Raw genomic sequence first — 53,786 nt, 5'->3', positions numbered from 1 at the left:
CCGGCAGCACGGTGTGCCGGTACGGAACGGGTCCGCGCCCCCACTCCCGGCAGGCGGCCACCAACTCCCGCTGCCGGTCGAGGGACAGCCACCCGGGCACGTGCACCGCGCCCGGGGCGACCTCCGCCCGCTCGCGCGCGAACAGCCCGTCCATCACGCCACCAGGGCGCCTTCGAGACCGAGCAGCCGCTCCTTGCGCTCCAGACCCGCCGCGTACCCCCGCAGACTCCCGTCCGCGCCGATCACCCGGTGGCACGGCCGCACCACCAGCAGCGGGTTGCGCCCGATGGCGGTGCCGACGGCCCGCACCCCGGCCCCGGAGGAACCGACCTGCCGGGCGATGTCCCCGTACGAGACGGTGGCGCCGTACGGGATCTCGTCCAGGGCCCGCCACACGCGCCGCTGGAACGCCGTACCGCTGTCGACGTACGCGACGTCGAAGCGTTCCCGCCGCCCCGCGAAGTACTCACTCAGCTGCCCGGCGATCTCCTCGAACGCCTCGGGCGCGTGCCGCCAGCCGTCCTCGACGGCGGCGGCACCCTTCTGCCCGGGCAGCGACAGCGAGACCAGCGCGGTCCGCCCGCCCTCGCCGGCGCCCCGCCCGACGAGCAGCATCTCGCCCAGGGGCCCTTCGACGTACGCGTACACCGTCATGACGGTTCCTCTCCTCGCGCTCACTCCGCGTCCAGTGTGCGAGGCCCGCCACCCCTGAGGCTGGCGGCTTTCGGACACGCAGCTCGTGACTAGCGGTAGTTCACGAACTGGATCGCGAAGTCGAAGTCCTTGCCCTTGAGCAGCGCCTGCACGGCCTGCAGGTCGTCCCGGCTCTTCGAGCTGACCCGCAGCTCGTCACCCTGGACCTGCGCCTTGACGCCCTTGGGGCCCTCGTCGCGGATGACCTTGGAGACCTTCTTGGCGTTCTCCTGGGAGATGCCCTCCTCGATCGTGGCGAAGATCTTGTACTCCTTGCCGGACAGCTGCGGCTCACCGGCGTCCAGCGACTTCAGCGAGATCCCGCGCTTGATCAGCTTGGTCTCGAAGATGTCGAGGATCGCCTTGACCCGCTCCTCGCCGTTGGCCTGCATCAGGATCTTCTCGCCCGACCAGGAGATCGAGGCGTCCGTGCCCTTGAAGTCGTAGCGCTGCGAGATCTCCTTCGCGGCCTGGTTGAGGGCGTTGTCGACCTCCTGCCGCTCGACCTTGGAGACGATGTCGAAACTGGAGTCGGCCATGACGTGTGGCTCCTTGCGTCGAATGCGTTGCGGTTGCGTTGGCGTACGGGGCAAGCCTAGTCATCCGATCACCCCCGAACCGCTGATCAATCCGGTGGCGAAGCACCCCTGGGGATCAGGTATCGTTTACGTCGTTGCCACGGAGCACCGCCGAAAAGCGGCTCCTAGCAGCGACATCCCATGGCGGTGTGCCCGAGTGGCCAATGGGAGCGGACTGTAAATCCGTCGGCTTAGCCTACCCAGGTTCGAATCCTGGCGCCGCCACGCGATAAGAACGGCCCCTGATCTGTGGAAACGCTGATCAGGGGCCGTTCTGCTGTGCCCGCTCGCAGGGCATGACTGTCTCGCTGTATCCCACCGAATCCCGGGGTCTACCAGCACTTCTGGACGAGCCGTGGACGGGAATCCCGGGGCCTACCTGCGGGCCTCACGGCCCGGCCGGTGCGCCGGCGCGGTGCTGGTTCAGCCGCGCGGAGATCTTCGCGTTGGCGGCCTCGTCGCCGCCCTTCAGGAACTTCGCGTACACCCGGAAGAGCACGGCAACGGAGTGGCCGGCCCGCTGGGCGACGAGCTGCGGCTCCACGCCGGAGCTGAGCCAGGTGGAGACAGCCGCGTGACGAAGGTCATAGGGACGCTTGGCCAGCTTGGATTCCTGTTCGGAGGGGCTGAGAGCGTCCGCGCGGGCGCCCGCCCAGACCTCCCCGTAGCCGCTCTCCTGCACCATCCCACCCCGGGCGGTCCGGAACAGCCGGCCGTCCGCGTGCGTGCCGTACACCGTGACGTGCCATCGGAGCATCGAGACCAGCTCGGGCGGGATCGGCACGTGCCGGACGGCCTTCCGCGTCCGGTGCTTCAGCCCGCGCCGGTCGTGGGCCTCGCCGGTGTCCGTCCAGGAACTTCCGGAGCGGGCACGGCTCTCACGGAGCCGGATGAGTCCCCAGCCGCGCCGGGGCAGCTCGAAGTCCTGGAGTCGGACGCCGACCAGCTCCCCTGGGCGGGCGCCCGCGTAGTAGATGCATCCGAAGAACGCCTCCAGGTGCCGCCCGCGGGCGCCCTGCTTCCGCACGGCAGCCAGGAGCGCGGCGGCCTGCTGGGGATCCGGGACGGCTTGAGGGTCCACCTCCTCCTCTACCTTCTCGGGTGCCTTCCACTTGATCGCCGTCATCGGGTTCTCGGCCAGGAGCTCGGCGTCCACGGCGAGGCCGAGCGCCTGGTGGAAGATGGCCCGCTTTCGAGCGATGACCGCCCCTGACGACGTCTTGCCGTCCAGCCGGCGGGCGCAGGCGTCCAGCGCCCGCCGCACGCGCAGCCGGTCGGCCAGGCTGGACGTCGGGACGGATTTCCGCTCCACCCAGGCGAGCAGGCCGGCGATGTCCTCCGGCGTCTCCTCCTTCCAGCGGTTCACGTTGAAGCCCCAGGTGTAGAGCGCGCGGCGCACGGCCTTGTGGTCAGGCATCCCCTTCGTGTCCTTCACCAGCGCCAGCGTCACGGTGGCCATGGCCTCCGCCAGGTTGCGGCGAGTGGAGGCGGGGGAGTGGTCCCACTTCATCTCCACGTAGTTCCTGGCGTGCTGGTACCAGGAGATGTCCTTGGCCTTCTGGACCATCGACTTGGGCAGGCCGCTTTCGACGTCCCAGGGTTCACCCTCGCGCGTAGCGGTGATGAACTGCGCGCGCCGGCTCTCGGCGAGCCCGAGCGTCAGGAAGGACTCGGAGAACGGCTTCGTACCGACCTGCCAGCGGAGCTGATACGGCTTGCGGTACGGCCGCTTGCGGATGCTCCAGATCCGCACGGTGTAGCTCCAGTCGGTCACGCAGTCTCCAGTTCGTTCAGGAAGGCGTCGAGGGCGCTGCGGCGGATCCGCAGGTGCCCGTTGGGAAGGCGCTTCACCTCGGGGCCGTAGCCGCGGTTGCGCCAGCGGTACCAGGTGGCTCGGGTGATGCCGATCTCGGTGAGGACGTCGGTCAGGGGCAGCAGCTCGTCGGCGGGCTGACGTCGGCGGGCGGTACGGGACATCAGGTCTCCTCGAGGTGGAGAGTTCGGAGTGAGTTACGTGCGTGCGTTGCCGGGGCGGGGCCGGGTTCGGGCTTCCCGCGGTCCGCGTCTGTCCTAGGTGCGGATTTCTGCGTCACTGCGTCATTCGTGTCACTCGGGCGTCTGACCTGCGGGTTTCGGTGACACAGCGGGCCTCGGGGTGCGTCACCGGTGACGCGGGTCTCCGTCATGGGTGACACAGGTGACGCGGGGTGACGCAGAGATTGGCTCCTGCGTCACCGTCATAGCCCCAGGTCAGGGGTCGTTTGCGGGGCTGTGGTGACGCAGGTGACGCAGGGTCTCTTCTCTTAGGAAAAGAGGGGGGGTGGTGTCTGTGGTTGTGCGCGCCTCAGAACGTGATGAAGGAGCCGCGATGCGGCACGTCCTTCAGGCGGCGGCAAGCCGCCGAATAGCAAGAGGAGCACCCCGCGCCCGGGCCGGGTGCTCCTCTTGCTTGTGCGCGAGCGGTCGCGGCGCCGCGGTTAGAACATCGGTTTCTGCTGCTCGGGCGCCGGCGCGGTGAGCGGTCGGGTCATTTCGATGTAGCGGGCGGTGTTGGTGCGGCCCCAGTCGATGAGGACGTCTCGTGCGGCGAGGGTCGGTTGGAGCCGCTTGAGGCGGTCGGAGAGGACCTTGCCGGTGCTGGGCCACCCCTTGGGCAGGGGGCGGAAGTCCTCTCCGGTGTAGAGCTGGGTGAGGCAGTGCAGCCACTCGGCTGACGTCATCCGCACTTCCGCGCCCGGATCGAGGCCGGCCGCGTGCTTAAGAACGGTCTGTGCCAGGAGGTCTCCCTCGATGACGTCGTCGTTGAGGTCGTCGAGGCTCGCCCGGTAGGCGTTCAGTGCTCCGAGGCCAGCTGCCGCGTCGAGCTGGGCGCAGAGGTGAGCGAAGTCCGCCATCCGCAGGTCGGTCGGGATCTCGGCCTGGGCGGCACGGACCTTGACGGTGAGGTCGAGGAGCGAGCCGAGGATGACGGGCAGGGCCTCTTCGTACTCCGCCCACAGCTCCGCCTCGGTCCTGCGCACCCGGGGGCGCTCCAGCCGGAGTGGGAGGAGGCGTTCGGCGAGGTCGGGGCGGATGACGCCCACGTCGATGCCGGTCAGGAGCAGGGGGCGGCGGTAGCGGGAGCGGACGACGTCGCCGTCGGTGAACAGGGCGCGCTTGACGTTCTCGGCGCCGGTGACGATGCAGCACATGGCGTCGGACAGGTCCGGGGTCATGTGGGAGAGGTTGTCCAGGGCGGTGACCCAACCGGCGGCCACGGCCGCGATCAGGTTCTCCTCGTCCTTCGGCGCGCGGCGCAGGTCCCCGCTCATCCCCTCGACGATGCGGACCAGCATCCGGCCGCCAGTGGACTTGCCCGCACCCTGGGGGCCGGTGAGGAACGGGGCAGGGACGGGCACGGACGGTCCGAGGCAGCCGATCAGCCAGGCGATGGCCAGACACTCAGTCTCGGCGCCGGCGAAGTTGCACAGCCGGAGCAGGAGGTCGATGCCCTTGCCGTTGGTGTCTTTGGCCGGCAGGGGCAGTTCCCCGGTGAGCTGGGTGCGGCGCCAGCACACCTCGCGCGGGTCAGGGGTGGTGATGTCCCAGCCGGTGGGGTGGATGCGGACGGACTGTCCGTCGGTGCGGCCCAGGTCGAGCCACGTCGCCCCGTCGAACCCGGGCGCGACCCGGATGTGGACCGGCTGCACCGTCTCGGTCAGCGCGAGTGCTTCGATCAAGTCCAACGCCTCCTTGAGCGCGGTGCCGTTGAATACGCCGCACCCGTCCTTGAACAGGCCGACCATGAGTTCCTGACGGTGGCTGCCCGTGGTGCCCTGCGAGCGGATCGGCCGTGCGACGGGGTGGCCGTTCTTCTGCGCGTACACGGTGCCGTCGGCCGTACGGAAGTAGCGGAAGTTGGCCTGCGCGTAGTCGGTAATGATCTCGCGGGCCGGAGTCTTCTCGTCCTCAGCCATGTCACAGCCCCAATGCGGTGCGGGCGTTCGTCCACGCGTCCGTGCAGTGCCGGGCCGATTCACCCTTGGCCTGCGCGGCGGTGAACAGCCGGTCGATATGCGCCTCGGTGAGGCAGCCGCACCGGCCATGGGCAGACAGCACCGCGAGGAACGTCCGGTACACAGTCGCGTGGACCTGGCTGCGGGCCTCGGTGATGCGCTGCTCCGCCATGGCGATGCCACGCTCGAGGTAGGCAGGCGCGCGGTGTGGGCACTGCCCGCCACCGGCCGGCGCGGGCACGGTGCACCGTACGGGCCGGACGACGGCAGGGTCCTTCACGACCAGGGCGCGAGCGGTGGCGGGGAGGTCGGCCATGGTGCCCACCCCGGGGCCGAGCCAGCGGGCGTAGGACATGGAGGACTTGATGTCCACGCCGGTCCGCACACCGTTGGCGGACTGCATGGTCCCTCGGTAGATCCAGTGCTCGCCCCGCGTCGTGGCCACGGTGCGGGTCGGGGGCAGGGCTTCACGGGCCCAGGTGATCGCCTCGGCGTCGTCCAGGTCGACCACGGTCACCCCGGCCTCGCCCGGGTGGTAGGCGACGGCCCCAGCGCGGCGCCATGCGCCCGCCCACGGGCCGGAGGACACCACGTCGGGGTCGGTGGTGGCGGCGGCCCAACCGTGGCACGGGCGGGGGCACTGGCACGGTCCGGGGGTCTTCATGTTCGGCCGGCCGCCGCACGCGTTGTCGCGGCAGTCGGGGCAGTTGCCGAACGGCCGCTTGTCGGCGCTCAGCGGAAGTACTGGCAGACCATTGGCGGCGAGGGTGAGCGCGCTGTCTCGCCGGATCAGTACGGGATGGGTCATGCTGGGTGTCTCCAGTTCTCTGATCGGTGCTGGACGAGGGCGGCCCCGGGTCTTGGCGGATTCAGGGGGCCGCCGTTGGCGTTGCTAGAACGGCGGTTCGTCGCTGTAGCCGTTGCCCCACGGGTCGACGTGCGGCTGACGGCGACGCGGGAGACGCGGCAGCGGGAGCAGGACCCACGAGCGGTTCTCGTCCCAGCAGGGGCACGGGTCCCACTCGGTCCCGGCGTACTCGCCGGTCTCGTGGTCGCCGTAGTCGCGGTTGTGCCCTCCCTCGCCCTGGCAGTCGGGGCGGGGGGTGTCGGTCAGAAGCAGGGCTTTGCGGGGCCAGTCGGTGGCCCGGATGCGCAGTCGCACGAAGGTCCTCACAGGTTGCTGATCGCGGTGATGAGGTCGGTGGTGAGCTGGTTGATGGGTTCGGCGGCGCCGGTGGAGGCGAGGAAGAACCCGAATCCGGCGGCGGTGAACGCGGCGCTGGGGGTGAGGCTGTGGGAGCGCAGGAGGAAGAACAGGACGAGCCCGAACAGGGCGACGAGCGAGACTGTGATGGCCATGCCGAAACTCCCTTGATCACTGGGTGGGGCGGGTGGGTAGGGTGCGGGAACCTCGGGTGCTGACAAGCTCGGGGACATGGCCGACGGCGCGTCCGCCTAGCTCCTTCTCGGAGCGGGGTCCGTCTCATGACGGGCGCCGTCGGCCGCTTGGTGTCCGGGCTCAGCGGGTGCCGGCGCGGTGGATCGCGCGGCTGTGGTTGGCGAGGCGGCGGCCGAGGCGCAGACGCTTGCCCTGGCCCTCGCAGCGACGGCAGGGCTTGGCCCGCTTCAAGCGGCCCTTGCGGTCGACCTTGAGCTTGTAGCCGAGCCCGCTGCACTTGCGGCAGGGGCCGAACGGAGAGGCCGTACACAACAGTGCGTAACCGGTGAGGGTGGCGAGCAGGAGTAGGGTGCTAGCGGCGAGCATGGGTGGTCACTCCCTCTGCAGGGGCGGTTTCCGGGGGTTTTCGCAGGTGGGCCGCTAGACGCTAGTCAGCAGGTCAGCGCCCCTTTTGTGTGCTAGCGAGGCTGCTAGACCTAGCGGGCGCGGGTGCTAGGTCTAGCAGCGGTGCTGGGGTCAGGCGGCGGCCCTGTCGGCGTTACGGCGAGTGATGGCGGCGGTGATGTCGGCGCGCTCGATGCCGCGCCGGTTGGCGCCCTTGCCGTCGTCGGTGGTGCCCCAGACCTGGCCGGGCTTGATGCCCCAGGGCTTGAGGGCGGCGGTGACGTTCTCGCCCTTCCACCCGGCGTAGGTGTCGGGCCGGAGCTCGGCGAGGCGGGCGGCGATCCGCTCGCACCACACGGCCTTCTCGCCGTCGGCGATGACGTCGATGACGTCGGCGAGGATGTCGCTGCCGGTGGTCTTGTCGGGGCCCTTGCCGATGGCGTGGCCTGTGACGTTGCCGTACTCCTCGCGCGCCTGCCGGGCACGGCCCACGACCTGCTCGGCGGCGACCGCGTCGACGAACGCGGACGCGACGATGCGCGGGTCGTCGCCCTCGCCGGCCATCCAGCAGATGCCCCGGTCGGAGCGGGAGAACATCGTGGCCCGGTACCCGGACTTGTACATCGACGTGCCCAGGACCATGTCGTTGGCGGGCTGGCCCATGACCTTCAGGCAGAACCGCAGCACGGCGTTCGCGGAGATGCCAGTCGGCAAGGACTTGGCGTCCGGGCGCTGGGTGCCGAACATGCCGACGATGCCGAGCGCGGGGCCGCGCTTGACCAGGTCGGTGCAGATGGCCTCGATCTCCTTGCCGTACTCCTCGTGCTCGAAGGGCACCTGGCACTCATCGAACCCGACGACGATCGGGTGCAGCCCCAGGCTCTTGTCGTTCGCCAGGGCCGGGGTGACCTTCGACTCCGGGCAGCGGGAGCGGGGCAGGGACTTGATGACCTTCGCCCGCCGTCGCAGCTCCTCCTTCAGCTCGCGCAGCGCGGCGACGACGTATTCGATGTCCTCGTCCTCCTCGCCGGCGCGGTAGCGGTGGCAGACCGGCTCCAGGGCGCCGAAGTCACCGGTGCCCTTGAAGTCGAACGCGTGGATCTCCGCGCGCGGGTCGAGGGCGGCGATGAGCAGGAGCAGCCGCATGAGGAACGTCTTGCCCATGCGGGGAATGGAGCCGACGACGATCGCGGCGAACATCAGGGTCACCGTCACGTCCCGCATCCGCTGGTCGTTGCCGAACACGACCGGCTTGAACAGGTCGACCGTGCCCGTCTTCAGCAGCGGCCAGGCCGGTTTCGTGGTCTCGTTCATCGGCTTGTCCCCGACCCACAGCACCAGCCGTCCTTCGTGCTGCTCGGGGTCCGGGGAGGGCCACACACAGCCGGTCTTCCGGCGAAGACCGGAGGCGAGAGGCTTGCGGGCCTCCATGATGTCCTCGGGTGTCACGCCGTAGGGAAGGTCCAGGTCAGCCCGGTATCCGGGTCCGTCCCGCACGATCTCCGAGACAAACCGCAGACCGTTCATGTCGCCGCCCTTCTTGATGGCGGCGGAGATCTTCGCATTGCCGATCGAGTCCAGGCCCCGGAGCACGATCGACCCGGTGAGCTTCTGCACCTCGGTCTTCAGCACGGCCGGACCGACCACCGGGGCGTCGGGCTGCTGCCCGGCGAACCCGAGGAGCAGCACACCGCCGGCGGCGAACGCGTACAGGAACGCGGGGGCGATGACGTAGAGCCAGAGGGCGAATCCGACCCCGAACACGGCCGCCACCAGCGTCACCAGGCCACGCAGCCGGATGCGTCCGGCCCGCAGCTTCGCCAGCCGCATGTACTCCTCGACGTCCTCGGTCCGCACCGCGTAGTCCCGCAACGGTGCGGCCTCGCGGTCCCACACCCACCGGTTGGTGGACGTGATGAACCGGCACGCTCCCCGCGGCGACATCAGCGCCAGGCGTCCGGCGTAGACCGGCAGGCGGACCCCGTGGAACAGGGCCGCGTAGCCGAGGTTGGCGCCCGCGTGGCGGGTGGTGGCGAGGAAGTCGCGCCGGTTGGTGAGCCATCCGGCGAGGACCGGCTTGCGCTTCTCGATGGTGACCTTCGGGTCGGGCAGCGACGGGTTGTCCACCAGCGTCGGGGCGATGGGCGTCTCGTCGTCGTGGTCGATGTCGGGCACGGGCCGCAGGTGCGTGGCCGTGGGCGTCTCGGTCATGCTGGTGGTCTCCTGCTGCTCGAAAGGGCGGTGAAGGGGCCCGGGGACGGCGCGGTTTCCTTGGCCGGGACGGCCGTCCCCGGGGCACAGCTACTTGCGCTTGGCGTTCTTCTCGGCGCGCTTGCGGGCGCGGTCGATGATCCGGTCGACCTTGCGTTCCAGGTCGCGCATGTGGACGGTCTCGCTGGCGATGGAGCGCTTCGCCATGCGGGCGACGTAGTAGGCGACCTTGGCGTGCTCGCCGGCCGTCAGCTTCGGATCGGGGTTTTTCGCCATCAGTGGGTCTCCCTCTTCCGGTCGTGGGTCAGCGGCGGGTGGTGCGGGGCAGGGGGAAGAAGCACTTCGGGCACTTGGTGACGTCCGGGTAGCGGCCCAGGCCGGTGCGGCAGGAGGGGCAGTTGGCACAGCCGTGCTTGCTCATGCGGAGGTCCTCTCAGGTGGGCTCGGGTCTGTCCCGGCTCCCAGCCCGCCCCGGGTGCTCCGGGACGGACAGGCAGCCGTCAGCGACGCCGACGAGCCCTGCGGACCGCGCTTGCGGCGGCCCTGCCGTCCTGGCCTCCGACCGTCTTCACGACGGTCACAACGCCCCAGGTCAGGGCGACAGCCAGGAACGCGAGGATCGCCAGGTTCGCGGCGATCGCGGTCAGCGCCCCGACCAGGAGAGGGCCGAAGTAGACCCCGGCGGCGACCGCGCCGGCACCCACCCCGGAGCCGAGCGCGACCCGCTGCACTGTCCGGTCCGGCGGCGCCTGGTGGATGTGCTGGTGCACCACCTGCGGAACGGCGGTGGGCTGGTGGATGGCGGGGAGTTGGTCGGCGTAGACGTAGGTGCCGTCCGGGAGCTGCACCACGGGTGCGGGCTCGGGAAGATTGTTCATCGGTTCTCCCTGGTCAGGAGGGCCGCTACAGTCGCGGCCATGGGGGCAATAGAGATCGAGCTGGACCCGCTGCCGTGCCGCTGGTGCCAGAAGCTGATCAAGCAACCGAAGTGGTGGCGCCCGAAGCGGCACTGCGGCCGCTCGCACCGCGTGAAGACGCGTTTGGTGAATGCGCTGGTCCGCGTGCTGGAGCATCTGTAGCCGCCGGTCAGGCGGCCACGCGCTTCCACGCGGCCCGCAGTCGGACTTCCGAGGCGGAGTGGCCGGCGGCGCGGAAGCGCGCGGCCATTTCCCGGTAGGACAGTGCCGGGGTCTGGCTGTGCCGGATCTGGTCGACGAGCGCGTCGAGCGCTTCATCGGTGAGCGCGGGCGCGTCCAGGGCGAGCGCCACGGGTTCGGTGGGGCCCCAGACCGGCAGGTCCCAGGTGGGTGTGACGCCAGGCGTGACGCGGGTCGTCACGCTGGTCAGCGCCCTGCCGGTGCCCTCGCCGTCCCGGGCCGTCTCCAGCGTCGACCAGGCCCGCGAGAGGGTCTGTGCTGTCTTGGCCTGGACGCGTGCGACGCGGGCACCGGCCTGCGTCACGGCCATCAGCCGGGTCTCCTCGGTGGCGGCATCGGCCCGCAGCCGGGCGCGGGCCACGGCCGCTTCGTCCCGGGCTTCCTGCTGGATGCCGCGGATCGCTCCGAGAGCTCCGGGGGTCAGTGCTGTGCGCTCCCACAGCCCGTGCACCAGCCAGAGGGCCTTCGCGGCGACGGGCAGCCAGGCGACGGCCAGCCACGCGCCGGTGGACTCCTCGGCGGTGAGCGCGTGGGCGACCAGGACGCCCGTGGCGACCAGGCCGAAGCACCAGCCGACGATCGTGACACCAGTCGACCGGTCGCCCTGCGCGGCCAGGCGACGTTCGTAGGCGAGGGTGGCCAGCCACCCGCCGTCGATGCCGAGACCGACGACCAGGGCGACGGGCCACGGCATCGCCGTGCCCAGCCACATCACGACGACGGCCAGAGTCAGCACCATGGACACCGCCGTCATCGCGACGGCGGGCAGCACGGTCTTGGCGTTCATGCCGCACCACCCGGCACGCTCAGCCCGCCGGCGGTGCGGTTCGTCAGGTCCCGCCGCGCGGCCAGCACCCGGTTCCGGGCCCTGCGCACACGGCGGGTGTCCAGCTCGGAGGCTGGCCGGTCGATGGTCATGATCTGCGCGTCGAGCAGGTCGACCTCCGCCAGAATCAGCGGCATCTCCTGCTCGATCGCGTCCAGCTCCGCAGTCGACGGCTCACCGTCGAACGGGACGGCCGTAACAGCGGCCTGAAGTGCAGCGATGGACTTCATTGGGTCGTGCTCCTCTCAGACAGGAACGGCCCGAACCGAGGCCCCGGTGTTCCAGCACCGGGGCCTCTCGCCGTTAGAACCAGGAATCCGGCTCCCCGCCACTCCGCCCGTACGAGACGGGCGGAGGAGGCAACCGGCCGCAGCCGTCGAAGCCGCGGAGAGGTCGAGTGCGCGGACCTACGCCGCGCCGGCCGCCTTGTTGTGCCTAAGGACAGGCGGCAGACCCTCATCACGCTGTTCAGTTCTCAAGCACCGATCGCTTCCTTTGGAGCCGCTTCACCGACTCCTCCGGGCTGAGGTACATGTATTACCTGTACCTCATGGTGGGGCGGAAATATCGCGGCGTCAAGTCCTTCGGTTTTTCGACTTCGCGAGTCCGCCCCGCTCGATCTGCCTTCAGCTTGGCGGCAGTTGCCCAGACGCTGGACCTCGCAGGTGTACGACTCGGGGACAGCTTCGCTACGGTGAAGTCGTCCCAAGTCGTCCCACTGGGGGAGTGCACGGCATGGCCAATGAGAGGCTGCGCGGCGCCATCATCGAGAGCGGTATGACACTCGATCAGGTCGCTGAACGGCTCGGGGTTTCAGCGAAGACGGTCGAACGCTGGATCAATGAACCGAAGCGCCAGCCGTACCGCCGATTCAAGTACGCGGCGGCCTCGCTACTGCGATGCGAGATGTCCTACCTGTGGCCCGAGGAACGAACGTCGGCCGAGGTCACCGAGGCCGGGAACGCTGAGCTCATCCGGCTGTACCCCCACCGCTCCGTCGTACCGAACAGGCTGTGGCCGCAGCTCTACGCGCAGGCGAGGCGACAGTTCGACGTGCTGGTGTACTCCGGGTTCTGGCTTACCGAGGACGCGGCCTTCCACCAGGTCGTGAAGGAGAAGTCAGCGGCCGGCATCCCCGTTCGGTTCATGCTCGGCGACCCGGACAGCGCGGCAGTCGCGGTACGCGGTGCGGACGAGGGGATCGGGTCCGCCATGGCGAGCAAGATTCGGAACGCGCTGGTCAACTACGCGCCGCTCTTCGGGCTCCCGGGGGTGGAGTTCCGGCTCCACGGCACAACGCTCTACAACTCGCTCTACCGCGCCGACGACGAGCTGCTCGCCAACGGCCACCTTTACGGCGTGGGTGCCTACATGGCTCCTGTGCTGCACATCCAGCGGGTTCCAGGCGGAGAGCTGTTCGATGCCTACGCTGAGAGCATCGAGCGAGTCTGGGAGGCATCGCGGCCCATCTCGTCCCCCACCGACCTCGGAGGTCTCGCATGAGCCGGATCGACTACTTCCGCGACCCCAGCGCACCGACGGCGAACTCCGTGGTCCCTTCGGTCACGGCTGTCGTCCTCGACGAAGCCGGGCGGCTTCTGATCATCCACAAGACAGACAACAACCTGTGGGCATTGCCCGGGGGCGGTCACGACATCGGCGAGCGCATCGGTGACACGGTCGTGCGAGAGGTCGAGGAAGAGACTGGGATCAGGGTCGAGGTCGACGGCATCGTCGGGCTCTACACGGACCCGGAGCACGTGCTCGCGTACGACGACGGCGAAGTGCGGCAGCAGTTCTCCATCTGCTTCCGTGCCCACCCTGTCGGCGGGTCCCTGCGGACAAGCAGCGAATCGAAAGAGGTCCGCTGGATCGACCCAGCGGACCTCGATGACCTCGACATCCATCCCTCGATGCGCCTGCGCATCCAGCACGGCCTGGACAAATCGCGGAGCGAGCCCTACATCGGCTGAGCACCGGCGGTGGCCCGGGCCATGCGGCCTTCCACCCGCTCCGCGGCTGCGTAGATCTCGGGCGCCGCTCGCTGGATGAAGCGGCCCACGATCGTGTCCGGGCCGTACCGCTGCACGATCTCGTCCAGTCGTGCGGCTGGCGTGGTGTGCATCCCGTCCGGAGTCGTCGTCATGTCCGACGCGATCAGCGCGTCGACCAGCTCGGGCCGCTCCAGCTCGAACTCCGTCTCCAGCTCACGCCGGAGTCCTCGCTCCTCGGCCTCGAGGAGCGCACAGGAATGGTGCGCCACGAGCCGGACGACCCGCTCGTCGGCGCTCTCCTGGTCACGGAGGAATCGTGCCCCGTCGAGCGGGTGGAAGCCGGTGGTAGCGATCGAGGGGGAGTAGCCCACGTCGTGGAGTACTGCGGCTGCCTCCAGCAGCTCCGCGTCGTTGCCGAGGATCGGACTCAGCGAGCGAGCCCGCTCGGCGACCCCGAGGGAGTGTGCCCAGCGACGCGGCAACGGCTTGGACAGCATCGATTGGGAGAGACAGTACGCCCACTCAGTTAGCCCCATGGACGGCAAGGCTACGACTCTCCGACCTCGGGCGGCAGGGCGCTAACTGTTCGACCTTTCCCGTGCCTGCTTGTGAGCAGCCCTTTTCCTTCGATCTGAGCGAGCGCATGTCGCACGGCTGTGCGCGATGCACCGAAGCGCTCACACAACTGAGACTCGGAAGGGTAGGCGTCCCCAACCGACAGAGCATCCTCAGTGATCACTGCGATCAGGCGATCTGAGAGGGGGGGAACGGGCCCCTTCGACACCCGCCAGCCGGCGCCAGGTACTGACGCAATGAGACGCTCACTCTCAAGCACTTTGAGGGCGCGCCGCACGGTGTTGCGAGAAACGCCGTGCGCCCGTACAAGGGAAGACTCCGAGGGAAGCGCAGCGACCTTGCCAGCTTCGATGTCACCCCGTAGCGCGTTAGCGATGAGCAGGTACGTTCCACGCGGACTGGCCTCCGGCACGGCCTCTCCCTCCTCCAACTTCCTTGCCCCCAGGATCCCATGCTGGCGTACCGACAGGTCGTGCTGTCGCGAGCTGGCCACAGTGCCTTGCAAAGAGCCCACCTTGATCCTGGCGAACCCTCGGCTCTCCCTGCGACGGAGGAGTACGGTCAGGCATATCAGGCTGCGTCGGGCAGGGGAGAGAACACGGTGGCGGACGTAATCTTGCCAGGCTTTGGAGTTTCCGGATACCGAAGCTTCGGACCGGCGATGCAGTTCAGCAGCAGGTTGGGGCCGGTCACTCTGTTGGCCGGGCAGAATAACTCGGGTAAATCCAACTTTCTTCGAATGCTGAAGCTCGTGTCCTCTGGAAGAGCTCAATTGGGCGAGCATGACATCCCGCAAGGGCGAGCCACCCCCTGCCGCTACGCCGTGGCCTTCGATCCTGAGGAGGCATATGAGAAGGTGCATGTGGGGCGGCAGTTGGATTACGACACCAAGGAATTGTCGCTTCGCATTCTCAAGCATCCATCGATCTATCGCGACGGGCAAACCTGGATCGCTAGCGAGTTGTCCGGAAACTTGGTGGCGGATCAATTCGACGCAATCATCGGCGACCTGGGAAATGCGACTCTCGTTCACTTGTTGCAGCGTTTGAAGTTCTCTGGTTACTCAACAGGGGGTGAGATTCCTGCGGGGAGAGACAATATCTCAACCATCGTGGCGGCGTTTATCCCCTCGCCGATCTTCGCGACTGGATCGGTCGTTACGATCGAGGCTTTCCGTCAGATTCAACACGATGTAGAAGGGGGTACCGGAAATAATGAGGGCCTCGGGCTCCTGGAAAGACTGCAACGTCTTCAGAACCCCCCTGCTGCTTCATACGGTGAGGACACGGAGCGGTTCGAGGCGATCAACCGATTCGTTAGAAGAATCTTGGATGACGACACTGCCAGGCTGGATGTTCAACACGACGCTCGCACCTTGAACGTGTTTCACAACGGGCGCATGCTCCCCTTGGAGAACCTGGGGACCGGCGTCCATCAGGTTATCGTGCTGGCTGCTGCAGCTACAGTCAACGAGCGGAAGATTGTGTGCATCGAGGAACCCGAGGTTCACCTCCACCCTGTTTATCAGCGAAAGTTCATCAGGTACCTCGCGCGAGAAACAAGTAATCAATACTTGATCGCTACGCACTCTGCGCACATGCTTGATCATCAGGCAGCGGTTGTTCTTCACGTGCGGCATGACGGAGTCGAAACGCGTCTGGATCCGGCGGTATCACCGTCCGGCCTATCCGGAGTGTGTGCAGACCTTGGCTACCGCCCATCCGATCTGCTTCAGTCGAATGCGGTCATCTGGGTGGAGGGGCCATCTGATCGGATCTACATCACCCACTGGATTAAGTTGCTGGCGCCTGAGCTGATCGAAGGAATCCACTATACGGTCATGTTTTACGGTGGTGGTCTACTCAATCATCTCACTGTCAGCGATGACGAAGTGGGTGACTTCATCAAGCTTCGGAGTCTCAACAGGTACTCGGCGATCGTTATCGACAGCGACAAGAAGTCTGCCCGAGCTCGTATCTCTGCGACGAAGAAGAGGGTTATGGACGGTTTCAATGAGGGTGATGGTGACGGATTTGCTTGGCTGACGGACGGTTACACTATCGAAAACTATGTTCCTGAGAGGGATCTGCGGGATTCCGTCTCGTTGGTTCACCCGTCGGCCGGTATGCCATGGACCGGAGGGAAGTATGAGAACCCCCTTGCTTTGACGGGGCGTAAGGGATCTCCAGATAAGAACAGGATCGCAAGGCTGGTATGCGACCGTTGGATCTCTCCTCCGTCGCAGGGCACACCCCTAGGCAAATGGGTACGGAAGTGTATTGCCTTTATTAATGAGGCAAATCGGACCTCTGTCCAGTTTCATTCGCCGCGCTAGGTGATGCAGATTGGTGATCTCGAAGCTACTAGAGATGCACCCTTCTCTTCCGCGCCCAGAAGCCGCGCCCGGCTCAGTCAAGTTGCTCGACATCTGGTAGTGCCTCGGCCAGCCGCGTGCGGCTGCCGCGTCAGAGGCGTTTCGCGAGCGTGCCCAGGATGTCGCCGGCCCCTGCAGGGCGGTTCGCGAACGGGCCTTCTAGTCGGGCCGCGTTGATGTATACGCCGATAGGCGAGTCAGGGCTGTACAGCATGACCTCGGCTGCCTCACGAGAGGGCAGAGGGCTGGGTACATGCCGGATGCTGCGCTGCGCGAGCCACGTGCTGATCTCTGCCGCTCGCGCCGCACTTAGTCGCCCCCACTCCGCGTTGTAGTGCTCGCGAAGCCACCCCATCGACACCGCCGTAACGCCTCGACCACCATCGATTCGCTTGATGATCGCATCCCGTGTCGTGCCCATCAGTCCCCCTCGCGAGACTCGGCTGTCGAGCCTTGGGGAAGCATTCTGTACAAGATCAGGACGCTGTGTGGACGGTAAGCGCCAAAACGCTCCCAGATGCAGCTTGTTCCGCAGGTCAGCTGCTGTTGGCGGGCCAGGAGGCCAGGAGACTGTAAATCCGTCGGCTTAGCCTACCCAGGTTCGAATCCTGGCGCCGCCACGCGATAGAGAGGTCCCCGGTGCTCGCACCGGGGACCTTCTTCTTTGTCGGCGGCCTGGCCCTTTCCGCCGGCCGACGCTCAGCGGGTCAGTTGCCCGCCACGTCCTTCACCGCCACCGAGACCGGGATCGAGCCGCTGATCAGTTCCAGGGTCAGGCCGGCCGTCGCCGGGGTCTCCAGGAGTTCCGCCAGGACCGCCGCCACGTCGTCGCGGGGGATCGGGCCGCGGCCCGTCGAGGCGCCCAGGCGGACCAGGCCCGTGCCGGCGTCGTTCGTCAGCATGCCGGGGCGCAGGATCGTCCAGTCCAGGCCCTCGCGGGCGCGGATGTCGTCGTCCGCCGCGCCCTTGGCGCGCTGGTAGACGTCGAAGACCTCGTCGCCCGGATGGGCGGCGTCGGCGCCCATGGACGAGACGACGAGGTAGCGGCGTACGCCCGCCCGTTCCGCCGCGTCGGCGAAGAGGACCGCCGCCGCGCGGTCCACCGTGTCCTTGCGGGCGGTGCCGCTGCCAGGGCCCGCTCCCGCCGCGAACACCGCCGCGTCGGCGCCCTGCAGGACCGCCGCGACCATCTCCACCGACGCCGACTCCAGGTCGAGCACGACCGGTTCGGCCCCCGCCGCCCGCAGGTCGTCGGCCTGCCCCGGGTCGCGGATGATGCCCGCCGGCTCGTGCCCCGACGCCGAGAGCAGCCGCTCCAGACGCAGGGCGATCTGACCGTGTCCTCCAGCGATGACAATGCGCATACTCACGACCGTACGTCGGGACCGGCCGGAGGGCTTCCCGGTTCCGGACGTTCCGGGCGGGCCTGGCGCGGCAGGTCGAGCGCCGCCGCCGAGTCGCAGTACTCCCGAACCGCGCTGGTCCGTGCCACCACCCGGCCCCGGTGCACCACGATCCGGCTGTACGCGAGGGACAACACGCCCGAGAGGCGTTCCCCGCGCACCGCGAGCAGCTCCGCCGGGAACCCGGCCTCCACCCGTACCTCCGCGAGCCCCATCGCCGTACGGGCCGCCGCGCTCACCGCCCCGTACGCGTCCTCGGCCGGCAGTCCGCCCAGCGAGGCCAGCAGGTACGCGCACTCCAGCGGGTCCCCGCGCCCCACCGGGTTGGAGACGTCCCGCAGCGCCCCGCCGCCGGCCGCGAGCCGTACCCCCGCGGCCCGCAGCAGCCGGACCGGCGCCGCGCCGCGCAGCTCGGTCGCGCCGCAGCCGCCCTGAGGGAGGCAGACCACCGTCACCCCGGCCGACGCGAGTTGGTCGGCGGCCCGGCGCGCCTGATCCGCCGGCAGCCGGGCCAGGCCCGCGCACGGACCGATCGTCACCCCGGGTCGCAGCCCGCCCGCCATCGCCGCCAGCCGGGCGAGCCGCGTCGGGTCGTCACCGTCCGTGTGCAGATCCACCGGGCAGCCCTGCTCCGCGGCAACGTCCAGGACGGCCTCCACGTACCCCGCCGGGTCCGGGTCGAGGTCCGGGCAGCCGCCCACCACGCCCGCGCCCATCTTCACGGCGTCCCGCAGCATCGCGAGCCCGTCCGCGCCCGCCACACCCGTCAGCAGTCGGGGCACCGCGACCGTCGTCAGGTCCGTCAGGCCGCGCAGCGAGCGCCGCGCCTGGAGCACGGCTTCGAGGGGCCCGAGCCCCTGCACGTCACCGATCCGGACGTGCGCGCGCAGCGCGGTGGCGCCGTGGCCGAGCTGCAGCAGCGCGGCCTCGGTGGCCCGCCGCTGCACCTCCTCGGGGGCGTACGAGACGGGGCCCGGGGAGTCGGCGCTGAGCGCGGTGTCGGCGTGGGCGTGCGGCTCCGCGGGGGCGGGGAGCAGCAGATAGCCGGCGAGGTCGACGCGGGCGCCGACCGCGGTGAGGCTGCCGGCCGTGCCGACGGCCTCGATCCGGCCGCCGCCGAGGCGGACGTCGACCGTCCGTCCGTCGGTGAGCCGGGCGTTGGAGAGCAGGAGCGAGGTGGAGTCGGCGGTGGCGGCTGCCCAGTCGTCGGGCGGCTGGGGCTGCTTGCTGTCGGCTGACATCGGGCTCCTCACGGCTCCTCAAGTTCCAGCTCAAAGGTCCAGCTCAAGATCAAGATCACGCAGCGTGGGGCCGAGCCTAGGGGGGCTCCGGCCGCCCTTCGAGGAGGAGGGCAATAGTCGTACTGATGAGGCCACGTGTGGCGTACGGGGCGCGCGAGCAGGAGAGCCGGGGGAGGGCCGGGAAACGGATTTGGGCGATCGGCGGAGGACCGTGTAATGTCTTCATCGCTCGCCCCAATAGCTCAGTCGGTAGAGCGTCTCCATGGTAAGGAGAAGGTCTACGGTTCGATTCCGTATTGGGGCTCTGGTGAGAAGGAGCCCGCCCTCGGGCGGGATCCAGATCATCAAAGCGGTGTAGCTCAGTCGGTAGAGCAAGCGGCTCATAATCGCTGTGTCACCGGTTCAAGTCCGGTCACCGCTACACACGGTAGCCGATTGTGGGGTCGGTCCTTCGATCGGCTACTCTTCTATGCGTTCATCCGTCCATCCGTCCGTCCAAGGAGCACTCACGTGGCTGCCACCGACGTCCGCCCGAAGATCACGCTGGCCTGCGTGGAGTGCAAGGAGCGGAACTACATCACCAAGAAGAACCGGCGTAACAACCCGGACCGTCTTGAGATGAAGAAGCACTGCCCCCGCTGCAACTCGCACACTGCGCACCGCGAGACGCGTTAATCAGGCTCGTACACGAGGCCGTCCCCACCAGGGGGCGGCCTCGTGTCGTTTGTCGGCAACAAATCCAGGAGGTATCGAGTCCATGGCGCTCGACCAGTCCTTCGTGGGCCGGACCTATCCGCCCACCCCGCCGTACGAGGTCGGCCGCGAGAAGATCCGCGAGTTCGCCGAGGCGGTCGGCGACGCGAATCCCGCCTATGTCGACCAGGAAGCGGCGAAGGCGCTCGGTCACCCCGATGTGATCGCTCCGCCCACTTTTGTGTTCGCGATCACTTTCAAGGCCGCGGGGCAGGTCATCGAGGACCCGCAGCTCGGTCTGGACTACAGCCGTGTCGTGCACGGCGACCAGAAGTTCGCGTACACCCGGCCCGTGCGGGCGGGAGACCGGCTGTCGGTCACCTCGACCATCGAGGCGATCAAGTCGATGGCGGGCAACGACATCCTGGACATCCGCGGTGAGGTCCACGACGAGACCGGCGAGCACGTCGTGACCGCCTGGACCAAGCTTGTCTCGCGCGCCCCCGAGGAGGTCTGAGGATGACCGCGAAGATCGCTTACGACGAGGTCGAGGTCGGCACGGAGCTGCCGGCGCGGTCCTTCCCGGTGACGCGCGCCACGCTGGTGCGGTACGCCGGTGCCTCCGGGGACTTCAACCCGATCCATTGGAACGAGAAGTTCGCGGTCGGGGTCGGCCTGCCGGACGTCATCGCGCACGGCATGTTCACCATGGCCGAGGCGATCCGCGTCGTGACCGACTGGGCCGGCGACCCGGCTGCCGTCGTCGAGTACGGCGTGCGCTTCACCAAGCCGGTGATCGTGCCGAACGACGACAAGGGTGCCCTCATCGAGGTCAGCGCCAAGGTCGCGGCCAAGCTGGACGACAACCAGGTCCGGGTGGACCTGACGGCGACATCGGCGGGCCAGAAGGTCCTGGGCATGTCCCGGGCCGTGGTGAAGCTCGCCTGACGGGCGGATAGGTGCATGGCCCCGGCGCCTTCGGGTGGCCGGGGCTTCCACTTTTCTACTGTCGCGGGAGAAGCCCGTAGGCTTGCGGCCGTGCAGGTACTCCACGACGCCCCCCTCGCCCCCCTGACCACCTTCCGGCTCGGCGGCCCCGCGAATCGGCTCGTCACGGCCACCACCGACGACGAGGTGATCGCCGCGGTCCGCGAGGCGGACGCGTCCGGGACGCCGCTGCTGATCATCGGCGGCGGATCCAACCTGGTCATCGGCGACAAGGGCTTCGACGGCACCGCCCTGCGCATCGCCACCCAGGGCTTCACCCTCGACGGGACGAAGCTGGAGCTGGCGGCCGGCGAGGTGTGGACCGACGCCGTCGCGCGCACGGTCGACGCGGGCCTCGCGGGCATCGAGTGTCTGGCCGGGATCCCCGGATCCGCGGGCGCGACCCCGATCCAGAACGTCGGCGCGTACGGCCAGGAGGTCTCCGCCACCATCACCGAGGTCGTCGCCTACGACCGCCGGGCCGACGAGACGGTCACCCTCCCCAACGCCGACTGCTCCTTCTCGTACCGCCACAGCCGCTTCAAGGCCGATCCCGACCGCTACGTCGTGCTGCGCGTCCGCTTCGGGCTGGAGGACGCGGCGGGTCTCTCCGCGCCGGTCAAGTACGCCGAGACCGCCCGCGCCCTCGGCGTGGAGGTCGGCGACCGCGTCCCGCTCGCGCAGGCCCGTGAGACCGTCCTGAAGCTGCGCGCGAGCAAGGGCATGGTCCTGGACCCCGCCGACCACGACACCTGGTCCGCCGGGTCGTTCTTCACCAACCCGATCCTCACGCCGGGGGAGTACGAGACCTTCCTCGCGCGCGTGGCCGGGCGGCTCGGCGCGGACGTGACCCCGCCGGCCTTCCCGGCGGGCGAGGACGGCCAGGTCAAGACCTCGGCCGCCTGGCTGATCGACAAGGCCGGCTTCACCAAGGGGTACGGCTCCGGCCCCGCCCGTATCTCCACCAAGCACACCCTCGCCCTCACCAACCGCGGCGAGGCCACCACCGAGGACCTCCTCGCCCTCGCTCGTGAGGTCGTCGCGGGCGTACGGGACGCCTTCGGGGTCACGCTCGTCAACGAGCCGGTGACTGTCGGCGTCAGCCTCTGACCCCGCGGGTTCCGCAGGTCCCCGGCGTCAGTACGCGACGCCCACGCCCTGCTTGACCGTGGCCGGGTCGTCGATCATCGCCAGCATGGCGTGGGCGACATCGGCGCGGGCGAGGGAGCGGCCGCGGGGCGGGCTGCCGCCGACGACCGAGCGGTAGCGGCCGGTGACCGGCTTGTTCGTGAGCTTGGGCGGGCGTACGGACGTCCAGTCCGTGGCGCTGGCCGCCAGGTCGCCCTCCATCACGCGCAGATCGTCGTAGACGTCCTTCAGGACGGAGTTGATGATCGCCAACATGGTCTTGTCGAGGACCGTATGGCCGTCGGGGACGGGGCCGAGCGGGGCTGCGCTCACCACCAGCAGGCGCCGGACGTGCTCCGCCTCCATGGCGGCGAGGACCGAGCGGGTCAGCCGTGCCGCGATCCCCGCGTCGGCGCGCGAGCGGGCGCCGAGGCCGGAGAGTACCGCGTCCCGGCCCGCGACGGCACCGCGCAGGGTCTCGGGGGCCGTGAGGTCCGCCTGCCGGACCTCCAGGCGCTCACCCTCGACCGTGAACCGCGCCGGGTCTCGTACCACCGCCGTCACCTGGTGGCCCGCTGCCAGGCCCTGGCGGACGATCTCCTGACCGATACCACCGGTCGCGCCGAAGACAGTGAGCTTCATGTCGCACCCTCCTGGGGTGGGTAAGTGTTCACTCACCCCTAGAGTGAGTGTGTACTCACCCCCTCGTCAAGGGCGATCGGAGCAGCCATGGAGACGAAACCCACGCGGGAACGGATCCTCGACGCGGCGCACGAGCTGTGGACCACCGTGGGCCTCGCCCGTACGACCACCAAGGAGATCGCGCGGGGCGCCGGCTGCTCGGAGGCGGCGCTCTACAAGTACTTCGCGGGCAAGGAGGAGCTCTTCGTCGCCGTCCTGACCGAACGCCTCCCCAAGCTGGCACCGCTCCTCGAGTCGCTGGCCGCCGAACCGGGGCGGCGCACCGTGGAGGAGAACCTCACCGAGATCGCCCGCCAGGCCGCCCTCTTCTACGCCCAGAGCTTCCCGATCGCCGCCTCCCTCTACGCCGAGACCCGGCTCAAGGCCCGCCACGACGCGTCGATGCGGCGCCTCGACGCCGGTCCCCACCGCCCCCTGGAAAGCCTCGACGCCTATCTGCGCGCGGAACAGGCGGCGGGCCGCGTCGACCCCGGCGCCGACACCTTCGCGGCGGCGTCCTTGCTGCTCGGCGCCTGTTCCCAGCGCGCCTTCGCCTACGACGCGAAGGTCGGCAAGGAGCCGCCCCAGGACCTCGACACCTTCGCCGCCTCGATCGCCCGCACCCTGGTGGCCGGGATCGCCCCGACGAAATGACGTTGCGGCCCGGGGCGGCACCCGGCCACGCTGACGCCATGCGTCTCAAGGTCCGCGAGTTCAGGCCCCGCACCGGTCCGCACGAACACCGGGTCGTCCAGCCCTGGTACCCCCTGCGGCACACCACCCTCAGCAACCCGCTCGTGGACTGGGGCTATCTCGTCGGCGACCATGACGGCCTCTCGCGGCTCGCCGGGTTCTTCTCCTTCGCCGCGTTCTCGCGGCACACGATCGTGCACCTCCCGCTGCGCCAGAGCCTTCCCCGGCCGTACGCACCCGGTGAGCCGGTCGACCTCCTCCTGGTCCACCACTCCCTCGGCCTGCGCCCCTCCGCCTGGCCCGCACTGCGCCGCAGGCTGACGCAAGGCAACCCACAGACCGTCCGGACCGACGAAGCCAGGACGGCCGCGCACGCGTCCCGATGGACGGAGCGCCGCGACCAGCGGGACACCCGCGACCGGCTGCGCCCGGCCGCCCACGCCGGCACGCTCTTCCTCTTCGGCAGCCGCGACGTCTTCGCCGCCGCCTCCATCGAACTCGCGTACGCCGCGGGCAACGGCCCGCGACAGAAGCGGGTGACACAGGGCTACGACACCCTGATCGCCTCGCTCACCCACCATCTGGAGCCGGAGCGCGCCTGGCGCGCGACGGAACTCGACGTCGGCTTCCAGGCGTACCCGCCCTACGCGCACGTCAGACGGCCGGGCTCGCCAGCCAGTCGTCGATCCCGGACAGCAGCTTCCGCCTGACGTCGTCCGGGGCCGCCGAACCCCGCACCGACTGACGGGCCAGCTCCGCGAGCTCCGCGTCCGTGAACGCGTGGTGCCGGCGGGCGATCTCGTACTGGGCGGCGAGGCGCGATCCGAAGAGCAGCGGGTCGTCCGCGCCCAGCGCCATCGGCACCCCCGCCTCGAAGAGCGCCCGCAGCGGAACGTCCTCATGCTTCTCGTACACCCCGAGCGCCACGTTGGACGCCGGGCAGACCTCGCAGGTCACGCCCCTCTCGGCGAGCTTGCGCAGCACCCGCGGGTCCTCCGCCGCCCGTACCCCGTGGCCCACCCGCGCCGCCCGGAGATCGTCCAGACAGTCCCGTACGGACGCCGGGCCCGTCAGCTCCCCGCCGTGCGGGGCCGCCAGCAGACCGCCCTCACGAGCGATCGCGAAGGCACGGTCGAAGTCGCGGGCCATGCCGCGGCGCTCGTCGTTGGAGAGCCCGAAGCCGACCACGCCCCGGTCCGCGTACCGCACCGCGAGCCGGGCCAGGGTGCGGGCCTCCAGCGGGTGCTTCATCCGGTTCGCGGCCACCAGGACCCGCATCCCGAGCCCGGTCTCGCGCGAGGCCACGTCGACCGCGTCGAGGATGACCTCCATGGCCGGGATCAGACCGCCGAGCAGGGGAGCGTACGAGGTCGGGTCGACCTGGATCTCCAGCCACCCCGAGCCGTCCCGCACGTCCTCCTGGGCCGCCTCGCGGACCAGGCGCTGGATGTCCTCGGGCTCCCGCAGGCACGACCGGGCGATGTCGTACAGCCGCTGGAAACGGAACCAGCCGCGCTCGTCGGTCGCCCGCAGCTTCGGCGGCGTACCGCCGCTCAGCGCCTCCGGGAGATGGACGCCGTACTTGTCGGCCAGCTCGATGAGCGTCGTGGGCCGCATCGACCCCGTGAAGTGCAGATGCAGGTGGGCCTTGGGCAGCAGGCGGATGTCGCGGGAAAAAACATGCTCGGAAACGTGCTCGGAAACGTGCTCCATTGAAGGATCTTGCCGCACTCGAATGGACGAATACAGCCCCTTTCCCCGATCGGGACCTTGCTAGAACGCAAGAACGGGCCCCCGGTTCCGAAGAACCGGGGGCCCGGACCACCTACGGAAATCCGTACGCGGTCAGTCGCGCGCCTCCGCGAGCAGCTTCTGCATCCGGGACACGCCCTCGACCAGGTCCTCGTCACCCAGCGCGTACGAAAGCCGCAGGTAGCCCGGCGTGCCGAAGGCCTCGCCCGGGACGACCGCGACCTCGGCCTCGTCCAGGATCAGCGCCGCCAGCTCGACCGAGGTCTGCGGGCGCCTGCCGCGGATCTCCTTGCCGAGCAGCGCCTTCACCGACGGGTACACATAGAACGCGCCCTCCGGGGTCGGGCAGAGGACGCCCTCGATCTCGTTGAGCATCCGCACGATCGTCTGGCGGCGCCGGTCGAAGGCCCGCCCCATCTCCGCGACCGCGTCCAGGTTCCCCGACACGGCGGCCAGCGCGGCCACCTGCGCCACGTTGCTCACGTTCGAGGTGGCGTGCGACTGCAGGTTCGTCGCGGCCTTGACCACGTCCTTCGGGCCGATGATCCAGCCCACGCGCCAGCCGGTCATCGCGTACGTCTTGGCGACACCGTTGACCACGATGCACTTGTCGCGCAGCTCCGGCAGCACCGCCGGCAGCGAGGCCGAGGACGCGCCGCCGTAGACCAGGTGCTCGTAGATCTCGTCCGTCAGCACCCACAGGCCGTGCTCGACGGCCCAGCGGCCGATCGCCTCGGTCTCGGCCTCGCTGTACACGGCGCCGGTCGGGTTCGAGGGGGAGACGAAGAGGACGACCTTGGTCCGCTCCGTGCGGGCCGCCTCCAGCTGCTCCACCGAGACGCGGTAGCCGGTGGTCTCGTCGGCGACGACCTCGACCGGGACACCGCCCGCGAGCCGGATCGACTCGGGGTACGTCGTCCAGTACGGGGCCGGGACGATGACCTCGTCGCCCGGGTCGAGGATCGCCGCGAACGCCTCGTAGATCGCTTGCTTGCCGCCATTGGTCACCAGGACCTGGGAGGCGTCGACCTCGTAGCCGGAGTCGCGCAGCGTCTTGGCGGCGATCGCGGCCTTCAGCTCGGGCAGACCGCCGGCCGGCGTGTAGCGGTGGTACTTCGGGTTCTTGCACGCCTCGACGGCGGCGTCGACGATGTAGTCCGGGGTCGGGAAGTCGGGCTCACCCGCGCCGAAACCGATCACCGGGCGCCCGGCGGCCTTGAGGGCCTTGGCCTTGGCGTCGACGGCGAGGGTCGCGGACTCGGAGATCGCACCGATGCGGGCGGAGACCCGGCGCTCGGTCGGAGGGTTAGCAGCGCTCATGCGGCCCATGCTCCCAGACCCGCTTCGCGCCCGGCACACAGGTTTCAGCGAGCGGACACGAACGGTCATTCCTGGTCGTACGAGGGCCCGCGGGGGCTCCCACGTGCTTTCTGTTCGACGTCGGGCTCATGAACACGTACACTCACTGCTCGTTGGCCCTCACCGACCACGTCTCACGATGCGGTAGGTTGGGGGAGCCACAAAGGGTCGTAGCTCAATTGGTAGAGCACTGGTCTCCAAAACCAGCGGTTGGGGGTTCAAGTCCCTCCGGCCCTGCTACACACACCGCCAGGATGTGTGCGCATGTACGTACTTCAATGCACCGCCGTGCGGATCCACCCGGCACGGCACTGCCATGACCCGGGATCAGGTGAGAAGCGTGACGGACGCCGTGGGCTCCATCGACATGCCTGATGCCGAGGACGAGGCGCCGGACTCGAAGAAGAAGGCCCGCAAGGGCGGCAAGCGCGGAAAGAAGGGCCCTCTGGGCCGCCTCGCGCTCTTCTACCGCCAGATCGTCGCGGAGCTTCGCAAGGTCGTCTGGCCGACTCGCAGCCAGCTGACGACGTACACCACGGTAGTGATTGTCTTCGTCGTCATCATGATCGGCCTCGTGACCGTGATTGACTATGGCTTCCAGGAAGCAGTCAAGTACGTCTTCGGCTGATTTCTTGTTCCACCCCAATCTGTATCCAGGAAGAAGCAGCCACCGTGTCTGACCCGAACCTGAACGAGTCCGTTTCCGAGGACGAGCTCGACATCCTCGAGGCGGCCGACGAGGACCAGGCTGAGGCTGCTGACGCCGCTGCGGGCGAGGCGGCCGAAGAGGCCGCCCTGCAGATCGAGGACTACACCGAGGACTCCGAGTCCGCGGAGTCCGACGAGGACGAAGAGTCCGATGAGGACGTCGCGGGCGACTCCGACGTCGAGGACGAGTCCGACGAAGACACCGAGGCCGAGGACGAGGCCGGCGTCGAGGACGAGGCCGAGGAGGCCGACGAGGAGCCCGCCGCTCCGGTCGACCCGATCCAGGCCCTCCGCGACGAGCTCCGCGGCCTGCCCGGCGAGTGGTACGTGATCCACACCTACGCGGGCTACGAGAAGCGCGTGAAGGCCAACCTCGAGCAGCGTGCCGTCTCGCTGAACGTCGAGGAGTTCATCTACCAGGCCGAGGTGCCCGAGGAAGAGATCGTCCAGATCAAGAACGGCGAGCGCAAGAACGTCCGGCAGAACAAGCTGCCCGGTTACGTTCTCGTCCGCATGGATCTGACGAACGAGTCCTGGGGCGTCGTCCGCAACACCCCGGGCGTCACCGGCTTCGTGGGCAACGCCTACGACCCGTACCCGCTGACCCTGGACGAGATCGTCAAGATGCTCGCCCCCGAGGCCGAGGAGAAGGCCGCCCGCGAGGCCGCCGAGGCCGAGGGCAAGCCGGCTCCGGCCCGCAAGGTCGAGGTCCAGGTCCTCGACTTCGAGGTCGGCGACTCGGTCACCGTCACCGACGGCCCCTTCGCGACGCTCCAGGCGACGATCAACGAGATCAACGCCGACTCGAAGAAGGTCAAGGGCCTCGTCGAGATCTTCGGTCGCGAGACCCCGGTCGAGCTCAGCTTCGACCAGATCCAGAAGAACTGATCTCAGCAAGTTTCCGACCAGGTCAGAGTGGCTCTCGCTGGGGGTACCCCCGCTTGCGGGGGACGCTCTGACCTGCTCGGTTTTTGGCCGCGCGTGTATACCCGTTATCGTTGTGCGGTATGCCTCCATCCGGATGACCGGATGGCGGGCTGAACACTCTCACTAGGACCCGGAGAGAGCAATGCCTCCCAAGAAGAAGAAGGTCACGGGGCTTATCAAGCTCCAGATCAACGCTGGCGCGGCCAACCCGGCTCCGCCGGTCGGTCCCGCGCTGGGCCAGCACGGCGTCAACATCATGGAGTTCTGCAAGGCCTACAACGCCGCGACCGAGTCGCAGCGTGGCATGGTCGTGCCGGTGGAGATCACGGTCTACGAGGACCGTTCCTTCACCTTCATCACCAAGACTCCGCCGGCCGCCAAGCTGATCCTCAAGGCCGCGGGTGTGGACAAGGGCTCCGGCGAGCCGCACAAGACCAAGGTCGCCAAGCTGACGGCTGCCCAGGTCCGCGAGATCGCCACGGTCAAGCTCCCCGACCTGAACGCCAACGACCTCGACGCCGCGTCGAAGATCATCGCCGGCACCGCCCGCTCCATGGGCATCACGGTCGAGGGCTGATCAGCCCCCTTGTGACCTCTGTGGTAGGACCAGCGCTGGTCCGCACCACGACTCCACATCTGCCACGCGGCGACAGCCGCATGGTGTAACTGCACAGGAGAAGCAGTGAAGCGCAGCAAGGCACTCCGCGCCGCGGACGCCAAGATCGACCGGGAGCGGAGCTACGCCCCCCTCGAGGCCGTCCGTATCGCCAAGGACACCGCCGCCACCAAGTTCGACGGAACCGTCGAGGTCGCCTTCCGCCTGGGTGTCGACCCGCGCAAGGCCGACCAGATGGTCCGTGGCACCGTGAACCTTCCGCACGGCACCGGTAAGACCGCCCGGGTCCTGGTCTTCGCGACCGGTGACCGTGCCGAGGCCGCGATCGCCGCGGGCGCCGACATCGTCGGCTCCGACGAGCTCATCGACGAGATCTCCAAGGGCCAGCGCCTGAACGAGTTCGACGCCGTCGTCGCCACCCCGGACCTCATGGGCAAGGTCGGCCGCCTCGGCCGCGTCCTCGGCCCGCGTGGTCTCATGCCGAACCCGAAGACCGGCACCGTCACCCCCGATGTCGCCAAGGCTGTCAACGACATCAAGGGCGGCAAGATCGAGTTCCGCGTCGACAAGCACTCGAACCTGCACTTCATCATCGGCAAGGTCTCCTTCGACGAGACGAAGCTGGTCGAGAACTACGCCGCGGCTCTGGAGGAGATCCTCCGTCTGAAGCCGTCCGCCGCCAAGGGCCGCTACATCAAGAAGGCGACCCTGACGACGACGATGGGCCCCGGCATCCCGCTGGACTCCAACCGCACCCGCAACCTCCTCGTCGAGGAGGACCCGGCCGCGGTCTGAGCCTCACCGGCTCACTGAGTGGTCAACCGGCCCCTCGCGCCTCTTCGGAGGCGCGAGGGGCCGGTTTTTTTCGTACGACGCTGTCGGCGCTCTGGGTTACCGTTCAGTTGACCGACGAACTGAAGATCAAGGGGTGGGGACTCATGGGCATGACCGCATGGAAGCGCGCGGGCGTCTCGCTGGCGGCCGTGGTCGTCGTGACCGGCGTGGCGGGCTGCCAGGACGGCGACGGGGCGAAGAAAGCCGCCGAGGCGCCCGCGAAGCCGCGGCTCCAGACCCATGAGGCCGTCACGAAGGTCATCCAGGCCGCGTACAAGAAGACGTCGGACGCCAAGTCCGCGAAGGTCCGGATGACCGTGACGATGCCGGCCGCCATGGACGGCGGCGGCACCATGGAGATGACCGGCGTCCAGGGGTGGAACCCGGGGGTCATGGACATCACCATGAAGGGCTCCCTGATGGCGGCGGGCGACCCGGACGCCCCCGAGCAGATGCGCATGATCGTTCTCGGTGACGCCATGTACATGGACATGGGCGCAGAGAAGGCCGCCGAGATGGACGGCAAGCGCTGGATGAAGCTCGACCAGTCGAAGGGCGGCGGCCTCGGGCAGATGAACCAGGACCCCGCCCAGCAGCTCGCCCTGCTCCTGGAGTCCCCGAACCTCAAGCACGTGGGCGCCGAGAAGGTCAACGGCGTCGAGACCCAGCACTACAAGGGCACGCTCAGCTTCGAGCAGATGCTGGACGCCAACAAGGCGAAGTCCGCGACGCTCTCGAAGAAGGAGCGCGAGAAGCTCATCGCGAACGTCGAGAAGATCGGCATGAAGGGCTACGACACCGACGTCTGGGTCGACGCGGCCGGCTATCCGGTCCGGATGGTCGTCGACATGACGACGGCGGTGGGGACGGTGCAGATCAAGGGCGACTACACCGACTACGGACCGAAGGCCACCGTCCAGGCCCCGCCGGCGAAGGACACGTACGACCTCGCCGACATGCTCAAGGGCATCGGCATGGGCCCGGACGCGCTCCGGGCCGGTTGAGCCGTACGGGCGGATTTGCTCCCCGCCCGTCCCGTCACGTACTCTTCCCCAGAAGCCAAAGACCGCTGGTCGTTGCCGTGCTCTCGCAAGAGGGTGCGGTGGCCGAAGGATTCGCTGAAATGCGAACGACCCGCGCAGGTGTTCGTGGATGAGTTCCCGGATCTTTCGATGCGGTCGAGCTGAGCCCCGTGCGCTTGCGCCGGGGCGTTTCTCTTTGTTCAGCCCCTTCTGAGCGGTCCTCATCACCCGGAAGGAGGCCGACGCTCTATGGCAAGGCCCGACAAGGCTGCCGCGGTAGCCGAGCTGGAGGACAAGTTCCGCAGCTCGAACGCCGTCGTGCTGACCTCGTACACGGGGCTCACCGTGGCGCAGCTCAAGACGCTGCGTCGTTCGCTCGGTGAGAACGCCCAGTACGCCGTGGTGAAGAACACGCTGACCAAGATTGCGGCCAACCAGGCCGGGATCGCCGCGCTGGACGACCAGCTTGCTGGTTCGACCGCGGCCGCCTTCGTCACCGGTGACCCGGTGGAGTCGGCGAAGGCTCTGCGTGACTTCGCCAAGGAGAACCCGAACCTCGTCATCAAGGGCGGTGTCCTTGATGGCAAGGCGCTGACCGCCGACGAGTTCAAGAAGCTTGCGGACCTCGAGTCCCGCGAGGTTCTGCTCAGCAAGCTGGCCGGCGCGTTCAAGGGCAAGCAGTCCCAGACTGCCTCGCTCCTCCAGGCGCTGCCGTCGAAGTTCGTCCGCACCGCGGAGGCGCTTCGCGTCAAGCTCGCCGAGCAGGGCGGTGCCGAGTAATTCGGCTCGCGCAATGATCGCCGCCCGTTAGGGCGACGGTCGCAGCGGGCCGAACGTACGCCCGCCTACATGTACATCCGGCACCTGCCGAATTAGTGGAAGGACGCCATCATGGCGAAGCTGTCCCAGGACGACCTGCTCGCGCAGTTCGAGGAGATGACCCTCATCGAGCTCTCCGAGTTCGTGAAGGCCTTCGAGGAGAAGTTCGACGTCACCGCCGCCGCGGCCGTCGCCGTTGCCGGCCCCGCCGCTGCGGGCGCCCCGGCCGAGGCCGAGGCCGAGCAGGACGAGTTCGACGTCATCCTCGAGGGTGCGGGCGACAAGAAGATCCAGGTCATCAAGGTCGTGCGTGAGCTGACCTCCCTGGGCCTGAAGGAGGCCAAGGACCTCGTCGACGGCACCCCGAAGCCGGTCCTCGAGAAGGTCGCCAAGGAGGCCGCGGAGAAGGCTGCCGAGTCCCTCAAGGCCGCCGGCGCCTCCGTCACGGTCAAGTAAGACCCCGCGGGTCTTCTGACTCGCTCAGGCGCCTGTCAGGCGCCTTCGAAGGGCGATCACCCATCCGGGTGGTCGCCCTTCGGCGTACCCGGGACAGGGCGTGGCGAGGGTCGAATCGGGCGCCCGGAGCGGAGTATGGTGATCTTCGCCGTGCGCCCCGCTGACCGGGGGGCCTTGACGAACCGCACGCAGCGCGCAATTCTCAGGACGCGTCGTCACAACGATCCGTATCCGAGGCATGGATCGACGGCGGAACGGGCAGTATCGAGGTGCGCCGCACGGCGCGAGGTACCGCGGAGTTGAGAACAACGAGGGTTGCGAATTACTCGCCCTGGACATCAGTGGGCCAAGTGGCTACACTGACCCTTTGCGCTGCCTGTTAGCTGCCCCCTGCCCGTCACCTGGGGCATACCCTCGCGAGAGCATTGTCGGCAGACCTGACCTGACCTGGACTTTTGGCCATATCGGGAATTGTCTGTCCCTCTGCGTCGCTGGGGACCGGTACGCGCGTAGTGAGTCCGAGCCCTCGGAAGGACCCCCTCTTGGCCGCCTCGCGCAACGCCTCGACCAATACGAACAACGGCGCCAGCACCGCCCCGCTGCGCATCTCCTTTGCAAAGATCAAGGAGCCCCTCGAGGTTCCGAACCTCCTCGCGCTGCAGACCGAGAGCTTTGACTGGCTGCTCGGGAACGCCGCCTGGAAGGCTCGCGTCGAGGCAGCTCTCGAGTCGGGACAAGACGTCCCCAGGAAGTCGGGTCTGGAAGAGATCTTCGAGGAGATCTCTCCGATCGAGGACTTCTCCGGGTCGATGTCGCTGACCTTCCGCGACCACCGCTTCGAGCCCCCGAAGAACTCGATCGACGAGTGCAAGGACCGTGACTTCACGTACGGCGCCCCGCTCTTCGTCACCGCCGAGTTCACCAACAACGAGACCGGCGAGATCAAGTCCCAGACGGTCTTCATGGGCGACTTCCCGCTCATGACGAACAAGGGCACCTTCGTCATCAACGGCACCGAGCGTGTCGTGGTCTCGCAGCTCGTCCGTTCGCCGGGCGTCTACTTCGACTCCTCGATCGACAAGACGTCCGACAAGGACATCTTCTCGGCCAAGATCATCCCGTCCCGGGGTGCCTGGCTGGAGATGGAGATCGACAAGCGCGACATGGTCGGTGTCCGCATCGACCGCAAGCGCAAGCAGTCCGTCACCGTCCTTCTGAAGGCTCTCGGCTGGACCACCGAGCAGATCCTGCAGGAGTTCGGCGAGTACGAGTCCATGCGCGCCACCCTGGAGAAGGACCACACCCAGGGCCAGGACGACGCGCTGCTCGACATCTACCGCAAGCTGCGCCCGGGCGAGCCGCCGACCCGCGAGGCCGCTCAGACGCTGCTCGAGAACCTCTACTTCAACCCCAAGCGCTACGACCTCGCCAAGGTCGGCCGCTACAAGGTGAACAAGAAGCTCGGCGCCGATGAGCCGCTGGACGCCGGTGTCCTGACCACCGACGACATCATCGCCACGATCAAGTACCTCGTGAAGCTGCACGCGGGCGAGACCGAGACGATCGGCGAGTCGGGCCGGGAGATCGTCGTCGAGACCGACGACATCGACCACTTCGGCAACCGTCGTCTGCGTAACGTCGGCGAGCTCATCCAGAACCAGGTCCGCACGGGTCTGGCTCGTATGGAGCGCGTCGTGCGTGAGCGCATGACGACCCAGGACGTCGAGGCGATCACGCCGCAGACCCTGATCAACATCCGGCCGGTCGTCGCCTCCATCAAGGAGTTCTTCGGCACCAGCCAGCTGTCGCAGTTCATGGACCAGAACAACCCGCTGTCGGGTCTCACCCACAAGCGCCGTCTGTCGGCTCTTGGTCCGGGTGGTCTGTCCCGTGAGCGGGCCGGCTTCGAGGTCCGCGACGTGCACCCGTCCCACTACGGACGCATGTGCCCGATCGAGACCCCCGAAGGCCCGAACATCGGTCTGATCGGTTCGCTCGCCTCGTACGGCCGCGTCAACGCGTTCGGCTTCATCGAGACGCCGTACCGCAAGGTCGTCGACGGTCAGGTCACCGACGAGGTCGACTACATCACCGCCGACGAGGAGGACCGGTTCGTCATCGCCCAGGCGAACGCGCTCCTGAACGACGAGCTTCGCTTCAGCGAGCCGCGCGTTCTGGTCCGCCGCCGTGGCGGTGAGGTCGACTACGTCCCGCCGACCGAGGTCGACTACATGGACGTCTCGCCGCGCCAGATGGTGTCGGTCGCGACGGCCATGATCCCCTTCCTCGAGCACGACGACGCCAACCGTGCCCTCATGGGCGCGAACATGATGCGTCAGGCGGTGCCGCTGATTAAGTCGGAGGCCCCGCTCGTCGGTACCGGCATGGAGTACCGCTGTGCCACCGACGCCGGTGACGTCATCAAGGCGGAGAAGGACGGTGTCATCCAGGAGGTCTCGGCCGACTACGTCACCGTCGCCAACGACGACGGCACGTACACCACGTACCGCATCGCCAAGTTCTCCCGCTCGAACCAGGGCACCTCGGTCAACCAGAAGGTCGTCGTCTCCGAGGGCGACCGGGTCATCGAGGGCCAGGTCCTCGCCGACGGTCCGGCCACCGAGAACGGTGAGATGGCGCTCGGCAAGAACCTGCTGGTCGCGTTCATGCCGTGGGAGGGTCACAACTACGAGGACGCGATCATCCTGTCGCAGCGCCTCGTGCAGGACGACGTCCTCTCCTCGATCCACATCGAGGAGCACGAGGTCGACGCCCGTGACACCAAGCTCGGCCCGGAGGAGATCACCCGGGACATCCCGAACGTCTCCGAGGAGGTCCTCGCCGACCTCGACGAGCGCGGCATCATCCGTATCGGTGCCGAGGTCGTCGCCGGCGACATCCTCGTCGGCAAGGTCACGCCCAAGGGCGAGACCGAGCTGACCCCGGAGGAGCGCCTGCTCCGCGCGATCTTCGGCGAGAAGGCCCGTGAGGTCCGTGACACCTCGCTGAAGGTGCCGCACGGCGAGACCGGCAAGGTCATCGGCGTCCGCGTCTTCGACCGCGAGGAGGGCGACGAGCTTCCCCCGGGCGTGAACCAGCTGGTCCGCGTCTACGTCGCCCAGAAGCGCAAGATCACCGATGGTGACAAGCTCGCCGGCCGTCACGGCAACAAGGGTGTCATCTCCAAGATCCTTCCCATCGAGGACATGCCGTTCCTCGAGGACGGAACCCCGGTCGACATCATCCTCAACCCGCTGGGTGTGCCGTCCCGAATGAACCCGGGACAGGTCCTGGAGATCCACCTCGGCTGGCTCGCCAGCCGCGGCTGGGACGTCTCCGGCCTCGCGGAGGACTGGGCGCAGCGCCTGCAGGCCATCGGCGCCGACCAGGTCGCGCCCGGCACCAACGTCGCGACCCCGGTCTTCGACGGTGCGCGTGAGGACGAGCTGGCCGGTCTGCTCCAGCACACGATCCCGAACCGCGACGGCGAGCGCATGGTGCAGCCGACCGGTAAGGCGAGGCTGTTCGACGGCCGCTCCGGCGAGCCGTTCCCGGAGCCGATCTCGGTCGGCTACATGTACATCCTCAAGCTCCACCACCTGGTCGACGACAAGCTGCACGCCCGGTCGACCGGTCCGTACTCGATGATCACCCAGCAGCCGCTGGGTGGTAAGGCCCAGTTCGGTGGCCAGCGCTTCGGTGAGATGGAGGTGTGGGCGCTGGAGGCTTACGGCGCCGCGTACGCCCTCCAGGAGCTGCTGACGATCAAGTCCGACGACGTGACCGGCCGCGTGAAGGTCTACGAGGCCATCGTCAAGGGCGAGAACATCCCTGAGCCCGGCATCCCCGAGTCCTTCAAGGTGCTCATCAAGGAGATGCAGTCCCTGTGCCTCAACGTGGAGGTGCTGTCCTCGGACGGCATGTCCATCGAGATGCGCGACACCGACGAGGACGTCTTCCGCGCAGCGGAGGAGCTCGGTATCGACCTGTCCCGGCGCGAGCCGAGCAGCGTCGAAGAGGTCTGACGGGAGTCCGGTCCGGGGGGCTCAGCAACGAGCTCCCCGGCCGGCCCCAGGACCCCCGTATCAGACCCCTAAGACTTACAACCCTGAGAGGGATTGACGCATAGTGCTCGACGTCAACTTCTTCGATGAGCTCCGGATCGGTCTGGCCACCGCTGACGACATCCGTCAGTGGAGCCACGGCGAGGTCAAGAAGCCTGAGACCATCAACTACCGCACGCTCAAGCCCGAGAAGGACGGACTCTTCTGCGAGAAGATCTTCGGTCCGACCCGGGACTGGGAGTGCTACTGCGGCAAGTACAAGCGTGTCCGTTTCAAGGGCATCATCTGTGAGCGGTGTGGCGTCGAGGTCACCCGCGCCAAGGTGCGCCGTGAGCGGATGGGCCACATCGAGCTCGCCGCTCCCGTCACCCACATCTGGTACTTCAAGGGCGTCCCGTCGCGCCTTGGCTACCTGCTCGACCTCGCGCCGAAGGACCTCGAGAAGGTCATCTACTTCGCCGCGTACATGATCACGTTCGTCGACGACGAGCGTCGCACCCGTGACCTGCCGTCGCTGGAGGCTCACGTCTCCGTCGAGCGCCAGCAGATCGAGAACCGTCGCGACTCCGACCTGGAGGCCCGCGCCAAGAAGCTCGAGACCGACCTGGCCGAGCTCGAGGCCGAGGGTGCCAAGGCCGACGTGCGCCGCAAGGTGCGCGAGGGCGCCGAGCGTGAGATGAAGCAGCTGCGCGACCGTGCGCAGCGCGAGATCGACCGTCTGGACGAGGTCTGGTCGCGCTTCAAGAACCTCAAGGTCCAGGACCTGGAGGGCGACGAGCTCCTCTACCGCGAGCTGCGTGACCGCTTCGGCACGTACTTCGACGGCTCGATGGGTGCCGCGGCGCTGCAGAAGCGCCTGGAGTCCTTCGACCTCGAGGAGGAGGCCGAGCGCCTCCGCGAGATCATCCGTACCGGCAAGGGCCAGAAGAAGACCCGTGCGCTCAAGCGCCTCAAGGTCGTCTCCGCGTTCCTGCAGACCGCGAACAGCCCCAAGGGCATGGTTCTCGACTGCGTGCCGGTGATCCCGCCGGACCTGCGTCCGATGGTGCAGCTGGACGGTGGCCGCTTCGCGACCTCCGACCTGAACGACCTGTACCGCCGCGTGATCAACCGCAACAACCGTCTGAAGCGTCTGCTCGACCTCGGTGCCCCCGAGATCATCGTGAACAACGAGAAGCGGATGCTCCAGGAGGCGGTCGACGCCCTCTTCGACAACGGCCGTCGTGGTCGCCCGGTCACGGGCCCCGGCAACCGTCCGCTGAAGTCCCTCAGCGACATGCTGAAGGGCAAGCAGGGTCGATTCCGTCAGAACCTGCTCGGTAAGCGTGTGGACTACTCCGCGCGTTCCGTCATCGTCGTCGGTCCGCAGCTGAAGCTGCACCAGTGCGGTCTGCCCAAGGCCATGGCGCTGGAGCTCTTCAAGCCGTTCGTGATGAAGCGCCTGGTCGACCTGAACCACGCGCAGAACATCAAGAGCGCCAAGCGGATGGTCGAGCGCGGCCGCACGGTCGTGTACGACGTCCTCGAAGAGGTCATCGCCGAGCACCCGGTTCTGCTCAACCGTGCGCCCACGCTGCACCGCCTCGGCATCCAGGCCTTCGAGCCCCAGCTGGTCGAGGGCAAGGCCATCCAGATCCACCCGCTCGTCTGCACCGCGTTCAACGCGGACTTCGACGGTGACCAGATGGCCGTCCACCTGCCGCTCTCCGCGGAGGCGCAGGCCGAGGCCCGCATCCTGATGCTGTCCTCGAACAACATCCTGAAGCCGGCCGACGGCCGTCCGGTCACGATGCCGACCCAGGACATGGTCCTCGGTCTGTTCTTCCTGACCACCGACGGTGAGCTCCGTGACACCAAGGGCGAGGGCCGCGCGTTCGGCTCCACGGCCGAGGCGATCATGGCGTTCGACGCCGGCGAGCTGGCGCTGCAGTCGCAGATCGACATCCGCTTCCCGATCGGCACCGTTCCCCCGCGCGGCTGGGTTCCCCCGGTCGCCGAGGAGGGCGAGCCGCAGTGGCAGCAGGGTGACTCCTTCCGCTTGCGTACGTCGCTGGGCCGCGCGCTCTTCAACGAGCTGCTGCCCGAGGACTACCCGTTCGTCGACTACTCCGTCGGCAAGAAGCAGCTCTCCGAGATCGTCAACGACCTCGCCGAGCGCTACCCCAAGGTCATCGTGGCGGCGACGCTCGACAACCTGAAGGCGGCGGGCTTCTACTGGGCGACCCGCTCCGGCGTCACCGTGGCCATCTCGGACGTTGTCGTCCCCGAGGCCAAGAAGGCGATCGTCAAGGGCTGGGAAGAGCAGGACGAGAAGGTCCAGAAGCAGTACGAGCGCGGTCTGATCACCAAGGAAGAGCGCACTCAGGAGCTCATCAACATCTGGACCAAGGCGACCAACGAGGTTGCCGAGGCCATGAACGAGAACTTCCCCAAGACGAACCCCATCTTCATGATGGTTGACTCGGGTGCCCGAGGAAACATGATGCAGATGCGGCAGATCGCCGGTATGCGTGGTCTGGTGTCGAACGCCAAGAACGAGACGATTCCGCGTCCCATCAAGGCGTCCTTCCGTGAGGGTCTCTCCGTCCTCGAGTACTTCATCTCGACGCACGGTGCCCGTAAGGGTCTGGCCGACACCGCCCTGCGTACCGCCGACTCGGGTTACCTGACCCGTCGTCTGGTGGACGTCTCGCAGGACGTGATCATCCGCGAGGAGGACTGCGGCACCGAGCGCGGTCTGAAGCTGCGGATCGCCGAGAAGGGTGCCGACGGCATCCTGCGGAAGACGGACGACGTCGAGACCTCCGTGTACGCGCGGATGCTCGCCGAGGACGTCGTCGTGGACGGCAAGGTCATCGCGCCGGCCAACGTCGACCTGGGTGACGTGCTCATCGACGCCCTCGTGGGCGCCGGTGTCGAGGAGGTCAAGACCCGTTCGGTCCTGACCTGTGAGTCCGCGGTCGGCACCTGTGCCTTCTGCTACGGCCGCTCCCTGGCCACCGGCAAGCTGGTCGACATCGGTGAGGCCGTCGGCATCATCGCCGCCCAGTCCATCGGTGAGCCCGGTACCCAGCTGACGATGCGCACCTTCCACACCGGTGGTGTGGCCGGTGACGACATCACCCAGGGTCTGCCCCGTGTCGTCGAGCTCTTCGAGGCCCGTCAGCCCAAGGGTGTCGCCCCGATCTCGGAGGCGGCCGGCCGCGTCCGTATCGAGGAGACCGAGAAGACCAAGAAGATCGTCGTCACCCCGGACGACGGCAGCGACGAGACGGCGTTCCCGATCTCGAAGCGTGCCCGTCTGCTCGTGGGCGAGGGCGACCACGTCGAGGTGGGCCAGAAGCTCACCGTGGGTGCCACCAACCCGCACGACGTGCTGCGGATCCTCGGTCAGCGCGCGGTCCAGGTCCACCTGGTCGGCGAAGTCCAGAAGGTCTACAACTCGCAGGGCGTGTCGATCCACGACAAGCACATCGAGATCATCATCCGGCAGATGCTGCGCCGCGTGACGATCATCGAGTCCGGCGACGCGGAGCTGCTGCCGGGCGAGCTCGTCGAGCGCTCGAAGTTCGAGACCGAGAACCGTCGTGTGGTCACCGAGGGCGGTCACCCCGCCTCCGGCCGTCCGCAGCTGATGGGTATCACCAAGGCCTCGCTGGCGACGGAATCCTGGCTGTCGGCCGCCTCCTTCCAGGAGACGACCCGAGTCCTGACGGACGCGGCGATCAACGCCAAGTCCGACAGCCTCATCGGCCTCAAGGAGAACGTCATCATCGGTAAGCTCATCCCGGCCGGTACGGGTCTGTCCCGCTACCGCAACATCCGGGTCGAGCCGACCGAGGAGGCCAAGGCCGCGATGTACTCGGCCGTCGGCTACGACGACATCGACTACTCGCCGTTCGGCACCGGCTCCGGCCAGGCCGTTCCGCTGGAGGACTACGACTACGGTCCGTACAACCAGTAAGTAGTGCGAACCGAGAGGCGGTCACCCCCTGGGGGTGGCCGCCTCTCGGCGTTGTTTCAGCGTCCCGCCAGCTCCCAGACGGCGAGCATCAGGCCGGCGCTCGCCGTCAGCGCGGCGATGCTGGTGAGGGGCCAGCGGCCGCGCTCCAGGGCATCCAGCCGGGACTCCATGTCGGCGAGCTGCTTGTCGGTCTGGTCACTGCGCTGCACGAGCAGCGCGAGCGAGCCGTCGGCCCGGGCGAAGCCGGCCTCCAGCGTGCCGCGGAGCCGTTCCAGTTCGAGCGCGACGGTGACCGGGTCGTGCTGATCAGACTCGGTCATCGGCACCCGCTTCCGGGGAGCTGCGGAGCCAGGACGGCAGCAGGTTCTGGACACCCGGGACGGCCATGACGCGGGTCAGCCCGCCCGCCACGGCCAGGGCGCCGACGACCCAGGGGAGGGTCGCGGGGATTCCGGAGGCGTCGACGATCGCGGGGAGGACGACGGCGATGCCGACGGCGGACTGCAGGACGGTACGGGCCGTGCGCTTGGCGGCTTCGGACATGAGGTGGATCCTTACGTGGTGGTGTACGGGACCTTGAGTGCGTTCCAGGACATGGCGCCCGGCCAGCCGTCGGCGTCGGAGCCGCGGAAGCCGAGCTTGCGCTGCCACTTCGCGTAACTGCGCCGGTCCGCCTCGCCCCAGCGGGGGGACGGGCCGACGCTGTACGCGGAGCAGCCCTCGGCGACCAGGCGGCGGCCCATCGCGGTGACGATCGGCGAGCTGGGGTTGGTCTTGAAGAACGAGGTGCCGGGGAACGGCTGGTAGCGCGGGGCGGCCGGCTTGGCGGGAGCGGTGGGCTTGGGCGCGGGGGCCGCGGCGAGCCGCTTCTGGACCCGGTCCCGCATCCCCGGCATGGCGAAGCCGCGCGGGTCGCTCTTCCAGTCGGACCATTCGAGGTGCCCGATGACGGACCTGGCGCCCCAGCCGTGCGCCCGGCAGAGCGCGGCGGACGTCCGCTCGATGGCGTCGAGCTGGGCGGCCGGCCAGGGATCGGTGCCGTTGCCGAGGTTGACGCACTCGAAGCCGTAGAAGCGGGCGTTGCCGTCGACGGCGCCGGGGCTGCCCTGGTGGACGCGGGGCGCCGGCGGGCGGTCGCCGTACGTTTCGGTGATGACGGCCTGGAGGACGGAGGGGTCGCCGCCCCCCGCGTGGTTGGCGCGGCCGTTGCCGACGAGATGGACCGTGCCGTCCTTGGCGATCACGCCGTGGCAGAGCGGGCCGGGCAGACCGTCGTAGCCGTTGTAGCAGAGCTCGACGGAGGAGGCGGTGCCGCTGGAGACGGTGTGGTGGATCATCACGCCGTTCACCGGGCCCCAGGCGCCGGCCTGGTTGCGGTGGTGGGTGCGCCAGCCGTCGTGTTCGACGACGCGGACGCCTTCGGCGCGGAGCGCGGCGACGAGCCGGTCCGCTGGGAGGGGAGTGGCCATCTGGTGTCCTCCGGGCATGAGAAAACCCCGGCCGGTTCGGCTCGGGGCGGGCGTACGGGGCGGAGCGGTGTACGTGTTACGCGACCGGTTCGGTGACCGGGCTGTCGGGCTCCGGCTGGGGCTCCGGAGGCGGCGGGGGAGACGGTGCCCAGGCGGTGCAGAGGGCGGCGTAGGCGGCGCGGCGGTTCTCGAAGTCGGTGAGAGCGGCCGCGACGGCCTGCTGGACGGCGGTCGGGTCGGGCGTGACCGGGACGCCGTTCTGCGACGGGACGACGACCGTTCCGGATCCGCGCAGGGCGGAGTCGCCCGCACCCGTCTCGTTCAGGTCGGCGGTGACGTACACCGAGGGGTACTGCCCGGTGACCGGGTCGCGTTCCAGGGTGTAGCCGAGCGTGTTGTCGTAGACGCGGACGTTGAGGGTGTGGCCGCCGGCGGTGACGGTGGCGCGGCCCGCGTAGTCGATGGCCACGCCCCAGGGTTCGTTGGGGTCGATGTTCATGGCGTACTCCTCGTACGACTCGGAGGGCTGATCAGGTCTGGGCGCCGTGGATGAGCACGGTCTGGGCGTAGACGGTGCCACCGGTGGCCAGAGCCTGGACCTCGATGTTCATGGTCTGGCCGAACCGCGTCTTCATGTCGCCCGGCAGCAGCCCGAGGTGTTCGTACGTGCTGCCGGCGGTGACCGTGGGCCCGAACTGGACGCCGTCGACGAGGACCCGCACTTGGCCGGTGGCGTTCGAGGACGCCGCCGTGTTGATGACGATCCGCATCTTGGGCTGCCAGATCGGGTTGGAGCAGCGGGCGATGGTGGTGAAGGCGGCGCTGGTGGTGGACGGCCACTTGGCCACGTCGCTCGGCAGCGGCGGCATCAGCGGCAGCCAGGGCCGGGCGAGGCCGCCGGTCATGATGTCGTCCGCGAAGATCTCGTGGCCGTAGCCGTCGAAGATCCGGAACAGCGGCCGGTTGATGGTGACGCTGCCGGTCTGTGCGGGCGGACGGATCTCGCTGACCGCCGGCCGGGTGTTGACGGCCGTGGACAGGGCCTTGATCCGGCGTTCCATCCGGTTGAGCCGGTCGATGATGTCCTCGGGCAGCTGGGGCATCAGGACTCCTCAAGGTAGAGCTCGGCGGTGTCGGGACGGCCGCGCTCCGGGGGAGTGACCTTGACGCCGATGATGCGGTAGCGGGCGTCAAGGCCCTGGGAGTACCACTCGTCCGTGATACGGATGCGGGCGACGCGGCCGATGAGCGCGGGCGGGACGACCCCGCCGAGGTGGATGCTGATCGCCGGGACCACGACGGCGCCGCGGGCCTCGTCGAGTTCCCGCTTGGCGAGCGAGTCGAGCGTGGTCTGGTCGGTGACCTCGTTGTGGTCAGAGGACAGGTCGATCAGCGGCCAGCCGTCCGCGAGCAGGTCGCTCGCGATCTGCTGGGTGGAGGAGATGGGCCGGGACTCGGTGCCCGCGTTGGAGTTGACTGAGGCACCGCGGGCCAGGGCGGTGGTGCCGCCGCGGGTCGCGTCGTACGGGAAGGAGTACGACAGGATGACGCCGGGCCGGTCGAAGAGCAGGTCGGTCGCACCGTTGACGATCTTGGGTGAGCCGAGCCGGAGCTGCCGGACCCGCTTGCCGTCGGTCGGGTCGCGGTAGACCAGGATCTGGTGCTCGAAGCCGTCCTCCATGGCGGCGAGCTGGTCGAGCGCCTCCAGGTAGACGGTCTCGTCGCCCTTGCGCCAGGACGCCGTACGAGGGACCTTCGACTCCTCCTTGCCGAAGGTGATCCCGAGGCGGCGGGGCTTCTGCCCCTCCGGCAGGGGGACGGCGGGGTCCTCCTGGAGGTCGAGCTCCTGCCACAGTCGGCGGGCGATCTCCAGCTGGTCGGTCGGGGTCGTGAACGAGATGTCGGTGCGAATGCGGCGGCGGCTCGCGTACGAGTCGAAGGTGGCGGCCTGGATGCCGAGGGTGAGCACCCCTCGGCCGCTGGACTGCAGGGTGGTGGTCCAGATGATGCCGCCCCACCACAGGTCGCCGCCGCGCTCCAGGTAGACCGCGGTCCGGCCCTCCCGGACCTTCTTGACCCGGTCGGCGATGTCCTTGTTGGGGATGGGGATGGTGCCGGAGAGGGAGCCGGCCTTGCCGATGTAGTCGTCGAAGGAGACGTCGCGCAGCGGCAGGATGTCGAGGGTCTGGTCGGTGATCAGATCGCAGAAGATCGCCCGGTAGGGCGTGTCGATCGCCATGGCGAGTCTCCTTTACTGGACGAAGGTGGCGGTGATGCGCACGAGGCGGCCGGCGGTCAGGACGCCGGTGCCGGACCAGGTCCGCAGATGGACGCTTCCGTTCGACTGGAAGGTGACGGCACCGCAGCCGTAGGCGTCCTGTCCGAGGGAGTCGAAGTCGTACACCGGCCGCCAGCCTGTCGGCAGCGTGCACAGCAGCTCGTCGGGGCTGATGTTGCCCGCCGCGGTGGCGGTGAGGTCGGCGCCGGTGCGGGTGACCGTCAGGGTGAGGGTGCACACGCCCCGGGTCTTGCGGCCCTGGAAGTTGGTCACGTTCCAGTTGGGAGCCGCCGTCGTGCCGGTGTTGGTGGTCGTCACCTCCACCGGCGGCTGGTAGTTCGCCCAAGCGCTGCCGGTCCAGCGCTGCAGGACGCCGTTCGCCTCGCGGAACTGCCCCGTGTAACTGCCCGTGGACACGGCCGCGCTGGGGGCGATGCCGCCGATCTCCTTGGGGTACGGGATCCAGTCGGTGCCGTCCCAGCGCTGGAGGAAGTGGGAGTTGTCGTTGTCCTGGTACTGGCCCGGGTAGGACCCGGGCACACCGGCGTTGTTGTAGACGGGCAGGATGCCGCCGGCCGAGACGGTCGTGGTGCGCAGGTCGGTGAGGGTGCCCGTGGTGGTCCACGGAATGCCGCCGTTGCCCGCGGAGGCGCCGGCCGGCACCCGTACGGTGAACAGGGTCAGCGAGCGCTCGGGGGCGGGCGGCGCCACCGGCGTGGCCTTCGCCTCGCCCCGGACGATCTCGACGGCGGCCTCGTACTTGCTGAGGGCGTCCGCGTCGTTGTCGTAGACCCGCAGCACGACGAGGTCGAGGCGCGGGTTGAGCGGGTCGCCGTCACCGAAGGTGAGGGTCAGGTCCTGGTCGACGGCGACCGGATAGGCGCCGTCGTTGTTGCCGCCCTGGACGACGGCCCTGCCGTGGTAGACGGTGGCCGTCATCGGGCCGCTGCCGCTGAGCCAGAGGCCGCCGACCCGGAACTTCCCGTCGTACGTTCCCGGCAGGATGCCGGACCGCACGCCGAGCGGGTTGACGGGGGTGGTGGCGCCGATGTTGGTGATGCGGGTGTTCTGGCGGGTCTGCCCGGTGGGCGACAGCCAGCCGGAGCGTACGGGCATGGGACTCTCCTGGGGGAAGGGGCGGCCGGGCGGCGGCCTCGCGGGCTCAGTACTGCGGTGTGACCTGGATGAAGGTGTTGTCGAACCAGGCCCGCACGTTGGTGTTGGAGGTCCGGTAGTACGCGGTGACCGTGTAGGTCAGGCCCGGAGTCAGGCTGTGCAGGCGCTGGGTGCTGGAGACGGAGAAGGCGTCCGTGGGGTCGGCGGACTTGGAGGCCATGGCCGCGAGTTCGTCCTCCAGCTCCCGGTGGACGGTGGTGCCCTGAGTGACGCGCACGCACATGTAGGCCGAGCTGGCGATGCCCGTGGTGCCGGTGGCCAGGGCCAGCTCCATCCGCGAACCGAAGGCGAGGATCGCCTGACGGCTCTCGGGGGCGACGAAAGACACCGTCAGCGGGTTGGTGGTCCGCTCGACCAGCGCGTTCACGTAGGTCGTCGAGGTGGTGTAGCCCGCGTCCAGTGAGTCGTTGAAGTACGGACCCGGGTACGCCGGCGCCCACGCCGTACCGGTCCAGCGCTGGAGCGGACCGGCGGTGGTGGCCCGGTACTGGCCGTTGTAGGTGCCCGGTGTGGAGGTGCTGACGGAGGTCGGGACGATGCCGCCGAGGGCCTGCGGGTACGCCACCCACTTGCCGCCGTCCCAGCGCTGCAGCTGGCTGTTCGGGAGGTCCACGTCCTGGTACTGGCCCGGGTAGGCGCCCGGGGTGACCGCGCCCTCGACGGGCAGGATGCCGCCGGCGGAGACGACGGAGGTCCGCAGGTCCTTGAGGGAGGTGTTCCACGGGATGCCGCCGTTGCCGGCGCTGGCGCCGATCGGGACCGTCACCTCGTACAGCGGGAGGCTGCGCGGCGGGGCGAGCGGGGCCTTCGGCGTCGGGCCGGCCTGGCCCTGGATGACCTCGACCACGGCCTCGTTGCGGGTGCCCTCGTAGAGGCGGTCGTAGATCCGCAGGACGACGAGGTCGATCCGGCGGTACTGGGCGTCGCCCTCGACGAAGGCGACCTGCTGGGCCATCGGCAGGGCGACCGGGTAGGCGCCCTGGGAGATGTCGCCCTGGATCACGGCGCGGCCCTCGGACACGGTCGCCGCCATGGCGGAGGCGCCCGTCATCCAGAAGCCGGACAGCCGGTACTTGCCGTCGTAGGAGCCGGGCAGGACGCCGGAGCGGACCTGGACGGGGTTGAGCGCGTTGGTGGCGCCGATCTGGGTGAGGCGGGTGTCCTCACGGGTCTGGCCGGTCTCGAGGACCCAGCTGCTGCGCAGGTTCATGCGTTGCTCCGATCGGGGAGGAGGGCGGTTGCGGGGGTCAGGACTTGATCCACTCGGCGGAGAGGGAGCAGGCGTAGCCCGATCCGCCGAGCGTCTTCACCGCCGCCGTGTGGGACTGGTAGGCGGCGAGCTGGAGGGTGTTGCCCGCGGTGAGCTTGACCAGGCCGGTGCCACCGACGGTGATGGCGCCGTTGCCGGCCGGGGTGAGCCAGGTCGTGCGGTTCACGCCGGCGCCGTTGACGAGGAGCCGGGCGCCGCGCATGCCGGTCTGGGCGTCGTTGACCCAGGCGACGTGGCCGGAGACGCGCCACCAGCCGGTGCGCGGCACGACATAGGTGGTGGTGCCGTTCCAGCCGGCGGCGTCGTCGACGTCGACGGTGGGCAGGTTGACCAGGGTCCACGTGGCCGGGGAGATGGTCTGCTGGTTGGCGGAGAGCAGCTGGGAGACGCTGAGCAGCACGGTCGCGGTGCCCTGGGCGTACTGCCAGGCCGAGCCGTCCCAGCGCTGCAGGACCCCGGAGCTGTCCCGGTACTGGCCGGCGTAGCTGCCGCTCGACCCCAGCGAGCCGGCGGGCGCGATGCCGCCGGTCGCCTTCGGGTACGAGACCCATGTCGTGCCGTCCCAGCGCTGGAGCAGGCCGCCCGCGTCGCGGTACTGGCCGACGTACGCGCCCTTGAAGCCGCTCGTCGGGGTGATGCCGCCGAGGGCGACCACGGGCCAGTGCTGGGTGGTCACCGCGCCGCCGGTCCAGGCGATGCCGCCGGTGCCGGCGGAGACGCCCTTGGGGACCTTGACGGTGTAGAGCGGCTGGGTGCTGCCGGTGCCGCTCGCCGGGGCGACCGGAGCGGCCGCGGGCGTGCCCTTGACCAGGCGGACCACGGCCTCGGTGACACCGGTCTTGTCGTAGTCGTCGTCGACGACCGCGAGTTCGATGAGATCGATCCGGTCGTACTGCGCGTCACCGTCCTCGATGGTGATCGTCTTCGGCTCGATCGCACTCACCAGGTAGGCGCCCTGACGGGTGTCCTTGCCCTGGACGATCGCGCGTCCGGTGCCGATCGAGCACTGCATGGCGGCCGTCCCGGTCAGGACGAAGCCGCCCGGCAGGATGCCCGGCCGGGAGCGCAACGGGGTCTCCTCCGGGGCCTGGCCGGAGGGGGTGAGCAGGGCGGCCAGGGTGAGGCGGGTGTCCTCGCGGGTCTGGCCGGCGGATTGGAGCCAAGCGGCGCGAACGGTCATGGTTCACCTTTCCGGTAGGGGCGGGATGTCGGGTGTCACCACTCGGCGCTGCGCCAGCGGACCGTCATCAGCGCCTCCGGGCTGTCGTCCGGCCGGAAGGAGAGCTCCGCACGGCCCGGTTCGAGCAGGAAGAGCTCTTCCGGGCTGGAGTCCGCCATGGCGGTGTGCCGGCGGGAGGCGGTGCCGTTGAGGGTCACCGTGCCGTTGGCGGTGTCGATGACGAGCTCGTCGCCGGTGGCCAGGTCGATCGCGTAGCGCAGCCGGCGCTTGCTGACCCGCTCGGTGACGGTCGGCATGGAGCAGGGGCCGCGGAAGGTGATCACCGGATGGGTGGCGGCGGAGCCGGTGTTCTCGGCGACGACATCGCCGGTGGACGTGGCCTGGCCCCAGTCGAGCGGCCAGGTCAGCGGCCAGTTGAGACCGGGCTCCGGCTGCGGCGCGAGGGTGGAGACGGTCTGCTCGCCGACCGCGTAGCGGCGCGGGTCGGAGGCCAGCCACTGGACGGACATCTTGGAGCTGCCCTGGGTGGCGAAGCCCTGGTCGGCCGGGATCACCCGCTGGGCGATCCGGGCGCGGACGGTGAGCATCTCGCCGTGCAGCCGGACGGTGAGCCAGCGCTCCTCGTCGAGCAGCGCGAGGGCCTGGCGCAGCGCGCGGACGGCCTCGGCGGCCGCACCGTACTCCGGTATCAGGACGATCGTGCCGCCGACCTTGCGCGGCTTCGCGTAGCGGGCGCCGGGCCAGGCGCCGTGCGAGGTGGGACGCTCGGCGTCGGAGGAGTCGTACTCGGGCAGATCCTCCCAGCCCGCGAGTCCGCTGCGGTCGACGGCGAAGGGGGTGCCGGGGCCGATGAGAAGCCCGGCCCACTGGATCTGCCCGTCCTGGGTGATCAGTGAGCCGGGCGCGACGTCGGCGGTGTAACCGTTTCCGGTGGCGTATGCGGTTGTGGTCTCGGCCATGGGGGCCGTCACCTCACTTCTGATGGGGTGTCAGGATCGGGCGGTCGCCAGGAACAGCAGGTCCTCGGCGGTCGACCGTGGTCCGGCGCCTGGCTGCTCGTAGAAGTCCCGTACGCGGTGCGGCCGTCGGGACTGCTCGGTGAGGTCCGGGACACGGCGGTTCTCGAGCACGGTGAGCGAATCGATGCGCGGGGCGTCGGCGGCGCCGGGGAAGACGACACCGCCGTCGGCGAGCATCGGGATCTTGTCGAGGTCGACGCCGAACTTCTTGTCCGTGAGCGGGATCGAGACGGTCAGCTTGTTGAGGCCGTCGATGATCCAGTTGGCGAAGGCGATGAGGCCGTTGATCGGGCCCTTGACGACGCCGACCACGGCGCTCAGAGCGCCCTTGATGAGGTCGCCGATTCCGCCCAGGGCCTTGCTCACCGCGTCCTTGGCCGTACGGAAGAAGCCGGGGATCTTGTCCGTGATGAAGGACACGACCGGCTTGACCGCGTTCTTGATCCCGCCGAGGGTGCGCGAGGCGATCCCGCGCAGCGCGTTGGAGGCGGAGGTGACGGCGCCGCGGATCTTGGAGATGCCGTTGATCGCGGACCCGACGATCTTCAGGGCTGCCTTGAACAGGGTCAGGTACGCCGTGAAGTAGGTGCCGACGGCCTGGCCGAGCACCTTCATGATCGGCGAGAGGAACGTCCAGATCGCCTGGAAGACCTTGAGGGCCGCCTGGAAGGCCTGCTTGAGGAACTTCTGGCCGGTCTGGGAGTTGACCGCCAGCTCGATGAGGTACGCGGCGACGGGGACGAGGATGCCGACGAGGAAGCCGAGCGGGTTGGCGCGCATCGCGACGTTGATGCCGGTCATCGCGAGGGAGGCGACGGTCATGACGGTGCCGTAGGTCTCCATCAGCTTGCTGATGACGTCGGTGACGGGCAGCAGGGGCGCGAGGATGGCGACCAGGCCGCCGATGCCGGTGCCGATCTTGCCGGCGGCGGTCCTGGCCCTGCCCGCGGCGGTGCCGATCCGCTTGACGTCGGCGGGCGCCTTGGACCGCTGGATCCGGCGGACGGCGGTCGCCGCACCGGAGGCGTTGGTCCCGAGGGTGCGGAAGGAGGTGCCGGTGGTGCGCAGGCCGGTGGCGAACGTGGAGATGCCGCCGGCCGCCTGCTGGACGCCCTGCTGGAGCCGCTTGAGCGAGTCGCCCGCCTGAGCGGCGCCCTGCCGCAGGGAGTTCATCACCGGAGTGACCGCGCCGAACCGCGGCATGGCGACTGCGGCGGCACTCATCCGCGTGCCTTCGCCAGATACATCAGCGCGTTCGCCGTCGACTGCGGGTCGGTCCCCCGGGCCGCGTGGTAGTGCTCGATGTGCAGCGTGGCTCCCGCGCCGCCGCCGGCCTGGTGCGCCGACATACGGGCGCGGCGGGCGGTCTGGGCGAGCAGCCGGTCCAGCTTGGAGAGCGGGAGGACGGCCTCGGCCTCGCCGGCCTCGGCGAGGATCGCCGGGACACCGCCGTGGCGGGGCATGACGACACCACCGGTGGCGAGCATGGGGATGGTGGGGATGTTGACGCCGAAGGTCTTGCCGCCGACGAGCGGCACCCAGCCGGGGACGCTGACCTTGACCCGGTTCAGACTGCCGATCATGCCGTTGATGAGGCCGATGACGGCGTTGATCGGGCCCCTCACGCCGTTCTTGATGCCCTCGAACGCCCGGGACGCGATGTCCTTGAGGCCGTTCCAGATGGAGGACATCTTGTCCTTGACGGCGCTGAAGGCCTTCGGGATCGCGGTCTTGATCCAGTTCACCACCGGGGTGATGACGGCCTTGATGCCGTTCCAGACGGCGCCGATGACCGTCTTGATCGCCTTCATGACCGTGGTGATGACCGTCTTCCAGATCTTCACGTAGGTCTTGATGACGGTGGCGACGGCCTTGACGACGGTGGAGATGGCCTTCTTGATGCCGTTCCAGACCGTCTTGATCAGCTGACCGGCCTTCTTCATGATCGGGCCGATGGCCTTCATGACCGAGCTGATCACGGTCTTGATGGCGCTGAAGGCCTTCTTCATGATCGTCTGCATGGTCTTCGAGCGCATCGCCATGTCGACGATCTTCTCGATGAGCGGCATGAACAGCTCGATCAGGCGGGCGAGGATGTTGCCCTTCATGGACTTGTTGAGCTTGTCCTGGCCCTTGGCGGCCTTGCCGGCGCCGGACTCGTACTTGCCGAGCTTCTTGCCTGCGGACTCGGCGGTCCGGCCGGCCTTGGCCATGGACTTCTCGGCCTGGTCCGAGGCGGTCTTGAGGTTCTTGAGCTGGGTGCTGGAGCCCTGGGCGCTGGTCTTGAGGTTCTTGAGCTGCCCGTTGGCCGACCGGCCGGCGTCGCCGACCTTCTTGACCGAGGTGCCGGCGCCGGATGCCTGCGTCTTCATGGTGCGCAGGGAGTCGGACGCCTTCTTCACGGAGCTGGTGAGAGACATGGGTGTACCTCCTTTCGTGAGGGGTGGGTCAGATGGCGGCGGCCGCGGCCAGGGCCTTCTCCTTGAGGAAGTCGAACGCACGCCCCGCGTTGTTGGTGTTGTCGGCGAGCCTCTGGGCGGCGTTGGCCGCGGACGACAGGCTGTTGGCCTTGGGGATCTTCCGCGGGTTGAAGTTCTGCGTGGCGTTGACGAGCTTCTTGAGGGCCTTGCCGGTGGACTTGAGCTCCTCGACGTCGGCCTCCGACGCGGCCTTGCTCACCTTCTCGATGGCGTCGGCCGCCTTGGTGACGGCGGCGGTCTTCGGCAGCTGGGCGAAGGCCCTCTTGAAGGGGCCGGCGTGCTGGTTGAACTTCTCCAGCGCCGGGTTGAGGCGCTCGAGCTGCCCGCGAAGCGCATCGAAGTTCGTGTTCGGGTCGAGGTCGGCGACGCTGGTGCCGCCGTTGGCGACCCGGCGCTCCCGGCTCTCGATCTGTTGGCGGGTCTGTCGGGTGAGGTCGCCGTTCTCGTCCATGGCCCGGAACGTGCCGTCGCGGCTGACCTTCTCCCGAATCGTTCGGGACAGGTTGTTGAGTCTGCTCGCCAGGTAGACACCGATCGCGGGAAGTATGAGGGCGAGGACCATGCCCCCAATGGCCGCGTAGAGCCAGTTCTGCCACTGGATCTGGTCGTCCGTCTTGCTCTCGTGGAACTTTTCGACCGCGGCGGCGAGACCGCCCAGCCCCATCCCCTCGAGGTACTCCGTCATCGGCTCCTTCTGGAGCTCCTCGTACATGGAGGCGAACCGGTCGACGAACTTGACCGGCAGCATGTTGTCCGTGACGATCTTGGGCTGTTGCTCGATGAGGGCCCTCTTGAGGTCGGAGATTTCCGTTTTGACCGTTCGCGGCTTCCGGTCCTCCTCCTTCTCCGCCTCGTGATCCCCCGCATACGTCGCCTCGTAGGGGGGCTTCTTCATGTTCTTTTCGAAAAGTGCGTTCCTGAGGTCGGCGATTTCCTTCAGGACGTCTTCGATCTCTTTACCCATGGGTTGCTCCGCTTCCGGCCGGTGACGGCCAAGCGCCGAAAAGCCCCTGCCGCATCCCGGCAGGGGCTCGTTCGTAGGGGCAGCGCGCGGCGGCTAGGCGTCCTCGTCCCGGCGGGAGTCGCGGCGCGTCGTCGCGAGGGCGTCGTTCCAGCCGGCCGCGTACGCGAGGGTCTCGTAGCGGCTGACCTCGGCGTACAGCGTGCCGAGCAACGCTCTCTTGTCGAGGGCGACGGGTCCGTCGAGGAGCTGGCGGAGGCGGTCCTGGAGCGGGATGTGCGGTCGCGATGCCTCGGCCTGCTGAGTCATGGACGCCTGCCTTCCGGTTGCTTGCCCGTGCGTGCGTGGCGGCGCCGCGGAGTGAGGCGGGGGCACCACATGTTCGAACTGTTGTACGAACAGAGTGTGGAACACCTGTTCGGTGTTTGTCGAGCGGGAATGCTCTGACGGCGTGTCTGCTTGTGGCGAAACGTGACCGGTTGATGATGCAACGTTCGCCGAGAACGACCGGGTACGCTGGATACGCGTTCCAGACCGGACCACCTCGGAGCGCCAGGGGCGCGAGTGGCGCGAGGGGACCCCAGGGGGCGGAAGGCATACACGCGTATGGACAGGGAGCGGGGCGGTAGCCGCCGCGGACGGGTCGTCGACTGGTTCGACACGAACTCCGACCTACCCCATCTGTTCGCATGGATCTCCGAACTGGTCCATGTCCACGGGTACGCACCCGAGGATCTCGTCGTGATCGCCAGAGCCGAACTGGACCGCCGCGAGACGGCCGCCTTCACCGCCGGCTGGGCCGAGGCGGTGTCGGAGGAACTCCCTCGCATACGCCGCGAGTACGAGAGGCGTGTCGCCGATGCCTACGCTCAGGGCCAGCGTGACGCGCGTGGAGTCCGTCGCCCCCAGCGCCGTGCGGGGGAGGGCGAGGACGGTGCCCGGGTCATCCCGCTGCCCTTCGCCCGGCTCCTGGAACCACCAGCCGTCGTGATCGAGGCCGAGGAGCGCCTCCGCCGGGAACGCGAACAGTTCGACGAGCGAGGCCGGCCGCGCGAGCCTGAGCAGACGACCGAGCCGGAGCCGGAGCCGGAGCCGGGTCCGGGCCCGGGCCCGGACCCTGCGCCCGAACCGGGTCGCGACGTCCAGCTCGAACACGCCACAGCGGGCCGCGACGACGACGATCCGCCCCGCCCGCGCGCCGAGGAGCCCGAAGCCGAAGCGGTACGGGCCCCGGAACCGGAACCCGATGTCCTTTTCACCGCGCAGGAGTTGCGGGCCCGCAGGGCGACCCGTTCCGTACGCAAGGTGGTACGCGGCAAGGGCGGGCGCCCCGTCGTGCCGCCGCTCGGCCAGGTCCCCGGACAGGGCGGGTCCGCGGCCGACCGCCGTACCTCCGAGCCCGGCGCACCGGAGACGCGCGGGCCCAGGGGGCGACGGCTGTCCGAACGGGCCAGAGCTCTGGAGGAGGAACTGGTCGACCGAGCACAGGAACCGCCCCCGGAGCCCGCTCCCTGAAACGGGAACGGGCACCGGGGGCTGTGGCGGAACGGGGCGAGGCGGGCGTCAGCCGAAGAACCGGGCGAGCGCTCCCGGGGAGAGCGCCCCGTCGGCGCCCTCCTGCGTGGAGTGCTCGCCCTGTTCCTCCCCCTCGCCGTCCGTGTCCGTACCCGGACGCGGGACGGGCTTCGGGGGCTCGGGCGAATCGTCGTCCTCACTGCTGTTGACGCACTGGAACATCCAGTTGGCGACGGCCAGATGGTCCACCGTCGCCGCGAGCAGGTGATCGGTGATCGACCATTCCGCGGCCTCGCCGTGCAGCTCCCGCTGCACGGCGCTGTCGTGCGGAAGGTGCTTGATCAGCGTCAGGACCCGCCGGCTGGAGAGGTCCCCGCGGTACCAGTCGAGCAGATCGACGGAGTAGTAGCGGAGGAGATCCGCCTCAAGGGCCTCGGCGTGTTCATCGACGAACTCGACGAGGCTCAGTCTTCCCCCAGGCCGAGCCCGGTCTCCTTGCCGTAGGCCTCCAGGATGGCGGCGACGTCCTGCATGGTGATGTCGTGCTGCTCGAAGCGGGCGAACTGCTCCTCACCCATCAGGAGCGCGAGCAGGCCGTCCACGTCGTTGTCGTCGAGCTTGCGCAGAGCCTTGGCGGTCGCGCGGGAGAGCTCGGTGGGAAGGGTGTAGGACTCGCCGTCCAGCTCGAAGGACCAGGCGCGGCCGTGGGCCTCCAGGCGCTGTGCGCGAGCGGCGTTGACGTCGAAACGGGCCATGGTGATGCGTACTCCTTGTTCGAGTGAGTGAAGAGGAGAGGGGGCGGGGCGGGGCGGCGGGGGGGCCGCCCCCCCCCCGGGGGGGGGGGGCACACGGGGCGGGGGGGATGGGTGTTCCTAATTGTTTATGTGGGCCGCCGGGTGGCCGC

At 68.7% G+C, this 53,786-nt stretch carries 58 protein-coding genes and 5 tRNA genes (1 of these 63 cut by a window edge); 25 read left to right on the top strand and 38 right to left on the bottom strand.

Annotated elements, in window-relative coordinates:
* From ACFYV5_RS17675 to ACFYV5_RS17665, 3 genes are all read right to left on the bottom strand, one after another.
* Nucleotides 1-154: the 5' portion of an alpha-ketoglutarate-dependent dioxygenase AlkB family protein gene (locus ACFYV5_RS17675; protein ID WP_389169191.1), read on the bottom strand. 473 nt of this gene lie to the left of the window's left edge; the window shows 154 of its 627 coding nt (coding positions 1-154); its start codon is at nt 152-154; its stop codon lies beyond the left edge, outside the window.
* Entirely contained in the window at nt 154-654 is a 501-nt protein-coding gene (locus ACFYV5_RS17670) for a methylated-DNA--[protein]-cysteine S-methyltransferase (protein WP_355105014.1), read from the bottom strand. The genes ACFYV5_RS17675 and ACFYV5_RS17670 overlap by 1 nt, the downstream gene beginning before the upstream one ends.
* 89 nt (nt 655-743) lie before the next feature.
* Complete coding sequence (locus ACFYV5_RS17665) at nt 744-1,232, bottom strand: YajQ family cyclic di-GMP-binding protein (RefSeq protein ID WP_389169189.1); 489 nt, start codon at nt 1,230-1,232, stop codon at nt 744-746.
* 182 nt (nt 1,233-1,414) lie between these two features.
* Here ACFYV5_RS17665 and ACFYV5_RS17660 point away from each other — a divergent pair.
* Nucleotides 1,415-1,496: transfer RNA gene (locus ACFYV5_RS17660), tRNA-Tyr, on the top strand.
* A gap of 163 nt (nt 1,497-1,659) precedes the next feature.
* On the opposite strand, the gene ACFYV5_RS17655 is transcribed toward ACFYV5_RS17660, so the two are convergent.
* The 10 genes from ACFYV5_RS17655 to ACFYV5_RS17610 all read right to left on the bottom strand — a co-directional run bounded on the left by ACFYV5_RS17655 (nt 1,660) and on the right by ACFYV5_RS17610 (nt 10,138).
* Nucleotides 1,660-3,045, bottom strand: a complete 1,386-nt coding sequence (locus tag ACFYV5_RS17655) for a tyrosine-type recombinase/integrase (RefSeq protein ID WP_389169187.1) — start codon at nt 3,043-3,045, stop codon at nt 1,660-1,662.
* A complete protein-coding gene (locus tag ACFYV5_RS17650) occupies nt 3,042-3,248 on the bottom strand; it encodes an AlpA family transcriptional regulator (protein ID WP_158989289.1) in 207 nt (68 codons plus the stop codon). The genes ACFYV5_RS17655 and ACFYV5_RS17650 overlap by 4 nt, the downstream gene beginning before the upstream one ends.
* Before the next feature lie 500 nt (nt 3,249-3,748).
* A complete protein-coding gene (locus ACFYV5_RS17645; RefSeq protein ID WP_389169185.1) occupies nt 3,749-5,227 on the bottom strand; it encodes an ATP-binding protein in 1,479 nt (492 codons plus the stop codon).
* A 1-nt stretch (nt 5,228) separates the two neighbouring features.
* Complete coding sequence (locus tag ACFYV5_RS17640) at nt 5,229-6,074, bottom strand: bifunctional DNA primase/polymerase (protein ID WP_389169183.1); 846 nt, start codon at nt 6,072-6,074, stop codon at nt 5,229-5,231.
* An 84-nt stretch (nt 6,075-6,158) separates the two neighbouring features.
* Nucleotides 6,159-6,428, bottom strand: a complete 270-nt coding sequence (locus ACFYV5_RS17635) for a hypothetical protein (RefSeq protein WP_389169181.1) — start codon at nt 6,426-6,428, stop codon at nt 6,159-6,161.
* An 8-nt stretch (nt 6,429-6,436) separates the two neighbouring features.
* Nucleotides 6,437-6,625, bottom strand: a complete 189-nt coding sequence (locus ACFYV5_RS17630) for a hypothetical protein (RefSeq protein ID WP_389169179.1) — start codon at nt 6,623-6,625, stop codon at nt 6,437-6,439.
* A 160-nt stretch (nt 6,626-6,785) separates the two neighbouring features.
* On the bottom strand, nt 6,786-7,031 hold the full coding sequence (locus ACFYV5_RS17625) for a hypothetical protein (RefSeq protein WP_389169177.1): 246 nt from the start codon (nt 7,029-7,031) through the stop codon (nt 6,786-6,788).
* 150 nt (nt 7,032-7,181) lie between these two features.
* The gene (locus ACFYV5_RS17620) at nt 7,182-9,260 is read right to left on the bottom strand and encodes a cell division protein FtsK (RefSeq protein WP_389169175.1); all 2,079 of its coding nucleotides are present in this window, start codon (nt 9,258-9,260) and stop codon (nt 7,182-7,184) included.
* Nucleotides 9,261-9,350: 90 nt separating this feature from the next.
* Nucleotides 9,351-9,536, bottom strand: coding sequence for a DUF6257 family protein (locus ACFYV5_RS17615; RefSeq protein WP_389169173.1), 186 nt, complete (start codon nt 9,534-9,536; stop codon nt 9,351-9,353).
* Between the two features lie 224 nt (nt 9,537-9,760).
* Entirely contained in the window at nt 9,761-10,138 is a 378-nt protein-coding gene (locus ACFYV5_RS17610) for a DUF6251 family protein (protein ID WP_389169171.1), read from the bottom strand.
* 39 nt (nt 10,139-10,177) lie between these two features.
* Here ACFYV5_RS17610 and ACFYV5_RS17605 point away from each other — a divergent pair, with 39 nt between their 5' ends.
* Complete coding sequence (locus tag ACFYV5_RS17605) at nt 10,178-10,339, top strand: hypothetical protein (RefSeq protein WP_389169170.1); 162 nt, start codon at nt 10,178-10,180, stop codon at nt 10,337-10,339.
* A 7-nt stretch (nt 10,340-10,346) separates the two neighbouring features.
* Here ACFYV5_RS17605 and ACFYV5_RS17600 read toward each other — a convergent pair whose 3' ends face one another.
* The gene (locus tag ACFYV5_RS17600) at nt 10,347-11,204 is read right to left on the bottom strand and encodes a protein spdB (protein WP_389169168.1); all 858 of its coding nucleotides are present in this window, start codon (nt 11,202-11,204) and stop codon (nt 10,347-10,349) included.
* Complete coding sequence (locus ACFYV5_RS17595) at nt 11,201-11,473, bottom strand: DUF6284 family protein (RefSeq protein WP_389169167.1); 273 nt, start codon at nt 11,471-11,473, stop codon at nt 11,201-11,203. The genes ACFYV5_RS17600 and ACFYV5_RS17595 overlap by 4 nt, the downstream gene beginning before the upstream one ends.
* Nucleotides 11,474-11,978: 505 nt before the next feature.
* On the opposite strand from ACFYV5_RS17595, the gene ACFYV5_RS17590 reads away from it, so the two are divergent.
* The gene (locus tag ACFYV5_RS17590) at nt 11,979-12,746 is read left to right on the top strand and encodes a helix-turn-helix domain-containing protein (protein ID WP_389169165.1); all 768 of its coding nucleotides are present in this window, start codon (nt 11,979-11,981) and stop codon (nt 12,744-12,746) included.
* Entirely contained in the window at nt 12,743-13,216 is a 474-nt protein-coding gene (locus ACFYV5_RS17585) for an NUDIX domain-containing protein (protein ID WP_389169163.1), read from the top strand. Before ACFYV5_RS17590 ends, ACFYV5_RS17585 begins: the two co-directional genes overlap by 4 nt.
* Here ACFYV5_RS17585 and ACFYV5_RS17580 read toward each other — a convergent pair.
* Both ACFYV5_RS17580 and ACFYV5_RS17575 read right to left on the bottom strand, forming a co-directional pair.
* Nucleotides 13,204-13,773, bottom strand: a complete 570-nt coding sequence (locus tag ACFYV5_RS17580; RefSeq protein ID WP_389169162.1) for an HD domain-containing protein — start codon at nt 13,771-13,773, stop codon at nt 13,204-13,206. The two genes, ACFYV5_RS17585 and ACFYV5_RS17580, sit on opposite strands and share 13 nt — an antisense overlap.
* 11 nt (nt 13,774-13,784) lie before the next feature.
* Entirely contained in the window at nt 13,785-14,225 is a 441-nt protein-coding gene (locus tag ACFYV5_RS17575; RefSeq protein WP_389169160.1) for a winged helix-turn-helix domain-containing protein, read from the bottom strand.
* A gap of 249 nt (nt 14,226-14,474) precedes the next feature.
* Between ACFYV5_RS17575 and ACFYV5_RS17570 the strand changes: the two genes are divergently transcribed.
* Nucleotides 14,475-16,148 (top strand): AAA family ATPase, encoded by a 1,674-nt coding sequence (locus ACFYV5_RS17570; protein ID WP_389169159.1) that lies wholly within the window; start codon nt 14,475-14,477, stop codon nt 16,146-16,148.
* Between the two features lie 587 nt (nt 16,149-16,735).
* A tRNA-Tyr gene (locus ACFYV5_RS17565) sits at nt 16,736-16,807 on the top strand.
* An 87-nt stretch (nt 16,808-16,894) separates the two neighbouring features.
* Here the strand turns inward: ACFYV5_RS17565 and ACFYV5_RS17560 are convergent.
* Together ACFYV5_RS17560 and ACFYV5_RS17555 are read right to left on the bottom strand one after the other, a co-directional pair.
* Nucleotides 16,895-17,551, bottom strand: coding sequence for an NAD(P)H-binding protein (locus ACFYV5_RS17560; protein ID WP_355105017.1), 657 nt, complete (start codon nt 17,549-17,551; stop codon nt 16,895-16,897).
* Between the two features lie 2 nt (nt 17,552-17,553).
* Nucleotides 17,554-18,831 carry an amidohydrolase family protein gene (locus ACFYV5_RS17555; protein ID WP_355105019.1) on the bottom strand — a complete coding sequence of 426 codons (1,278 nt, stop codon included), beginning with the start codon at nt 18,829-18,831 and terminating at the stop codon, nt 17,554-17,556.
* A gap of 231 nt (nt 18,832-19,062) precedes the next feature.
* Here ACFYV5_RS17555 and ACFYV5_RS17550 point away from each other — a divergent pair.
* From ACFYV5_RS17550 to ACFYV5_RS17525, 6 genes are all read left to right on the top strand, one after another.
* A tRNA-Thr gene (locus ACFYV5_RS17550) sits at nt 19,063-19,135 on the top strand.
* A 44-nt stretch (nt 19,136-19,179) separates the two neighbouring features.
* Nucleotides 19,180-19,252: transfer RNA gene (locus ACFYV5_RS17545), tRNA-Met, on the top strand.
* Between the two features lie 89 nt (nt 19,253-19,341).
* Nucleotides 19,342-19,506: a 50S ribosomal protein L33 gene (rpmG, locus tag ACFYV5_RS17540; RefSeq protein ID WP_003956487.1), complete on the top strand. Its 165-nt coding sequence runs from the start codon at nt 19,342-19,344 to the stop codon at nt 19,504-19,506.
* Nucleotides 19,507-19,588: 82 nt separating this feature from the next.
* Nucleotides 19,589-20,041 carry a MaoC family dehydratase N-terminal domain-containing protein gene (locus ACFYV5_RS17535; RefSeq protein WP_355105021.1) on the top strand — a complete coding sequence of 151 codons (453 nt, stop codon included), beginning with the start codon at nt 19,589-19,591 and terminating at the stop codon, nt 20,039-20,041.
* Nucleotides 20,042-20,043: 2 nt separating this feature from the next.
* Complete coding sequence (locus ACFYV5_RS17530; protein ID WP_389169156.1) at nt 20,044-20,472, top strand: MaoC family dehydratase; 429 nt, start codon at nt 20,044-20,046, stop codon at nt 20,470-20,472.
* A 15-nt stretch (nt 20,473-20,487) separates the two neighbouring features.
* Nucleotides 20,488-21,621: a UDP-N-acetylmuramate dehydrogenase gene (locus ACFYV5_RS17525; RefSeq protein ID WP_389169154.1), complete on the top strand. Its 1,134-nt coding sequence runs from the start codon at nt 20,488-20,490 to the stop codon at nt 21,619-21,621.
* Between the two features lie 27 nt (nt 21,622-21,648).
* On the opposite strand, the gene ACFYV5_RS17520 is transcribed toward ACFYV5_RS17525, so the two are convergent.
* Complete coding sequence (locus ACFYV5_RS17520) at nt 21,649-22,281, bottom strand: NAD(P)-dependent oxidoreductase (protein ID WP_389169152.1); 633 nt, start codon at nt 22,279-22,281, stop codon at nt 21,649-21,651.
* Nucleotides 22,282-22,368: 87 nt separating this feature from the next.
* On the opposite strand from ACFYV5_RS17520, the gene ACFYV5_RS17515 reads away from it, so the two are divergent.
* Together ACFYV5_RS17515 and ACFYV5_RS17510 are read left to right on the top strand one after the other, a co-directional pair.
* Nucleotides 22,369-22,974 (top strand): TetR/AcrR family transcriptional regulator, encoded by a 606-nt coding sequence (locus ACFYV5_RS17515; RefSeq protein ID WP_355105027.1) that lies wholly within the window; start codon nt 22,369-22,371, stop codon nt 22,972-22,974.
* Nucleotides 22,975-23,012: 38 nt separating this feature from the next.
* Complete coding sequence (locus ACFYV5_RS17510) at nt 23,013-23,723, top strand: hypothetical protein (protein WP_389169150.1); 711 nt, start codon at nt 23,013-23,015, stop codon at nt 23,721-23,723.
* Here ACFYV5_RS17510 and ACFYV5_RS17505 read toward each other — a convergent pair.
* On the bottom strand, nt 23,668-24,726 hold the full coding sequence (locus tag ACFYV5_RS17505; RefSeq protein ID WP_389169148.1) for an adenosine deaminase: 1,059 nt from the start codon (nt 24,724-24,726) through the stop codon (nt 23,668-23,670). The two genes, ACFYV5_RS17510 and ACFYV5_RS17505, sit on opposite strands and share 56 nt — an antisense overlap.
* A gap of 132 nt (nt 24,727-24,858) precedes the next feature.
* Nucleotides 24,859-26,085, bottom strand: a complete 1,227-nt coding sequence (locus tag ACFYV5_RS17500; RefSeq protein ID WP_355105033.1) for a pyridoxal phosphate-dependent aminotransferase — start codon at nt 26,083-26,085, stop codon at nt 24,859-24,861.
* A gap of 203 nt (nt 26,086-26,288) precedes the next feature.
* Here ACFYV5_RS17500 and ACFYV5_RS17495 point away from each other — a divergent pair.
* From ACFYV5_RS17495 to ACFYV5_RS17450, 10 genes are all read left to right on the top strand, one after another.
* A tRNA-Trp gene (locus ACFYV5_RS17495) sits at nt 26,289-26,361 on the top strand.
* Between the two features lie 103 nt (nt 26,362-26,464).
* A complete protein-coding gene (gene secE, locus ACFYV5_RS17490) occupies nt 26,465-26,752 on the top strand; it encodes a preprotein translocase subunit SecE (protein WP_137993978.1) in 288 nt (95 codons plus the stop codon).
* A 44-nt stretch (nt 26,753-26,796) separates the two neighbouring features.
* Complete coding sequence (nusG, locus tag ACFYV5_RS17485; RefSeq protein WP_355105035.1) at nt 26,797-27,720, top strand: transcription termination/antitermination protein NusG; 924 nt, start codon at nt 26,797-26,799, stop codon at nt 27,718-27,720.
* 181 nt (nt 27,721-27,901) lie between these two features.
* Nucleotides 27,902-28,336, top strand: a complete 435-nt coding sequence (gene rplK, locus ACFYV5_RS17480) for a 50S ribosomal protein L11 (RefSeq protein ID WP_030318720.1) — start codon at nt 27,902-27,904, stop codon at nt 28,334-28,336.
* A gap of 105 nt (nt 28,337-28,441) precedes the next feature.
* Nucleotides 28,442-29,170, top strand: a complete 729-nt coding sequence (gene rplA / locus ACFYV5_RS17475) for a 50S ribosomal protein L1 (RefSeq protein ID WP_389169145.1) — start codon at nt 28,442-28,444, stop codon at nt 29,168-29,170.
* Between the two features lie 143 nt (nt 29,171-29,313).
* Nucleotides 29,314-30,213, top strand: a complete 900-nt coding sequence (locus ACFYV5_RS17470) for a hypothetical protein (RefSeq protein WP_389169953.1) — start codon at nt 29,314-29,316, stop codon at nt 30,211-30,213.
* A gap of 267 nt (nt 30,214-30,480) precedes the next feature.
* Entirely contained in the window at nt 30,481-31,011 is a 531-nt protein-coding gene (gene rplJ / locus ACFYV5_RS17465; RefSeq protein WP_329117221.1) for a 50S ribosomal protein L10, read from the top strand.
* A 111-nt stretch (nt 31,012-31,122) separates the two neighbouring features.
* Nucleotides 31,123-31,506, top strand: a complete 384-nt coding sequence (gene rplL, locus ACFYV5_RS17460) for a 50S ribosomal protein L7/L12 (RefSeq protein ID WP_093874561.1) — start codon at nt 31,123-31,125, stop codon at nt 31,504-31,506.
* Between the two features lie 542 nt (nt 31,507-32,048).
* The gene (rpoB, locus tag ACFYV5_RS17455) at nt 32,049-35,531 is read left to right on the top strand and encodes a DNA-directed RNA polymerase subunit beta (protein WP_355105041.1); all 3,483 of its coding nucleotides are present in this window, start codon (nt 32,049-32,051) and stop codon (nt 35,529-35,531) included.
* 103 nt (nt 35,532-35,634) lie between these two features.
* A complete protein-coding gene (locus tag ACFYV5_RS17450; protein ID WP_355105043.1) occupies nt 35,635-39,534 on the top strand; it encodes a DNA-directed RNA polymerase subunit beta' in 3,900 nt (1,299 codons plus the stop codon).
* A 56-nt stretch (nt 39,535-39,590) separates the two neighbouring features.
* On the opposite strand, the gene ACFYV5_RS17445 is transcribed toward ACFYV5_RS17450, so the two are convergent.
* The 14 genes from ACFYV5_RS17445 to ACFYV5_RS17380 form a co-directional block, all read right to left on the bottom strand.
* On the bottom strand, nt 39,591-39,854 hold the full coding sequence (locus ACFYV5_RS17445; protein ID WP_355105045.1) for a hypothetical protein: 264 nt from the start codon (nt 39,852-39,854) through the stop codon (nt 39,591-39,593).
* Complete coding sequence (locus ACFYV5_RS17440; protein ID WP_389169141.1) at nt 39,841-40,077, bottom strand: hypothetical protein; 237 nt, start codon at nt 40,075-40,077, stop codon at nt 39,841-39,843. Before ACFYV5_RS17440 ends, ACFYV5_RS17445 begins: the two co-directional genes overlap by 14 nt.
* A gap of 11 nt (nt 40,078-40,088) precedes the next feature.
* Nucleotides 40,089-41,003: a peptidoglycan-binding protein gene (locus ACFYV5_RS17435; RefSeq protein WP_389169139.1), complete on the bottom strand. Its 915-nt coding sequence runs from the start codon at nt 41,001-41,003 to the stop codon at nt 40,089-40,091.
* Nucleotides 41,004-41,079: 76 nt separating this feature from the next.
* Entirely contained in the window at nt 41,080-41,502 is a 423-nt protein-coding gene (locus ACFYV5_RS17430) for an ATP-binding protein (protein ID WP_355105051.1), read from the bottom strand.
* Nucleotides 41,503-41,533: 31 nt separating this feature from the next.
* Nucleotides 41,534-42,106 carry a hypothetical protein gene (locus tag ACFYV5_RS17425; protein ID WP_355105053.1) on the bottom strand — a complete coding sequence of 191 codons (573 nt, stop codon included), beginning with the start codon at nt 42,104-42,106 and terminating at the stop codon, nt 41,534-41,536.
* On the bottom strand, nt 42,106-43,242 hold the full coding sequence (locus ACFYV5_RS17420; protein ID WP_355105055.1) for a hypothetical protein: 1,137 nt from the start codon (nt 43,240-43,242) through the stop codon (nt 42,106-42,108). The genes ACFYV5_RS17425 and ACFYV5_RS17420 overlap by 1 nt, the downstream gene beginning before the upstream one ends.
* A 12-nt stretch (nt 43,243-43,254) precedes the next feature.
* Nucleotides 43,255-44,397, bottom strand: a complete 1,143-nt coding sequence (locus ACFYV5_RS17415; RefSeq protein WP_389169136.1) for a hypothetical protein — start codon at nt 44,395-44,397, stop codon at nt 43,255-43,257.
* Nucleotides 44,398-44,443: 46 nt separating this feature from the next.
* Complete coding sequence (locus ACFYV5_RS17410) at nt 44,444-45,667, bottom strand: hypothetical protein (protein ID WP_389169134.1); 1,224 nt, start codon at nt 45,665-45,667, stop codon at nt 44,444-44,446.
* Nucleotides 45,668-45,704: 37 nt separating this feature from the next.
* Entirely contained in the window at nt 45,705-46,907 is a 1,203-nt protein-coding gene (locus tag ACFYV5_RS17405; RefSeq protein WP_389169132.1) for a hypothetical protein, read from the bottom strand.
* Nucleotides 46,908-46,942: 35 nt separating this feature from the next.
* A complete protein-coding gene (locus ACFYV5_RS17400) occupies nt 46,943-47,866 on the bottom strand; it encodes a phage distal tail protein (RefSeq protein ID WP_355105063.1) in 924 nt (307 codons plus the stop codon).
* 30 nt (nt 47,867-47,896) lie between these two features.
* A complete protein-coding gene (locus ACFYV5_RS17395) occupies nt 47,897-49,150 on the bottom strand; it encodes a tape-measure protein (protein WP_389169130.1) in 1,254 nt (417 codons plus the stop codon).
* Nucleotides 49,147-50,346 carry a phage tail protein gene (locus ACFYV5_RS17390; protein ID WP_389169129.1) on the bottom strand — a complete coding sequence of 400 codons (1,200 nt, stop codon included), beginning with the start codon at nt 50,344-50,346 and terminating at the stop codon, nt 49,147-49,149. The genes ACFYV5_RS17395 and ACFYV5_RS17390 overlap by 4 nt, the downstream gene beginning before the upstream one ends.
* A gap of 28 nt (nt 50,347-50,374) precedes the next feature.
* Nucleotides 50,375-51,301, bottom strand: a complete 927-nt coding sequence (locus ACFYV5_RS17385) for a hypothetical protein (RefSeq protein WP_389169127.1) — start codon at nt 51,299-51,301, stop codon at nt 50,375-50,377.
* Nucleotides 51,302-51,463: 162 nt separating this feature from the next.
* Nucleotides 51,464-51,676 carry a hypothetical protein gene (locus ACFYV5_RS17380; RefSeq protein WP_389169125.1) on the bottom strand — a complete coding sequence of 71 codons (213 nt, stop codon included), beginning with the start codon at nt 51,674-51,676 and terminating at the stop codon, nt 51,464-51,466.
* A 297-nt stretch (nt 51,677-51,973) separates the two neighbouring features.
* Here ACFYV5_RS17380 and ACFYV5_RS17375 point away from each other — a divergent pair, with 297 nt between their 5' ends.
* Nucleotides 51,974-52,882, top strand: coding sequence for a hypothetical protein (locus ACFYV5_RS17375; protein WP_389169123.1), 909 nt, complete (start codon nt 51,974-51,976; stop codon nt 52,880-52,882).
* 48 nt (nt 52,883-52,930) lie between these two features.
* Here the strand turns inward: ACFYV5_RS17375 and ACFYV5_RS17370 are convergent, their stop codons facing one another.
* Both ACFYV5_RS17370 and ACFYV5_RS17365 read right to left on the bottom strand, forming a co-directional pair.
* Nucleotides 52,931-53,275 (bottom strand): hypothetical protein, encoded by a 345-nt coding sequence (locus ACFYV5_RS17370; RefSeq protein ID WP_389169950.1) that lies wholly within the window; start codon nt 53,273-53,275, stop codon nt 52,931-52,933.
* 71 nt (nt 53,276-53,346) lie between these two features.
* Nucleotides 53,347-53,637, bottom strand: a complete 291-nt coding sequence (locus tag ACFYV5_RS17365) for a hypothetical protein (protein WP_355105075.1) — start codon at nt 53,635-53,637, stop codon at nt 53,347-53,349.
* Nucleotides 53,638-53,786 lie beyond the last annotated feature (149 nt).

The sequence above is a fragment of the Streptomyces sp. NPDC003035 genome, from assembly GCF_042888285.1.
GTDB lineage: Bacteria > Actinomycetota > Actinomycetes > Streptomycetales > Streptomycetaceae > Streptomyces.
Note: the sequence above shows the minus strand (reverse complement) of the source record. Positions and strands in the feature narration are given on the sequence as shown.

Excerpts from the sequence above, each read along its gene's own strand:
- ACFYV5_RS17645 (WP_389169185.1), bottom strand. The coding sequence starts at position 5,227 with ATGGCTGAGGACGAGAAGACTCCGGCCCGCGAGATCATTACCGACTAC.
- ACFYV5_RS17435 (WP_389169139.1), bottom strand. The coding sequence starts at position 41,003 with ATGGCCACTCCCCTCCCAGCGGACCGGCTCGTCGCCGCGCTCCGCGCC.
- ACFYV5_RS17530 (WP_389169156.1), top strand. The coding sequence starts at position 20,044 with ATGACCGCGAAGATCGCTTACGACGAGGTCGAGGTCGGCACGGAGCTG.
- ACFYV5_RS17620 (WP_389169175.1), bottom strand. The coding sequence starts at position 9,260 with ATGACCGAGACGCCCACGGCCACGCACCTGCGGCCCGTGCCCGACATC.
- ACFYV5_RS17365 (WP_355105075.1), bottom strand. The coding sequence starts at position 53,637 with ATGGCCCGTTTCGACGTCAACGCCGCTCGCGCACAGCGCCTGGAGGCC.
- rplL (WP_093874561.1), top strand. The coding sequence starts at position 31,123 with ATGGCGAAGCTGTCCCAGGACGACCTGCTCGCGCAGTTCGAGGAGATG.
- ACFYV5_RS17555 (WP_355105019.1), bottom strand. The coding sequence starts at position 18,831 with ATGTCAGCCGACAGCAAGCAGCCCCAGCCGCCCGACGACTGGGCAGCC.
- ACFYV5_RS17585 (WP_389169163.1), top strand. The coding sequence starts at position 12,743 with ATGAGCCGGATCGACTACTTCCGCGACCCCAGCGCACCGACGGCGAAC.
- ACFYV5_RS17375 (WP_389169123.1), top strand. The coding sequence starts at position 51,974 with ATGGACAGGGAGCGGGGCGGTAGCCGCCGCGGACGGGTCGTCGACTGG.
- ACFYV5_RS17470 (WP_389169953.1), top strand. The coding sequence starts at position 29,314 with ATGGGCATGACCGCATGGAAGCGCGCGGGCGTCTCGCTGGCGGCCGTG.
- ACFYV5_RS17505 (WP_389169148.1), bottom strand. The coding sequence starts at position 24,726 with ATGGAGCACGTTTCCGAGCACGTTTCCGAGCATGTTTTTTCCCGCGAC.
- ACFYV5_RS17425 (WP_355105053.1), bottom strand. The coding sequence starts at position 42,106 with ATGCCCCAGCTGCCCGAGGACATCATCGACCGGCTCAACCGGATGGAA.
- ACFYV5_RS17625 (WP_389169177.1), bottom strand. The coding sequence starts at position 7,031 with ATGCTCGCCGCTAGCACCCTACTCCTGCTCGCCACCCTCACCGGTTAC.
- ACFYV5_RS17500 (WP_355105033.1), bottom strand. The coding sequence starts at position 26,085 with ATGAGCGCTGCTAACCCTCCGACCGAGCGCCGGGTCTCCGCCCGCATC.
- ACFYV5_RS17560 (WP_355105017.1), bottom strand. The coding sequence starts at position 17,551 with ATGCGCATTGTCATCGCTGGAGGACACGGTCAGATCGCCCTGCGTCTG.
- ACFYV5_RS17600 (WP_389169168.1), bottom strand. The coding sequence starts at position 11,204 with ATGAACGCCAAGACCGTGCTGCCCGCCGTCGCGATGACGGCGGTGTCC.
- ACFYV5_RS17380 (WP_389169125.1), bottom strand. The coding sequence starts at position 51,676 with ATGACTCAGCAGGCCGAGGCATCGCGACCGCACATCCCGCTCCAGGAC.
- ACFYV5_RS17650 (WP_158989289.1), bottom strand. The coding sequence starts at position 3,248 with ATGTCCCGTACCGCCCGCCGACGTCAGCCCGCCGACGAGCTGCTGCCC.
- ACFYV5_RS17630 (WP_389169179.1), bottom strand. The coding sequence starts at position 6,625 with ATGGCCATCACAGTCTCGCTCGTCGCCCTGTTCGGGCTCGTCCTGTTC.
- ACFYV5_RS17570 (WP_389169159.1), top strand. The coding sequence starts at position 14,475 with ATGCAGTTCAGCAGCAGGTTGGGGCCGGTCACTCTGTTGGCCGGGCAG.
- ACFYV5_RS17520 (WP_389169152.1), bottom strand. The coding sequence starts at position 22,281 with ATGAAGCTCACTGTCTTCGGCGCGACCGGTGGTATCGGTCAGGAGATC.
- ACFYV5_RS17415 (WP_389169136.1), bottom strand. The coding sequence starts at position 44,397 with ATGCCCGTACGCTCCGGCTGGCTGTCGCCCACCGGGCAGACCCGCCAG.
- ACFYV5_RS17665 (WP_389169189.1), bottom strand. The coding sequence starts at position 1,232 with ATGGCCGACTCCAGTTTCGACATCGTCTCCAAGGTCGAGCGGCAGGAG.
- ACFYV5_RS17400 (WP_355105063.1), bottom strand. The coding sequence starts at position 47,866 with ATGGCCGAGACCACAACCGCATACGCCACCGGAAACGGTTACACCGCC.
- ACFYV5_RS17615 (WP_389169173.1), bottom strand. The coding sequence starts at position 9,536 with ATGGCGAAAAACCCCGATCCGAAGCTGACGGCCGGCGAGCACGCCAAG.
- ACFYV5_RS17595 (WP_389169167.1), bottom strand. The coding sequence starts at position 11,473 with ATGAAGTCCATCGCTGCACTTCAGGCCGCTGTTACGGCCGTCCCGTTC.
- ACFYV5_RS17510 (WP_389169150.1), top strand. The coding sequence starts at position 23,013 with ATGCGTCTCAAGGTCCGCGAGTTCAGGCCCCGCACCGGTCCGCACGAA.
- ACFYV5_RS17525 (WP_389169154.1), top strand. The coding sequence starts at position 20,488 with ATGGCCCCGGCGCCTTCGGGTGGCCGGGGCTTCCACTTTTCTACTGTC.
- ACFYV5_RS17430 (WP_355105051.1), bottom strand. The coding sequence starts at position 41,502 with ATGAACATCGACCCCAACGAACCCTGGGGCGTGGCCATCGACTACGCG.
- ACFYV5_RS17670 (WP_355105014.1), bottom strand. The coding sequence starts at position 654 with ATGACGGTGTACGCGTACGTCGAAGGGCCCCTGGGCGAGATGCTGCTC.
- ACFYV5_RS17610 (WP_389169171.1), bottom strand. The coding sequence starts at position 10,138 with ATGAACAATCTTCCCGAGCCCGCACCCGTGGTGCAGCTCCCGGACGGC.
- ACFYV5_RS17580 (WP_389169162.1), bottom strand. The coding sequence starts at position 13,773 with ATGGGGCTAACTGAGTGGGCGTACTGTCTCTCCCAATCGATGCTGTCC.
- rplK (WP_030318720.1), top strand. The coding sequence starts at position 27,902 with ATGCCTCCCAAGAAGAAGAAGGTCACGGGGCTTATCAAGCTCCAGATC.
- ACFYV5_RS17405 (WP_389169132.1), bottom strand. The coding sequence starts at position 46,907 with ATGACCGTTCGCGCCGCTTGGCTCCAATCCGCCGGCCAGACCCGCGAG.
- ACFYV5_RS17410 (WP_389169134.1), bottom strand. The coding sequence starts at position 45,667 with ATGAACCTGCGCAGCAGCTGGGTCCTCGAGACCGGCCAGACCCGTGAG.
- ACFYV5_RS17445 (WP_355105045.1), bottom strand. The coding sequence starts at position 39,854 with ATGACCGAGTCTGATCAGCACGACCCGGTCACCGTCGCGCTCGAACTG.
- ACFYV5_RS17420 (WP_355105055.1), bottom strand. The coding sequence starts at position 43,242 with ATGGCGATCGACACGCCCTACCGGGCGATCTTCTGCGATCTGATCACC.
- ACFYV5_RS17390 (WP_389169129.1), bottom strand. The coding sequence starts at position 50,346 with ATGTCTCTCACCAGCTCCGTGAAGAAGGCGTCCGACTCCCTGCGCACC.
- ACFYV5_RS17385 (WP_389169127.1), bottom strand. The coding sequence starts at position 51,301 with ATGAAGAAGCCCCCCTACGAGGCGACGTATGCGGGGGATCACGAGGCG.
- ACFYV5_RS17535 (WP_355105021.1), top strand. The coding sequence starts at position 19,589 with ATGGCGCTCGACCAGTCCTTCGTGGGCCGGACCTATCCGCCCACCCCG.
- ACFYV5_RS17395 (WP_389169130.1), bottom strand. The coding sequence starts at position 49,150 with ATGAGTGCCGCCGCAGTCGCCATGCCGCGGTTCGGCGCGGTCACTCCG.
- ACFYV5_RS17640 (WP_389169183.1), bottom strand. The coding sequence starts at position 6,074 with ATGACCCATCCCGTACTGATCCGGCGAGACAGCGCGCTCACCCTCGCC.
- ACFYV5_RS17605 (WP_389169170.1), top strand. The coding sequence starts at position 10,178 with ATGGGGGCAATAGAGATCGAGCTGGACCCGCTGCCGTGCCGCTGGTGC.
- ACFYV5_RS17515 (WP_355105027.1), top strand. The coding sequence starts at position 22,369 with ATGGAGACGAAACCCACGCGGGAACGGATCCTCGACGCGGCGCACGAG.
- ACFYV5_RS17590 (WP_389169165.1), top strand. The coding sequence starts at position 11,979 with ATGGCCAATGAGAGGCTGCGCGGCGCCATCATCGAGAGCGGTATGACA.
- rplJ (WP_329117221.1), top strand. The coding sequence starts at position 30,481 with ATGGCAAGGCCCGACAAGGCTGCCGCGGTAGCCGAGCTGGAGGACAAG.
- ACFYV5_RS17440 (WP_389169141.1), bottom strand. The coding sequence starts at position 40,077 with ATGTCCGAAGCCGCCAAGCGCACGGCCCGTACCGTCCTGCAGTCCGCC.